Genomic DNA, 55,587 nt, shown 5'->3' on the forward strand with positions numbered 1-55,587 from the left:
GCCAGATACGCAAAACGCCCCTCGCGGGGCGCGTCTATTGACGTCGCGTTGGCGTGTAGCCCGGGATGGTGAACCCCCATCCATGGGGTTTACCCCTGCGCGCTGGCGCGCTCCGGGGCCAGCCTGCGGCTGTCCAAATTCGTTCCAGACGAATTTGTCGAACCCGGGTAGGGTTCGTCCACACCTCATCTCTCCGCCAGATACGCAAAACGCCCCTCGCGGGGCGCTTTGCGTATCTGGCGGAGAGAGAGTCTGTTTTTGTCACGTTCGGCCCGAATCGCGCAAGTTCGCAAACGTCCGCTAAGTTGTTGACCCTACTAGGGTACTTTGACCGCACCCGTTCGCCGCCGTCTCTTGCGGTTCGCCACAAGCCGCTATATGTTACGGGAACCATAGTGGGAACGGCCAGTTGGGCGGAGACTTCTAAATGACCCGTACACGCAACAAATTGACGGCGCTCAAGGTGCGCTCACTCAAGGAGCCGGGACGCTATAGCGACGGCGGCAATCTCTATCTCTACATCGGCACGAACGGTGCACGGTCATGGGTGTTCCGTTACTCCGATCGGGTAACAGGGAAGGTGCGCGACAAGGGACTGGGGCCGGCTGTCGACATCGACCTGGCCCGAGCACGCGAGCGCGCTACTGTGTGCCGCCTGCAACTGCTAGACGGCGCCGACCCGATCGGCGTAGCACAAGAGCGCCGGCAGACGATCAAGGCCGACCATGCCAAGCGCGTCACCTTCGGTCAGTGCTGCGAGCAGTACATTGCGGCGCACCGGGCCGGCTGGCGCAACGCCAAGCACGCCGACCAATGGGACGCCACCTTGCGCACCTATTGCGCGCTGCTATGGCCGCTGGACGTGGGAGCCATCGACACCGGGCTGGTAATGCGTTGTCTTGAGCCGCACTGGTCGACGAAAACAGAAACGATGACGCGGGTACGGCAGCGCATTGAATCCGTGCTGGCGTGGGCGACCGTGCGCAAGTTCCGCACCGGCGACAACCCAGCGCAGTGGCGTAACCATCTGGACCAACTGCTGCCCAAGCGTTCCAAGGTGCAGAAAGTCGAGCACCGCGCGGCACTCCCCTACGCCGACACCGCGCCTTTCATGGCGGAGCTTCGCCAACGTCAAGGACTCGCCGCGCGCGCGCTGGAACTGCAAATCCTCACGGCCACACGTCCCGGCGAAGCAGTCGGCGCGCAGTGGGACGAGTTCGACGTCGAGGCCGCCGTCTGGACCATTCCCGGCGAGCGCATGAAGGCGGGCAAAGAACATCGTGTTCCGCTGTCGGTGCCCGCGCTGGCGCTGCTGCAGTCCCTGCATCGCATCGACAACAATCTATTCCCCGGCGTGAAGGGCCGCCCACTGACCACCGCCGCCGGCATGCAGCTACTCAAGGAAATGCAGCCGGGCATCACGGCGCACGGCTTCCGCTCCACGTTCCGCGACTGGGCCGCCGAGACGACCAGCCACCCGCGCGAAGTGATCGAAGCGGCGATGGCGCACCGGCTCAAGGATGCCGCGGAAGCCGCATATCAGCGGGGTGATCTGCTGCGCCGCCGCGCGCGCCTGATGGACGACTGGGGCCGGCACTGCGCCAAGCCTGCCGCCGGCAACGTAACGCCGATCAAAAGGAGCAAGCGAGCATGAGCCGGCCGCCCAAGCATCGCAGCCGAATTACGTCCGGCTTCCCGAACGCAAAGCCGCTTGGCGTCGACAAGGTGCGCGAGGTGCAGGAACAGGACGCGGCGCAGCGCAATACGGCCCGGCGCGCAGTGTGGGCGGTGCTGGTCGACAACTACGCGGGCGAGCCGCCCGCCGACATGCTGGACGCGATCGAACGCGCGTGGTCGACGTATCAAGCTGACCGCGCCGCGCTGTCGAATCGAACCAGCGCCAGCCACGAAGCCGGGGACATGCGAGCCATCGCCGACGACTGCCGCCAGCTTGCCAAGCGCATCCCCGTTGCCGTCAAGCACATCACCGCCGGCACGAAGCCCGCGCACGGTGCGGACCTATGGCCGCAAACGCTGGCCCATCGTCTGCAGCAGCGCTTGGAAAACTTCCCCAGCGGCAGCGATGCCGCGCTGTTTGTTGCCGGCGTGGATCTGTGGCCGCTGTTGGAACAGCTACGCAATAGCGTGATGCGTCCGGCGCTGTGGCACATCGACACGACGCTGCCGGCCGATCTGGTGCGCCTGGCCGATGCGTGCGCGCCTGCGCCGAAACTGGAACGCACGACCAAGCCGCACGACATGGCCGGCGCGCGCTTCAACGCGGCATTGCTGGCGCTGGTGGAGCGCGATCCGCCGCCGCAATCGACAGGCCGGATGGAGTGCCGAGGCATAGCGGCAGATATTGCCGCGGCCCTTATGTCGTAAGGCTCGCCGCGTTTCGAGGGAGAAACGCAAAACCGGCCCGATTCCATGCGCATAACTTCTCTAACCAGTCGCGGCAGTTCGCTGCGGATTGGAGAAGCACATGGAACACCAGACGAACATATCGCCCACCTTCCGGCCGCTGGTGCCGGCCTGCCGTGAACATGGCATCGCTCGCACCACCGCGTTCAAGTTGGCCGGCGAAGGCTTGCTTGAAACCTTCACCATCGGCCGCGCCCGGTATGTGTTGGTGGAGTCGCTGAAGTCACTGCCCGAGCGTCTGAAGGCGCAAGGCGGTGCGAAGTGATCCGCGCCCCGATGAGCATGGACGATGCGCGCGCCGTCGTAGCCGCAAACCTTCCCGGCATGTACTCGCAACGCGACCGCCGCGGTATGGATCGGCTCGCCCGCATCCTGCAGGCGCTGGACGTTGCGCACGCTATCGACCAGCGGCCCATGCACGCCGAGTTGCTAGGCGTGTGGAACACCGAGGGCTGGCAATCGAGCGACCCGGCGGCACTCGCTGCGGTGACCGTTGCCGCAACCCTTCGCCCCGATGGCCTGAGCTACGCCGAGCAAGCCACGCTGGATACCCTGAGTGCTGGGGGTGCAGCATGATTCCCGAGTGTGGTCTCCCTGTTAAACATTGCGACTACGAAAACCTGCGCATCCGCGAGGTGATCCCCGCGCCAGCCGGCTGCTTTTCAGTGCTGGAAGGACCCGAGGGAGTGAAGCATCGGCGCGTCGTCGCATTCGCCCTCGTGACTTCGGATGGTGATTCGTGGCTGGAGCCGTTCGGCGAAAACGGCCTTGTCTACGGCAGCCGACTACCGGGTGAGATTCCGCGCGCGCTCGAATGGGTGTCGCAAGGAAACCCCCGATGAACAATCTTGAATACGCCGCGCAGCTGGCCGAGGCTGGGTGGCGCGTCCATCCCTTGCGACCCGGTAGCAAGCTGCCGATGTTGCCGGGCTGGCAGCACGCTGCAACGAATGACGCCGCGACCGTCGCCGCGTGGTGGACAGAAACCCCCGCCGCAGGGATCGGCATTGCTACCGGCGCGCCTGTGATCGTCCTGGACGTCGACACCAACGGCAAGCCCGGCACGGAATCAATCGCCGCGCTGATCGCCGAGCACGGCCCATTGCCGCAGACGCTGACCGCGCGCACCGCGTCGGGCGGGTTTCACTATTATTTTTCGACGTCCGAACCGATCCGCAACAGCGCCGACAAGGTAGGAAAGGCGCTGGACGTCCGCGGCGCTGGCGGCTACGTCGTCGCACCGCCGACCACGGTCGACGGCTGCGAGTACCAATGGGCCGACCTTTCCCCGATCGCACCGGCCCCGGCTTGGCTTGTTGCTGCTGCGCTGGCCCCGGTCGCTGATCGCCCCGCAACGTCGGCAACGATCGAGGCAACTCCCGAACTACTCGCCGACCTCGCCGACGCGCTCACGGTGCTGGACGCGGACAGCCGGGACCAATGGATTGCCGCGGGCGCTGCGCTGCGCTCACTCGGCGAAGCTGGCCGAGAATTGTGGGTCTCATGGAGTGCGACAAGCGACAAGCACAACGCGGACATCGACCCGGATACGTTCGAGACCATCGGCCACGACTCCACAGGCCCGGCCGCCATCTTTGCGGCTGCTGCGCGCAACAATTGGCAGAATCCAGCAGCGATGCGCCGCGCGTCTGAGTTGTTCGGCCGCCAGCCGTTGCCGAGCGACGCGCCCACCGGCCCGACGTTGCAAACGGTGCAGATTGCCGACGTCATGGGCGCGACCGTAGCGCCGCCGCAATTCATCGTTAATCCGCTGATCCCTGCCGGCCATCTGACTCTGTTCGGCTCGCATGGCGGTAGCGGTAAATCAATCCTTGCGCTGGCTATCGGCGCGCACGTTGCGGCCGGCCAGCCGTGGGCCGGACTTCCGGTGCAGCATCGCCCGGTGCTCTTTGTGTCGCTGGAAGATGCCGCGGAAATTGTGCGCTACCGGCTGCGCAAGATTATCGAGGGCTACCAGTTGGACCCCGCCGCGGTACTGGCCGGGTTGACGATTCTGGACGGTAGCGCCGGGCTGTCCGCGCTCATGACAGAACATGCCGCGTTCGGCGTGCGCTCGCTGGTGCCTACGGCGACGCTTGGCGAACTGCGCGCCGCGGTGGGCGGTGCCGGGCTGCTGATCATCGACAACGCCAGCGACGCATACGACGGCCCCGAGAATGATCGGCGGCAAGTGCGGACGTTTATCCGTGAGCTGGCCGGACTGGGCCGCGGCAACAATGCCGGCGTGATGCTCCTGGCTCACATCGACAAGGCCGCGGCGCGGTTCGGCTCGCAAGGCAACAGCTACAGCGGTTCGAGCGCTTGGCACAACTCGGCGCGGTCACGGCTGGCGCTGGTCGACACGCGCACCGGGAAGGATCTGGTACAGGAAAAGCTCAACCTGGGCGCGAAGGCCGCACCGATCCGGCTCGCCTGGACACCTTCCGGCGTGCTGATCCCCGACCGCGCCGAGTACGTCGACGGTGCAACCGGATCGGATGCCGACGAGGTGCTGGCGGCGATCGTTGCCGCAGTGGCGGATGGCGTGAACGTCCCCACGGCGCGAAGCGGTCCAGCGACAACGCAACGCGTACTGGAAAACCTGCCCGACCTGCCGGCGACGTTGCGCGGCACGCGAGGGCGCGAGGACTTTTGGGCGGCCGTTACCGACCTGCAGCGAAGCGGCCGGATTGTGGTCGAGGAATATCTAAACGACTCGCGCCATCGACGGGAGAAATTTAGCGTTGCGCCAGTGCGCCAGTTAGCGCCAGTTGTAGAACCAGCGCAAACCAGCGTATCGGCGCATGGAACGCGCGCCAGTGCGCCAGTTCCCGGTGCAAGGGTATAAGGGATATGCGAGCCGCAAATAACCAGCGCATTACCGTCCCTGATTTAGCGGAGCGCATTGCCGATTGTCTGGCGACGCTGGCGGCTACAGCTTGCGCATCGTCCATCCCTGTTACCGGCGATGGCCGAGTGAGTGAAGCCGACGCGGCGGGACTGGTGGGGCTGGCGGCCGGCACGTTGCGCAATCTGCGCGCCGGTTCCTGCCCGCTGGCGTTCTACAAAGTCGCCGGCCGCGTGACTTACCGCCTGGCCGACCTGGCCGAATTCATCGAGCGCCAGCGCGCCGACGCGTGAAGTCGTTGCACGCAACCGCACGCAACCGCATAGGAACGCACGCAACGACATAGGCGGCCCGAAGACGACTCGGCACGCTGGAAGCATGCCGCGTGCAACCCGCACGCCCCAGCTGATCGGGACGATCGCCATGCAGACGCTTGAACTGAAACTCACCGCAGACCCGGCCGCCGCCGGCAGCTTTACGGGCCTCGCGAGCACTCCCGATCTGGACCGCAGCGCGGACGTTATCGAGCCCGGCGCATGGGCGCAGACGTTGGCCGCGTGGCAATCGCGAGGCGGCCGTATCCCGCTGCTGTATCTGCACCGGCAGGATGAACCGATCGGCGCGATTACCAGCGCCAGCGCCACCGGCCGCGGGCTGGAAGTCGCCGGACAAATTGCCATCGCCACGCCGACCGGCGCGATTGCGTATGAGCTGGCGAAGGTGGGCGGCCTGTCACTGTCGATCGGCTATGTGGTCCCCGCAGGTGGGGCAACGATGGTCGGCAACGTCCGGCACATCCGCGTGATCGACCTTTACGAAATTTCCCTTGTACCCATCGCAGACAACCCCGCGGCCATCGTGTCGTCGGTGAAGTCGGCGAAGGAATGCAAAACCATCCGTGAGTTCGAGCACCTAGTGCGGGATGCACTGGGCCTATCCGCTCGCGGAGCGAAACACCTAGCGGCCGTGGGCTGGCCGGTGCTGCATCGAGATGATGCCGCACAGCGTCGAGACGATGCGCCGCCCAGCGTAACCGCTCAACAGGTGCGGCAAGCGCTGCGCCTCTCCTAATCGAATCGAGGCAAAAATCATGGATAACGAAATCATCGAAGCCGTGCGCGAGCACGCGGAAAAGATCGAGGCGAAGGCCGCGGCCGATCGTCTGGAAATCAAGGCACTGAAGGATGCGAACGCCGAACAGGCCGAACTGGTCAACGGCATGGCGCAGGAAATCGCCGAGATGAAGACGGGCGCGCGAATCGTCGGCGGTAATTTCAGCGCTGCGCCGTCCCCATCGGCGGAGTTCGTCAAGTCGGCACAGCTTCAGGCCATGCGCGACGGTGCGAACGGTACGGGCCGCGTCACGCTCAAGAGCGGCGGTCTCAAGCTGCTGACCAAGGCCATCTCGAATACCGGCGTGGGTCAGTCGGGCGACCAGTCCTACAGCGTCGCGCCGGATCGTGACAGCAGCAACTTGTGGGCAAATCCTCAGCGTCGCTTATCGCTGATCGACGCTATGCCCACGTTGCCGGTGAGCACGGCGACGTTCCTTTACATGCAGTTGTCGGGATACGCGAACGCTGCAGCCGTGCAGGCAAAAGAAGGCGACGCCAAGGCACAAGGCAGCATGCCCACTGCCGAGGTCACCGCCAACATCGCGACCGTCGCCCACTTCGTGCGGTCCAGTCAGCAGGTGATCGACGACGCGCCGGCGCTGGCATTCCAACTCGACAATCTGCTGTCTTATGGCTGCATGTCGAAACTGGAAAACCTGTTGATCAACGGTGCCGGCGGCGCTGGCCAGATCAAGGGTCTGCTGGCGTATGCAACGCCCTTCGCTGCTGCTGCTGACGCCGCGGCGGATCGTATCGGCGAGGCGCTGGACGAACTGGACAGCAACGGCTGGCATGCGTCAGTGATCGTGCTCAATCCGGCCGACTGGGGCGCCATCCAGCGCGAGCGGTCGACCACCAACGGCCAGTATGTGCTGGGCAGTGCGCGCAACCCGGCGCCGCCGTCGTTGTGGTCGGTCCCCGTGGTGACGTGTCCAGCGCTGGCCGCCGGTACTGCCCTGGTGCTGGACGCTTCGCAGCTGGCGTTGCTGGATCGTCAGGAAGTCGTGGTCGCATCGAGCCGCGAGGATGGCAGCAACTTCACCACGAACATGGTGACCACGCTGGCCGAACTGCGCGCCGGCCTCGCTGTGTTCTCGCCGGGCGCGGTGCTGTCGGTGGATCTGACGCCGACCACGTAAAGAACAACGGCCGCGGTATGTGCGATCGGGGCGGCCAAGTTCATGCCCGACGCACGTCGCCCAGCTGGCGGTGGTGACTCCACTACAACACCAGCATGCAGCGGTACGCGGTAGCCCTTGGGCGCGTCAGCCCGCCGAGCCCTGCAGCCCCCGGCCAGCGCGATCTGGTGCGGGGGCAACCTACCCAACGCGGCGACCGCTCAGTAATTACCCCCCCGTAGGGTCCGTTTGGACCTCCCGCATCGGTCGCTGCGGACCGTGTGGACAGCTAACTTCACGCTTCCACAAATGAGATATTCCGATGGCCGCCCACCGCAAACCGAGCAACGTATTGCAGCTGTCGGGCGCCTTCGCGAAGAATCCGAACCGCGCCCGCACCGACCCCACACCCCGCGGGCCGATCGGTTCAGCGCCCCGGCAGGTGCCGATTACTTTTCGCAAGGCGTGGGATCTGATCGTGAAGGCGTGCCCCGAGGGCGTTCTAGCTGATCGTGACCGCCTGGCCGTCGAGATTGCCGCATCCCTGTTCGTCCAGTTCCGCGCAGCGCCCGCAGACTTCCCCGCGGTCAAACTCGCGCGCCTGCAATGCCTGCTGGCTGATCTGGGCATGACGCCCGCCGCCGCTTCGCGCGTCACTGCCGCCCCGCCGCCAGCTCGCAACGACTTCGACGACTGACAACGCCGAGGGGCCCTGCGCTGTGTGATGATGGGGCCTAGGGTAAGGGGGGGACTATGAAACGGAAGCTTCTACTCGTGTTGACGGGCGTCGTGCTTGTTGCTTGCAGCACTCAAAAAGCACCGCAAGCACCAGCTGTATCGGCGGCCAACTTTTCGAGTGCGTCGCAGGTTCCCAACCACTCGGCCGTGCCGGCTGCCCCACATGGAATCAGCGCGAGTGATCGAGCGGCGATAGAGGTTGAGCTCTATACGTTACAAGCGGATTGCTCTGCGCGCATATCGACAGCAGTCCTTCTTGCACATGGTGTGAAGCATGTAGATTCCCTGCATCTGAGCGAAAGTCAGCTGGTGAAGGACAGTAACGATGCTTTCGAGAAGTCGGCCGCGATTTATAGCGTCTGGATTCAGAAGCTCCAACCGTACCCCGGCGTGATAACAGCACTGAAGGCCATCCGTGCCGCGCAGTACGGATGCGCCACGGATACTGTGATGGACATCGAAAAAGGATTTCTAGACGCCGATACCGCACGCGCTGACTACCGCCGTACCTTTGAGCAAGCTGGGCGCGAGCTGCACGCGGAACTTGATGCTGTGCCGGTAGCCGACGACAAGCACGGCCTAGACATACCCGACGGCTTAAAGTGACGCATCACGCGTGACCGCCGCACCGAAGCCCCCAACGCCACCCGCAACGGTGGCGTTTTCTTTTATGGCCGGGCGTTCCGAGTTACTGCGACTTGGAAGTGAATTTGATCGCTTCGCCTTCGACTACAACGTGTCGATCATTCATCCGCTGATCGTTTCGGACGATGACGGCATCCGCGCCAATCTCAGCGCCCGCTGCCTGCAATTGCGGAATGGCATCGCTCACAGTCGGATCGGTCCAGCCGGGTTTGTAGCGCTTGGCTGAGACAATGCCGATGGACTCATACGCCCGCTGCGGCGGGGAATAAAGAATCTGCACCCGACTCGCGTTCGTAGCTGCGTAAGGCGTGGCGAGGTTGCTGTGCGCCTGGTACGTGCTGCACCCAGCGAGCGCACCGATAAGCGCGAGGCCTACAAAAATCTTCATCCGTGTTCCCCTGAAATCCCCGATACCGAAGGTCAATCCTGCGCCGTTTTGCACCACAAACTGAAGTGGGAACGGGCATGGGTTCAAGAATCATCGTCCACAAAAAAGCCCCATATTTCAGGGGCTTAAATGCGTATCTGGCGGAGAGAGAGGGATTCGAACCCTCGATAAGGCTTTTGACCCTATACTCCCTTAGCAGGGGAGCCCCTTCGGCCACTCGGGCATCTCTCCGGGGGTTTCTTCGCATCGCTGCGGAGCCCGCAAGGATACCGACCGGCATGGTCGAGGTAAAGACTTAAATTCGCGCGCTCCGCGCGATCAATGCCCGGCGGGCTCGTCTGATGCACCGCCCGTTTCGTTCTCGCCCTTGATCCGCTGGTAAATTTCCTCGCGGTGGACGGCCACGGTCTTCGGCGCGTTGATGCCGATGCGTACCTGATTGCCTTTCACGCCAAGAACGGTAACGGTCACCTCGTCGCCGATCATCAGGGTTTCACCGACCCTGCGGGTCAGAATCAACATGATTGCTACTCCATAATGCTGTTGGTCACAGGCTCGCGGCCTGGCGGTGCCTCACCCCTGAGCGTCCGCCAACCCGCAGTTCGACGATTGATCCGTCGAAGGCCCTACCGCCTTCCCGGCTCACAGCCAAAACACTCCTGAGCGTCCTGACTGGCGACGCCACCGTCCCCGGCAGCATCGACACCCGGCCGATAGTACTTGAGCCTGATTCGTAAGCGCAACGCGTCCGTACCCCGCCAAACGGCCCCCCGTTCATGCTCCGAACGGGCTACTGGGCCGCGATCCACCCGGGCAGGGTCGACAGGGCCGCCGGCAGGTTCGGCGCGTCGGCTCCGCCGCCCTGGGCCATGTCCGGGCGGCCGCCGCCCTTGCCGTCGATCTGCGCGGCGACGTGCGCCACCACGTCACCGGCCTTGATCCGGCCCAGCGCCTTGCCGTGTACCCCGGCAATCAGGGAAACCCGGCCATCGACCGCGCCGGCCAGCAGGATCACGCAGTCGCCCAGTTGCTGCTTGAGCTGGTCCACGCTGTCGCGCAGCGATTTCGCATCCAGCCCCTCCAGCCGCGCCGCCACCACCCTGATGCCGTCGACGTCCTCCGCCGCCGCGGCCAGGTCGGCGGTGGCCGAACCGGCTGCCTTGCTGCGCAGCGATTCCAGCTCGCGTTCCAGCTTCTTCTGGCGGTCGAACAGCTGGCGCAACTTGTCCACCGCATCGTCGCCGCTGCTGGAGAGCAGTTGCGAGAACTCGGCCAGGCGGCGTTCCTCGTCGGCCACCCAGGCCAGTGCGCCGGCGCCCGTCACCGCCTCGATGCGGCGCACGCCCGAGGCCACGCCGGCCTCGCCGACGATCTTGAACAGGCCGATGTCGCCGGTACGGCCGACATGGGTGCCGCCGCACAGCTCGGTGGAGAACTCGCCCATCTTCAGCACGCGCACCTCGTCGCCATACTTCTCGCCGAACAGCGCCATCGCGCCGAAGGCGATGGCGTCGTCGTAGGCCATGTGGCGCACTTCGGCCACGGCGTTGCGGCGCACCTCGGCGTTGACCAGCACCTCGACCTCGGCCAGCTCGTCGCGGCTCATCGGCTTGTTGTGGGCAAAGTCGAAGCGCAGGCGATCAGGCGCCACCAGCGAGCCCTTCTGCGTGACGTGGATGCCCAGCACCTTGCGCAGCGCGGCGTGCAGCAGGTGGGTGGCGGAATGGTTGAGCACGATGGCCTGGCGCCGGGAGGCATCCACCTGCGCATCGAGCGCATCGCCGACATGCAGCGGCCGTGCGCCGCGCCAAGTGCCGGCATGGCCGAAGAACACGCCGCCCATCTTCAGCGTGTCGCCGACCTCGAAGCGGCCGGCCGCATTGGCCAGGGTGCCGGTGTCGCCGACCTGGCCACCCGACTCGGCATAGAACGGCGTGCGGTCGAGAATCAGCAGGCCTTCCTCGCCGTCGGCGAGCTGGTCGACCTGGTTGCCGCCGCGCACGATGCCCAGTACCTTGCTGCCGGTGCCTTGCAATGCCTCGTAACCGAGAAATACCGTGGGCCGCAGTTGGCTTGCCAGCTCGGCCGGCATCTGGCCCTTGGCCTCGAACTTGCCCGCGGCGCGGGCGCGCTCGCGCTGTTCGTTCATCGCCTGCTCGAAGCCGGCCATGTCCACTTCCAGCCCGCGCTCGCGCGCAATATCGGCGGTAAGGTCGACCGGGAAGCCGTAAGTGTCGTACAGGCGGAACGCGTCCACGCCCGGGATGACCCGGCCCGACTTCACCGCGACCTCGTCGAACAGGCGCATGCCGTGCTCCAGCGTCTCGCCGAAACGCTGCTCCTCGGTGCGCAGCGCGTCCTCGACGAACGCCCGCTTCGCCGGCAGCTCGGGATAGGCCTGGCCCATTTCCTCGACCAGCGGCTGCACCATCCTCCAGAAGAAGTCGCCGCGCACGCCGAGCATCCAGCCGTGCCGCAACGCGCGGCGGATGATCCGGCGCAGCACGTAGCCGCGGCCCTCGTTGGACGGCAGCACGCCGTCGACGATCAGGAACGCACAGGCGCGGATGTGGTCGGCGATCACGCGCAGCGATTTGCTGGAAAGATCCTTCGTGCCGGTGAGCTCGCCGGCGACGCGGATCAGGTGCTGGAACAGGTCGATCTCGTAGTTGGAATGCACGTGCTGCAGCACCGCGGCCAGGCGCTCCAGCCCCATGCCCGTGTCCACGCAGGGTGCGGGCAGCGGCGAGAGCGTACCGTCCGGCGCGCGGTCGAACTGCATGAACACCAGGTTCCAGATCTCGATGTAGCGGTCACCGTCCTCGTCCGGCGAACCGGGCGGGCCGCCGGCCACGCCGGGGCCGTGGTCGTAGAAGATCTCGGTGCACGGACCGCACGGGCCGGTATCGGCCATCTGCCAGAAATTGTCGGAGGCGTACGGCGCGCCCTTGTTGTCGCCGATGCGCACGATGCGCCCGGCCGGCACGCCGATCTCCTTGTGCCAGATGTCGTAGGCCTCGTCGTCGCTCTGGTAGACGGTGACCCACAGCTTTTCGGCGGGCAGCTTGAGCACGCCGGTGAGCAGCTCCCATGCGTAGGCGATCGCGTCGCGCTTGAAATAGTCGCCGAACGACCAGTTGCCCAGCATCTCGAAGAAGGTGTGGTGGCGCGCGGTATAGCCCACCTGGTCCAGATCGTTGTGCTTGCCGCCGGCGCGCAGGCAACGCTGCACGTCGGCCGCGCGCACGTAGGACAGTTTCTCGCTGCCCAGGAACACGTTCTTGAACGGCACCATGCCCGAGTTGGTGAACAGCAGGGTCGGGTCGCTGGCCGGCACCAGCGAGCTGGACGGCACGATGGTGTGGCCCTTGGAGCGGAAGTAGTCGAGGAAGGCGGAACGGATGTCGGAGGTTTTCATGCGGATCAAAAGTGGCAGGCGATAAAGGCCACGCCGCGGCCAGGCCGCCCGACCCGCCAACCCATCATCTGCGGATGGCGGATTTCAGGAAATATCGTCGGCTTCGTCCACATCGGCGTGGGTAACACTTCGTACTGTGGCGGCGGCAAAGCCGCGGCGCAAGAGGAATTGCGCCCGCCGGGTGCGTTCGGCGGGGTCCGCCGTGCCCGTACCACCATAGCGGCGACGCAGCTGGGCGGCGGCCGAAGCGGCCCAGTCGACCTCGGCCGCATCCAGCAACTCGCGAATGCGCGCGTCGGCCACGCCATGGCTTTTCAGCTCTACGCGCAGGCGCAGCGGGCCGTAACCCTGGGTGATCCGGCTGCGCAGCAGCACCTCGGCGAAGCGGTCGTCGTCCTGGTAATGCTGCTCGCCGAGCCGGTCCAGCGCGGCGGCGGCTTCGTCGCCTTCGTAACCGCCCTGGCGCAGCTTGGTCTTCAGCTCCTTGCGCGAGTGCTCGCGGCGCGCCAGCAGGCCCAGCGCCTTGTCATAGGCGCTGCGCTTCGGCCTGGCCGGATCGTCCTTGCCGGGCGGGCGCTTCATGGCCACGCAAACGGACATGGCCCGGACAAGCCGGGCCATGTCTTCCGCCAGAGACGATCGACGCCCACGGATCAGACTTCCTCGAGCGCCTCTTCCGGCGCGGCGGGAGCCGGCTTGCCGACCGGTACCAGCAGGCGCTCGCGCAGCTGCTTGTCGATCTCGTTGGCGATCGCCGGGTTGTCGCGCAGGAACTGGCGCACGTTCTCCTTGCCCTGGCCGATGCGGTCGCCGTTGTAGCTGTACCAGGCGCCGGACTTGTCGATCAGGTTCTGCGCCACGCCCAGCTCGATGATCTCGCCCTCGCGCGAGGTGCCCTCGCCGTACAGGATCTCGAACTCGCACTGGCGGAACGGCGGCGCCACCTTGTTCTTGACCACCTTGACGCGGGTTTCCGAACCGATGATCTCCTCGCCCTTCTTCACCGCGCCGATGCGGCGGATATCCAGGCGCACCGAGGCGTAGAACTTCAGCGCGTTGCCGCCGGTGGTGGTCTCGGGGCTGCCGAACATCACGCCGATCTTCATGCGGATCTGGTTGATGAAGATCACCAGGCAGCCGGATTTCTTGATGTTGGCGGTGAGCTTGCGCAGCGCCTGGCTCATCAGGCGCGCGTGCAGGCCGACGTGGGAGTCGCCCATCTCGCCCTCGATTTCCGCCTTCGGGGTCAGCGCGGCGACCGAGTCGACCACGACCATGTCCACCGCGCCCGAGCGCACCAGCATGTCGGCGATTTCCAGCGCCTGCTCGCCGGTATCCGGCTGCGACACCAGCAGGTCGTCGACCTTGACGCCCAGCTTCTCCGCGTAGGTCGGGTCGAGCGCGTGCTCGGCGTCGATGAACGCGGCGGTGCCGCCGGCGCGCTGGCAACTGGCGATCGCCTGCAGCGTCATGGTGGTCTTGCCGGAGGATTCCGGCCCGTAGATCTCGACCACGCGGCCGCGCGGCAGGCCGCCGACGCCGAGCGCGATGTCCAGCCCCAGCGAACCGGTGGAGACCGTCTCGATCGCCTCGTTGACCCGATCGCCCATGCGCATGACCGCGCCCTTGCCGAACTGCTTTTCGATCTGGCCGAGGGCGGAGGTGAGCGCCTTGCGCTTGTTGTCATCCATCGTCTTGTGTTCCGGTTGGGCTGTGATTGGGGGACATGATGCCCGGATCGGATCTCACCGGCTGCGATCAACGGGTGCGACACGGGGAATCGACGCTGGCGGCCAGTATCCCACACCGGTCAATCGGGTCTGGCGGCGGATCGCGCGTCACTCCGTCAGTGTTTTGCGCAGGCCGATGAGCGCCGCCGCCACGGTCTGCCGGCGCACGGCCTCGCGATCGCCCGGAAAATGGAACTGCCGCGCATGACCGTAGCCGCCGCGGCGCTTCCAGCCGATCCACACGGTGCCGACCGGCTTGTCCGGGGTACCGCCGGACGGCCCGGCGATGCCGGTCACCGCCACCGCCACGCCGGCGCCGAAGCGTGCCAGCGCGCCGGACACCATCTCCAGCGCGGTTTCCTCGCTGACGGCCCCGCTGTGCTCTAGCGTGCGCGGATTGACCCCGAGCAGCGCTTCCTTCGCCTCGTAGCTGTAGGTCACCACGCCGGCATCGAACCAGGCCGAACTGCCCGGCAGGTCGGTCAAGGTCTTGGCGATCCAGCCGCCGGTGCACGACTCGGCCGTCACCAGCATCAGCCGGCAACGTTGCACCTCGTCGGCCACCGCGCCGGCCAGCGCCAGCAACTCGGCATCGGTAGGAACGGACGACGACTCCATGCGAGACTCCCGGACTTGGACGAGACTTTGCGCCACGCGCAGAGGCACCGTTCTACCTGTTCCGCGCGACCACGCCAAGACTTGCATTGCATGAGCCAAGACGATCTCACCAAGCACACCCCGTTCATGCGGCAGAATGTCCGTATGGTGAACAACCCCAAGCGGGGCGCGGGTTCCGGGGCACACAGACCCATCGGATAGCCCACTTGGACGGAACTTGGACGCCGAAAACATGGGTTTTGACCCGGGTACAACCCCGAAAAAGCACTTGGACGGCGCCCAAAATCCGCCCTCGTTTGGACGTCCAAACGCCCACGCCCGAACGCACCAAAAGTCGGCGACATGGCCATCTCAAAGCGTGGATAGCGCCCACCACTTGGCCGACTCCTCTAGCGAGCCCGGAGTGCTTGGAGTTGGCCCAGCCCAGAGGGCTTCCCTGGCAAGTTGGCCGAGATGACGACCAGCGCTGGTCGCGACGAGAACGGAGTGAAGTGGTCCACGGGCGCGTTAGGGGTCGACGTGGCCGCCTGCACCTGAGACGGGCAAGCAATCCAGAACAGCTGGAGCGCTGATGGCGTACCACCACACCGGGAACAAGGCCCACGGTGCGGTGCGAATTGACCAGAAAAGGTTGGTTGGCCGGTGGATAGCTGGGCCAAGTTCGGGCTAATCAGGACCTGGGCGTCGTCCAGGCCCGGGTTTCACGCTGGTCGCGCGAGGGAAGACCTCACAACCCCACTACCCTGATGTAAGCGGCGCGCAATGCCTCAGCGTCCACGGCTGCGTGATGTCGGCGCGCCGCCCTCTCAGGCCTGCAGCCAAAATAGATCTCCAGTTCACCCAGGACGCCTTGGTGTGTGACGAGCACCGGCTCCCACGCCGGCACCTCACCGCTCCACGTTCCAAACCCCGTCAGCGCCCTCGCCAACTGTCGCTTATCGATCGCCCCGTCGAAGTGGATACGTGGGTGGTCGAAGGACGCCACGAACGCCCGTAGTTGTTCACCGAAGCTCTCATCCGAGAGCGCTGCATCACCACCGTCCAGGAGTGGGTAGACCACCTTGCTGACGAAGGAAGACGGCGCTCCGGGGCGTGGAGCCCGCTCGGCGTAGAAGCATTGGGTGGCATCCGCGCTGACCAGGGCCAAGCTGACCAGCTCGCGCACGGCATCGTTGTTCCACTCGGTGTCGAGAAAGAGAAGATCGGCCATGCTGGGCCCCAGTAGCCGCCACATATTCAGCCTGAGAGTCGCCGTCACCGTGCTGGCCATGCCAGTCGGATGCAGACGGAGCATAAGACACGGCGGCTGCCGTTATACCTGCGAGTCTCTGCCGCTGGGATCTGACTCTCTTTCATGCCGTGCATCCCATCACGCCGCCCTCGCACATCATGCTGATGGTGGCGCGATGGCCGGCTATCTCACAAACCATTGCTACAGTCAGCCCGATAGCAGCTGTGACGCCGACAAGGCTTTATGTAAGCCGTCAGCGCCGACCACCCAATCGCGTAGTAAAGCCCGAACAGCCTGACGGGCTGGATGATTCGCCAACCGCTACCCGCAGCACGACTTCTGTTGCTGGATCGGTGGACACGGCATGCTGCCATAGGAGCAGAACACGCAGCAGTCGCCCGCTTTCGGCCGGAGCAGCTCGCCGCAACCCCCACAGTCGTAGAAGAACTGGCATGCGTCAGTCGGCATGGTCTCGGTGGCCTGATGGCCGCAATGCGGACAGGTCAGCGTGCTCTGCAGGATGAGTTCGGCCGTCATGCGTTTCGCCGGAGAAATGAATGGGAAGTGTCGGCAGGGTTTTCGCTGCGCCCATGTCTATCGTGTCGATTCACTGGGCATCCATCGCATCGCTGGCCGTGCGGCAGGACGCGCTGCGAGGCGGCGCCAGCAGATCGCGGACTGAGACCGCCACCATCAGCAGCAGACCCGGATAGAGGAGCCATCCGGTGCGATGGCCACTGGCCCGCATCACCCATACCGCCAGCAGCACCAGCAGCGGACCGAGCATACCGAGTACGGCACGCGGCCACTGCCGGTGACTGAGCCAGCCCAACGCATTGGCGAGCAGCGCGATGGCGGCAAACGCCGGCAACAGGATGCGAATGAACAGACCTTCATACGGACTCAGTACGCCCAGCCCGATCACTGCACCGAGACTGGCCAGGGCGGGAAAGCAATTCACGCAGGCCGCTGCCGAGACGACACTGCCGATCAGTCCGGCCTTGTCGGCCAGCCGAGTGAGCAGGGACATGGGGGTTCTCCTTTCGCGCGGAATGCTGACGGTCTAAGGTATTCCCGTAGTCAAGTACGGAGTCAAGTCCATGCCATCCACACAGGAAACGTTTTCCATCGGCGCCTTCGCCAAGGCAGCCGGGGTCAATGTCGAAACGATCCGCTTCTACCAGCGCAAGCGCCTGCTGGCGGAGCCCGTCCGTCCGTCGGGCGGCATTCGCCGCTACGGAAACGCGGAGGTCGCGCGGGTGAAGTTCGTGAAATCCGCGCAGCGATTGGGATTCAGCCTCGATGAGGTGGCGCAGCTACTGCGGTTGGAGGACGGCACCCATTGCACGGAAGCGGCCAGTCTGGCCGCGCTGCGGCTGGCCGATGTACGCCACCGGCTGGCCGACCTCGCACGCATGGAGGCGGCCCTCGCTGCGCTGGTCGAGCAATGCGGCACGCGTCGGCGCAGCGTGTCCTGCCCGCTGATCGCCTCGCTGCATGCCTGCTGAAATGGCGACAGGCAGGATGTGACAGGCATGACGCCGGTGAAGTGTATCGGCTGGGTGGTGTGACCACGCCATCGCCACTCCGCCATGGCCCGTCGCGGAGCATGCCGCCTTGGCTGCCTCGTCGTCGCGCCCGTTCAGGGCATGGGCCGCGCGTGATCTGACCATTGCGCCGTGCCCTGGATCAGTTCGGCCCGCACGCAATGCGCGTCCGTGATCGACGTTACCGTGGCTTGCCCGCTCGCGGCGAAGTGTTCAATGGGCACGCCTTTGCCGGGAATCACGTACGCCAACCTCATGACCTGCAGCCGCGTGCCGACGGCGGGCAGTGGCGTAACCCGGTAGCAGATGTCCAGCTGCCGGCCGTTGACATGACCAATCCAGCCGTCGGCGTAAGTATTGGTCGCGTGCGCGATCGTGCCGAGGGTCAAGCCCGTGAATAGCAGGGCGATGCCGAGATACGCAGCGTGCGCTTTCATCGTTGTACTCCAAAATCATCGGACTACCGTGACAGGCGCGGCCACAAACCCCACGAGGCACGTGGCCGCACTGCCACCCCCGCCGGTCGGCCCCTGCCGGAGGCAAGCACCGGTTGGCGGTGGTTCCCGATCAACCTGCCGAGCTGATCGCCGTCACCGTGCTGGCCATGCCGGCCGGATGCAGGGTGAACCGCACCGACTCGCCCACCTTCACCTTTTGCAGCAGCGCCGGCGGGTCAGCCTTGAAGGTCATGGTCATGGCCGGCCAGCCGATGGCCGTAATGGCTTGGTGCTGGAGCGTGATCGTGCCCTTGGTGGTGTCGATGGCCTTGACGACGCCGACGCCCTGCGCCTGAGTGGGTTTCGCCGTTTGCATACCGGCCATGCCGGGCATGTTCGGGTCCATTTGTTGGGCGAACGCGGCGGTCGAGGCTAAGGCCAGCGCACTGGCGCATGCGAGGGTGAAAACGTACTTCTTCATGGTCGGGTCTCCTGGGGTGGATGAAACGCTGGGGTGGACTGCGTTGCTTTGTGCAGCCGGTACCGCATCAGCAGCCGGAACGCCGCCGGCAGCACCAGCATGGTCAGCAACGTCGCGGTGACCATGCCGCCGATCATCGGCGCGGCGATGCGCTGCATGACTTCCGAGCCGGCGCCGTGGCCGAGCAGGATCGGCAGCAGGCCGGCGATGATGACTGCCACGGTCATCGCCAGTGGCCGCACGCGCTGCGCCGCGCCCTGGCGAATCGCTTCATCCAGCGCGTCGACACCGGCGTGCGGATCGAGCGCGAGTTGCCGATCCCAGGCGTGGCGCAGGTACAGCAGCATCACCACGCCGAACTCGGCGGCGACGCCGGCCAACGCGATGAAACCGATCACCGTCGCCACCGACACCGAATGGCCGAGCAGCCAGATCAGCCATAGGCCGCCGACCAGTGCGAGCGGCACATTGGCCATGATCAGCGCCGCCTCGCTGGCACGCCGGAACACCACGTAGATCAGCGCGAAGATGATCAGCAGCGCGACCGGTACTACCAGCTTGAGTCGCTCCGCCGCACTGGCCAGATATTGGAACTGGCCGGACCAATCCAGCGTGGCGCCGGGCGGCAGCGTGACCTGTCGGGCTACGGCCTGCTGCAACCGGGTGACCACGCCGCCGAGGTTGCTACTGGCCGTGTCGATGTAGACGTAGGTCGCGAGCTGGCCGTCCTCGCTCTTCAGCATCGACGGCCCCGCCGCGACGGTGATGTCGGCGACCTGGCCCAGCGTGAGCTGGGCACCGTTCGCGGCCACGATCGGCAACTGCCGTAACGCCTGCACCGAATCGCGATCCACACGCGGATAGCGCACCACGATGGGAAAGCGCTCGCGCCCTTCGATACTTTGGCCGACGGGATCGCCGCCGACCACCGTGGCGATCAGCTGCTGGATCTGCTCCTGCGTCAATCCGTAACGTGCCGCCTCGTCGCGGCGGATGTGCACGTCGACATAGCGCCCGCTGGTCGGACGCTCGGCCACGGCCGAGCTGACCCCAGGCACGGTCTTGGCGACCGTTTCGATGCGGTCGGCCACCGTCTGCAGCGTGGCCAGGTCGGTGCCAAGCACCTTGATGCCAATCGGGCTCTTGATGCCGGTGGAGAGCATGTCGATGCGGTCGCGGATCGGCGGCACGAACAGGTTCGTCAAGCCCGGCACGTGCACGGCCCGATCGAGATCGGCCTTAATCCTGGCCATCGTCATGCCGGGGCGCCACTGATCCTTCGGTTTGAGGGTGATGATGGTCTCGAACATCTCCAGCGGCGCCGGATCGGTGGCGGTGTCCGCGCGCCCCGCCTTGCCGAACACGTGGGCCACCTCGGGCACGGTCTTGAGCATGCGGTCGGTGAGCTGCAGCAACTGTGTCGCCTTGCCAGACGACAGTCCAGGCAAGGCCGTCGGCATGTACATCAGCGTGCCTTCGTCCATCGCGGGCATGAACTCGCTGCCAAGGCGGCTGAGCGGCACCAGCGCCGTGAGCAGCACCAAGGCGGCCAGCCCCAGCGTAGCCTTCGGAAAACGCAGCACCGCGTTAAGGATCGGCCGGTACAGCGCGATCAGGCCGCGATTGATCGGATTGGCGTGCTCGGCGCGCAGATGCCCGCGCACCAGGTAGCCCATCAGCACCGGCACCAGGGTCACCGCCAGTCCGGCGGCGGTCGCCATCGCGTAGGTCTTGGTGAAGGCCAGCGGCTTGAACAGCTTGCCTTCCTGGCCCTGCAGCGCGAACACTGGCACGAACGACAGCGCGATGATCAGCAGGCTCACGAACAGCGCCGGCCCCACCTCCACGGTGGCCTCGGCGATCAACGCCCAGCGGGCGGCGCCCTGCGGTTCCTCGCCATCGTGCGCGTCGCGCCAGTGCTCCAGGTGTTTGTGGGTGTTCTCGATCATCACGATCGCCGCGTCCACCATCGCGCCGATGGCGATGGCGATGCCGCCCAGCGACATGAGGTTCGCCGTGACGCCCTGCAGGTTCATCACGATGAAAGCAGCGAGCACGCCCAGCGGCAGGGTGATCACGGCGACCAGCGCCGAACGCAGATGGCCGAGAAACAACACGCAGACCAGCGAGACGACGAGAAACTCCTCCAGCAGTTTTTCCCAGACGTTCTCCACCGTGGCATCGATCAGCTGGGAGCGGTCGTAGGTGGGCACGATCTCGACGCCCGGCGGCAGACTGCGTTGCAGCTGCGCCAGGCGCGCCTTCACCGCCGCAATGGTGGCCTTGGCGTTCTGGCCCGAGCGCATCACGATGATGCCGCCGACCACTTCGCCCTGGCCGTCCAGTTCGGCGAGGCCGCGCCGGAAGGTCGGGCCGCGGCGCACCGTCGCCGCGTCGCGCAGCCGCACCGGCACGCCGTTCGTGTTGGCGACGATCGGCACGTTCTCGAAATCCGCGCGGGTCTTGAGATACCCCTCGCTGCGTACCATCAACTCGGCCTCGCCCTGCTCGATCACCGAGCCGCCGTTGGCGCCGTTGGCGGCGCGCACGGCATCGACGAGCTGCGTCACCGTGAGACCGCGCGCGGCCAGCGCCTGCGGATCGGGCACGATCTGCCAGGCGCGGTCCATGCCACCCAGGGTGGCCACCTCGGCGACACCCGGCACGGTCTTCAGCTGATAGCGCAGGAACCAATTCTGCAGCGCGGTGAGCTGGCCAATGTCGTGCCGGCCGGTGCGGTCGACCAGCGCGTACTCATAGATCCAGCCCAGCCCGGTGGCATCCGGACCGAGTGCGGGATTGACGCCGGCCGGCAGTCGATCGCGCGCCTGGCTCAAGTACTCCAGCACGCGCGAGCGCGCCCAATAGAGGTCGGTGTTGTCGCTGAACAGCACGTCCACGTAGGAGTCGCCGAAGAACGAGTAGGCACGCACCGTCGTCGCGCCGGGCACCGACAGCATGGTGGTGGCCAGCGGATAGGTCACCTGATCCTCCACCACCTGCGGCGACTGGCCGGGGTAGCTGGTGCGGATGATCACCTGGGTGTCGGAGAGGTCCGGCAGCGCGTCGATGGACGTATGCCACGCCGAGAACACGCCCACCGCTGCCAGCGCCAGCGCGGCCAGCAGCACGAACACGCGATACCGGATCGAAACGCGGATCAGCGCGGCGATCATCGCCCGTCTCCCATCGGCATGCCCGGCATGGCGGCGCTGGCCGCCGGCGCGGGCTCGCCCGTCTGCAGGCGTTGCAACGCACCGGACAAGCTCGCCTCCGAATCGATCAGGAACTGGCCGGACACCACCACGCGCTCATCGCCGGTGAGGCCGGCAAGGACTTCGGTGTAGCCGTCCGCCGAACGACCGAGACGCACTGCCACCGGCCGGAAGCGTCCGTCACCTTCGGCCACGATCACCCGCGGCGCGGAACTGCCGGTGGCGATTACCGCATCGTCGGGCACTACCGGTTCGGGCGAACCGGATGCCGGCTGCAGCCCGACGCTGACGAACATCCCGGGACTCAGCGTGTGATCCGGATTTGCCAGCACGATGCGCGCACGCTGGGTGCGGGTCATGGCGTCGATGTCCGGCAGCAGGGTTTCCACCTGGCCGTGGAACACCTGGCCGGGCAAGGCCGCCGCACGTACGGTCACCGGCGTGCCGGCGCGCACCGCGCTCGCCGCGGCCTGAGGCAGCGCTGCCTCCACCCACACCGTGGACAGGCCGTTGAGCGTCATCAAGGTCTGCCCGGCGCCGACCTGCTGACCTTCGCGCACGTCCAGCGCCATGACCACACCGTCCTGTGGCGCGTGCAGCGTGATGTGGCCGTCCCGTTCCGAAGCGATGTCCTGCGCGGTCAGGCCCAGCACTTGCAGTCGCTGTCGCGCGGCTGCGCGCAATGCCTGTGCGTCAGCGGACTGCGCGTGTTGCAGGGCGCGGTATTCGGCGATCGCACTGCTCCATGACGGCGCCAGCAGTTCGGCCAACGGTTGCCTGGCCTTGACGGCGGTGTACGGCGCGCGCACGTCGAGCCGCTCCACCGTCGCGTCGACCCGCGCGCTCACGGTGACCGCGTCGCGCAGGTTCCAGCTCACGGTGCCGGGCACCTGGAGCTGGCTTGCCAGCACCCGGCGCACCACGGGTGCCGTGCGCACGCCCAGGTTCTGCACCGTGGCTGGGTCGATGAGTACCACGTCCTTGTCGGTGCCGCCCTCATCCGCATATTTGGGCACCATTTGCATGCCCATCGGCGACACGCCGGGGTGGTCGAAGTGCTGGTCGGGCACCATCGTGTCGTACCAGTACAACACCTTGCGCTTTGCGCCTTGCGTGTCCGCCATGGTGCTGGCCGGCATCGATGCGGAGCCAACATGGCGACCGCCGACATAGCCCAGCGCCAGCAGCACGGCGGCACCCGCCAGCGCGCCGATCACGATACCGATCCGTTTCATGGCAGGTTCTCCGAAGACAGAGTGGATTCGGGCAGCAGATAGGCCAAGGCGGCCCAAGCGCGGGCGCGGGCGGCCAGTGCATCGGCGTAGCTCAGACGCAACGCGATCTCGTCGCGTCGTGCATCCAGCCACGGCTGCAGCGTGCCGCCGCCACGATAGGCGGCCAGCGCCACCCGGCTGCGGTCACGCGCCAGCGGCAGCAGCGCCGTGCGATCGCGTGCGATCTGCCGCCCCCAGCCCTGCCAGGCGGCGACGTCGCGCGCGACGGTTTCGCGTTGCGCGCGGCGGGCATCCTCGTGCGCCGACTCGACCGCATCGCGTTGCGCCTGCTTCGCGCTGATGTCGCGGTCTTGCCGGTTGCGCGTGAACAGCGGCAGGCTCACGCCGACCTGCACCATCACCATGTCGGACAGATACGGCGCACGGTGACCGTAGGTCACGTCCACACTCCAGTCCGGATGCTTCGAGGCGCGCGCCTGCGCCAGCGCGGCGTCGGCCACCTGCTCGCGGGCTTGCCACGCCTGCATTGGCGCCTGCCGATCGGTGTGCTGTTCGAGTTGATCCGGCGCGACCGGCAACTGGTCGAAGTCCGGGGCGTCCGCCAGCGCAGTCGGTACGTCGCCCAGCCAGCGTTGCAAGGACGCGTTTGCCGCCTGCAGATCGGCGTCGGCGGCTTCGATCCGGTTGGCCAGCGTCAGCGCCTCGGCCTGTGCCGCCAGTACGTCCGCCGCACTGCCGGTGCCGCCGTGCAACCGCGCCTTGGCGACCTGCGCCGCGAGGGTGCTTTCGTCGCGCAAAGTTTCCAGCAAAGCGCGCTGCTGCGTGGCTGCCCATACGCCGATCCAAGCGTCGGCGATGCGCTCGCGCACGCTCTGTGCGGTGGCGGTGCGATCGGCCTCGGCGGCATCGACCTGCGCGGCGGCCAGCGAACGATCCGCCGCGCGCGCCGCGTGCGAAGGAATCGCCTGCATCACGCCGATCGTGCGCATGGTCATCGTGTCCGAGCGCAGGCTGAAGGCGCCCGGAGCGGTGACTGGAAAGTTGGAGACACCGAAGGTCAGCGACGGATCGGGCAGGCGCCCCGCACGCACGGCTTCATCGCGCCTTGCGTCGAGATCGGCGTTGCGCGCGGCGAGCAATGGCGCATGGATCACGCCCTGCCGCACGGCGGCGTCGAGTGTCAGGGGAGGCGCACCGGCGGTTTGGGCCGTGGCAACAGTCACCGATCCGCCCAGGATAATAAGCAGAGCCCATGCGCAACGGCGCCGGGCCAAACAGGAAAGCAGCATGAGGGTTCACTCCCGTGATCGATCAGGCGTCGCGCCACGCAGGCACGACGGCACCTCGGCGATGGCCGGGAGGCGCTAGATCAACAGGGAGCAGAACCGCAGGGTGGGAGGTGGATCGGGACGATGCAGGGCCGTGTTCGGCAGGGCGATCCGATCTGCTGTGTTCGCAAGGATCCCCAGCGTCGTGGGCGACGTCGAAGCGAGCAGAAGCGGTGGCACCGTCGGCAGGCTGGCATCGTGCGTCGATACCGTCGTGCCGGCGCAGTGTTCGGTACAACGCGGATCCACACCGTGCTGATGCGAGGTTGGCATCTTTGCCGTAGATCCCATGCCCATAGCCGCACAGTGACTCGTCATGGCGACGTTTATCGGGGCAGTGGGCAAGGTGCAGGCGTAGGCCGCCATGGCCAGTTGCTGGAACAGCAGACAGAACAGCGCGACAACAGTCCAAAGGACTCGGCGACGACGGCTGATGTGAAAGCGTTTGCGCATGGCACTGTCATCATAGCGCAGCTGGAGTCGAGTCCAGTCAAGGGGCGACAGTGTGGATGGTGCACCACTCCAGCGATCCTCAGGAGGAGCCTGATGGGGTGTCGATAGTGAGGCATGAATGACCTCGATTTGGTCTTGACATCGGCAGATTCCATGCGTATCGTTCGCCCGCCGCCAGAAAGCCTCTCTGCCTTCCGGTGGCACTTCCCAGACAACCAAACCACGAGAAATGGACAGTTACCCTCCTAGTCGATACGCCAGCTTCGGACGCACCGTGCCGGTGTTGGCGTGCCCGTTGAACAACGCAAGCCCTGACGGCGGCCGCGCTCGGTCGGCCGGCGCTTTCCACGACTAGGAAAGTCCGGCTCACCTGCCGCGCCACCGTTGGCGCGAACAAGGTGAGCCATGAACAAGCTGTACCTGCACGCAGTCCGTCGTCGCGCGGCTGGTGCCCTTCACTCCCACAATGTCCCGCGCGGTTCTTGGAACCGTGCGCGTGTCGTCGTGGCCACGACGCCCTTGCATCGCATCGTCCCCATGCGCGCGCAATGGCAGCGCAACACCGCCACCGGTGCGCTGGAATGCCGCTGGGTTTGCGATGCACTGGCCGCGCCGCGGGCGACCCGAAACAAGACGCGTCTTGCCGCCAGTGTCCCCATGCCCCGGCCGCTTCGCGGCGCTGGCTTGCGCCCTCCGTTGCGTCAACGTGTTCGAGGATGAGTTCCATGCGACCTCCCCCTGCCGGTAACACGCCCTTCCTTCCACACTTCCGTCTGGACGTGCACGCGCTGCGCGCCGCCCGCATCGCGCCGATGTGAGCTGGCTCGCGTCCGTGTCGCCCTTGCGGCGAACCACGAGAACCGAGCCATGCAACTCTTCCTGTACACCCGTCGACCGCTGCACACGTCGAACCCGTTGCTCAACGTCTACTTTTCCTGTCGCACCGCCCGGCCGTCATCGCCTGGCCTGGTGGTGACGCTGCTACGCGCCGCGGTACATGGGTATCGCGGCCTTTGGCAGGCACGCCGCGCCCGCAACGCCTGAGAACCCGCGAGCCCCGGCGCCGATGCGCGCAGGGGCTGTCCTGTGCGCGCCGGTGGTTTCGCTGCTGGCCAGAGAAACGGAAGACATGCCCATGATGAACATCCATTTCGTCGGCGAGTGGTTCGACTGCTGCGCTCCCGAAGCACTGCTCATGGATCCCGAAGCGGTCCGTACCCATTGCGAACTGCTGGTGGCGCGCCGTCACCTGCCCATCCGCTACGGCCACTTCACCACCACGGCCGCGCAGGGTGTGATCGGTGCGATGACCGGCAACGGTATCCATCTGGTGGTGTGCACTTTCGCGGAACGCAACGCCGTGACAGCCGACCTGTTCGTGGAAGAAAGCGAACCGGCCGAAATCGCCGCCGCCATGCAGGTCTTCCACGGCCTGCGCGATGCGTTCCGTCCGCTGCGGGCACTGCTCCATCGCGTGCAGCCTGATGGCCTCGCGTTGCCTGTGCGGGGCCGCACGCCGTGCAAGCCCACCGAGGTATTCGCCACCAAACCGATCTTCCGCACCGCCTGATACGCAGGTGGCCGCCCCCGATGGCGCGCCATCTCCCCGACCACAGTCCAACGACAGGCCTTCGCCATGAACACCGCCGTCAACCTCAAGGAAGCCAGCGAGCACGCCGTGCTCGATACCGCCCACGTGGGCGATATTCGCGGCGCGCTCGGCACCATCGCCCACAACGATCATGCACGACGCGATGGCTGGGGTGCGCGCTTGCGCACCCTGCTGGCCATTCTCGGCCCAGGCCTGATCGTGATGGTCGGCGACAACGACGCTGGCGCATTCAGCACCTACACGCAGGCCGGCCAGAACTACGGCACGGTGCTGCTATGGACGCTATCGCTGCTGATCCCCGTGCTGTATGTGAATCAGGAGATGGTGCTGCGACTTGGCGCAGTGACCGGCGTGGGCCACGCTCGCCTGATCCTGGAACGCTTCGGCAAGTTCTGGGGCGCGTTCAGCGTGATCGATCTTTTCATCCTCAACGCGCTCACCATCGTCACCGAGTTCATCGGCATCAGCTTAGGTCTGGATCACCTTGGGCTATCACGCGATTGGGGTGTAGCGATTTCGGCGGTGCTCATCATCCTCACGGCCTCCACCGGCAACTTTCGCCGCTTCGAACGGTTTGCCTTGCTGCTGGTGGTGGGCAGCCTGGTGCTGGTGCCGGTGCTACTGATGGTGCACCCGCCCTTGTCGCAGATCGCGCACAACATGGTTGTGCCCAGCATGCCGAAGGGTGCGCCGCTGAGCGACGTGATGCTGCTCATCATAGCCATCGTGGGTACCACGGTCGCGCCGTGGCAACTGTTCTTCCAGCAGAGCTATGTGATCGACAAGCGCATCACGCCCCGCTTCATGGGCTACGAGAAAGCGGATCTCTGGATCGGCATCGTGCTGGTCATCATCGGCGCGGTGGCCATGATCGCGTTCACCGCAGCCACCTTTGCCGGCCGTCCGGAAATGGGCCAGTTCGCCGATGCGGGCGCGGTGGCTGCAGGCATTGCCAAATATGTGGGAAACACGCCCTCGGTGCTGTTCTCGATCGCCCTGATCGATGCCAGCATCATCGGTGCTTCGGCCGTCTCGCTCTCGACCGCCTATGCCATCGGCGACGTGCTGGCGGTGAACCACTCTCTGCACCGCAAGCCTTCGGAAGCCAAGCTGTTCTACGCGGTATATGCCCTGTTGATCGCCGTGTCCGCCGGCTTGGTGCTGATCCCGAATGCACCGCTTGGCCTCATCACCAATGCCGTGCAGACCCTGGCGGGCATCCTGCTGCCGGGCGCATCGGTGTTCTTGCTGCTGCTGTGCAACGACAAGGCCGTGTTGGGCCCCTGGGTGAACAAGCCGCTCACCAACATATTCACGAGCGCGGTGGTGGGGGTGCTGGTGCTGCTGTCGGTCATCCTCACCGCCTCGGTGCTGTATCCCTCGATCACCAGTGCGCAGATCATCGGCGTGCTGATCGGCGGCGGCGTATTGATGCTGGTGCTCGGTTTGGCTGTCGCGATCCTGCGCCAGCGCCGTCCCGCGCCCACGGTGCCGATGGCCAGCTCCAGCGTCGACAAGGCCGAATGGCGCATGCCGCCGCTGCACAAGCTACCGCCGGCGCAGATGAGCGTGCGGCGGCGGATCTGGCTGGGCGTGCTGCGTGCCTATCTGGCGGCGGCACTGATCCTGGCCATCGTCAAGGTCGTGCAAGTCCTGATCGCCAAGGCCTAATGGAGCGACGGGCATGAGGAACATCCTGCTTACGGCGTGGTTCCGGCTCAGCCAGCCTCCGTCGCGTTGACCTCGCGCTGGCCGCAGGGGCGGCCAGCCACTCCGATTTCTTCATCGCACCGTCGAGATCAGTGGACGCGCCATGCGTCCGCTGCGGGCCACGTTGCGCCCTAAAACATCCATCGGATACGCCTCCATGAAAATCCAGACTCGAATCTCGCGAACCTCACTCTCCCTGTGGCTGCTGTGGCTGGGCGCCACGGCCTGCGTGACTCCCATCCACGCGCAGGACGCGCTCACTACCACGGATGTCGATCGCAGCCCCACGCCGTCGCCGCCCCGGAGCAAAGGCAACGGCGACACCCGCGAGGAGAACTTCAACATCCACGCCCAGACCACCTATGTTTACCAAAACAAGCATGGCTTCAGTGCGCCCTACACGGGTCCGCAGAGCCTGAGCGCCACGCCGGAGTACAGCTACACGTGGACGGCGACTGCATACATCGGGGCGCGCTTCTGGACAGGCGGTGAGCTGTATCTCGATCCCGAGGTCGTGGTGGGCAGACCGCTCTCCCATCTTTTTGGCCTTGCCAGCATCCAGAACGGCGAAATCCAGAAGAACGGCGGCACACGGCCACGGGGTTACTGGGCACGTTGGTTCCTGCGGCAGACCTTCAACCTCGGCGGCGACAGCACGCACGTGGATGACGGCCCCAACCAGTTGGCCAGCAACTATGACTCCCGTCGGTTCGTCATGACGCTGGGCAAGATCACCCTGACGGATCTGTTCGAGAAGAACACCTACGCCAACGACCCGCGCACCCAGTTCCTGAATTGGGCGCTGATCACCCACGGCGCCTGGGACTACGCGGCCGATGCGCGCGCCTACACCATCGGCGGCGCTGGCGAGTTGTACTGGGACAACTGGGTATTCCGCGTAGGACGATTCATGCAGCCCAAGGTCGCCAACGGCACCACGCTCAACGAAAACATCGGGCGTTACCACGGCGACGAGGTCGAGGTGGAGCACGACTACAAACTCGGCGACTTGCCGGGCTTGGTTCGGGTGCTGGCATTCCGCAATCACGAGCTGGCCGGCAGCTACACCGACGCGCTCGCCCTGGCGCAAGCCACCAACAGCCTTCCGGATGTCAATGCCGTGCTCAAGCCATCCTCCAAGGTCGGTTGGGGCGTTAGCTTCGAGCAGCGGCTCGGCAACGATGTCGGTGTGTTTCTACGCGCCAGCGGCGCCAACGACCGCATCGAGGAATTCACGTTTACCGAGATCGATAACGACTTGTCGGCTGGCGTGTCCATCAACGGCACATCATGGGGACGCTCGGAGGATGTACTGGGGGTGGCTTTCTCAACGGCCGGGCTGAACCGCCAGCACCGGGAGTATCTTGCTGCCGGCGGTCTGGGCGGGTTTCTCGGCGATGGCCAGCTCAGCCACTACGCCAGGGAGGAGGTGCTGGAGGCTTACTACAGCTATCGTCTGTTCAAAGGTGTCGAGATCAGTCCCGATGTCCAGTTGATCCGTAACCCCGGTTACAACGCGGATCGTCGCGGCCCGGTGTTCATTGGCGGAATCCGCCTGCATTTGGAAATTTAACTGGCACGGAACGCCCCGTTTCTGGCGAGAAACGGGGCGTTCTATCCCGAGCAACTGCCTGCATGGATCTTTTTCGCAACCGCGATCTACGCCATGCATTGGATCGTTGAGCAGATCAGCCATAACACTAGCGCGCACGCGAGCCTACGCGCTTCGCAGTTGATTCCCCGAGTACATAGCTGGAAGAAGATTGGCGGCCAGTAGCATGATCCGCATGCATGCCCCCGAGTTGCGCAGATATAGTCAATCATGCGAATGCTGGTGGTGGATATCCGGATAATGCGGGTGACTGTGCGTGATCGGTTCGTGGGTATGCGGGTGCGTATGCGGCTCCTGGCCATCCCACTCGAAATCGTGCGTGTGCTGGTGATGCGCGTCGTGCACATGGCAATGGGTGTGGGTCATCGCTTCGTGGGTGTGCAAGTGCTCGTGGTGCTCGGTCAGGTGCAGCCATACGCCCGCGCCCATTAACACCGCCGCTATCAAGAACATCGGCGAGGCATGGTCACCGAAGGCAAGGATTGCGATCGCCGCCCCCATGAACGGCGCCGTCGAAAAGTACGCGCCGGAGCGTGCCGATCCCAATCCACGCAGGGCGAGCACGAACAACACCAGGCTGATGCCGTACCCGAACAGCCCGACCGCCATCGCTTCGCCGATGGCAGGAGCCGCAGGCACACGCGCACCGAGCATGAGCGCGATTCCGGTATTGACCACGCCGGCCACGGTTCCCTTGAGTCCGGCCAGGAACAGTGCGTCGGACGCAGAGACCTTGCGCGTGAAATTGTTGTCCAGCGCCCAGCACAGGCAGGCACCCGCGATCCACCACGCGCCCCAGCCCAGGCCGACTGTTCCGGGAGAGGAGCTTGGCCAAGCCAGGAACACGGCACCCGCAACAATCAGCGCCATCCCCAGCACAACGCGACGGTCCGTGTTCTCGCGGAACACGACCCATGCCAGTACGGCCGTCAGCACCGCTTCGAGATTCAGCAACAGCGACGCCGATGCCGCCGACGTCGTCGTGAGTCCAAGCATCAACGCCAGCGGGCCGAGTACCCCACCAAAGCCAATCGCGAGCAGCAGCCAGAGCCACTCGCGTCCGGAGAGGGACGGGGTATGCCAGCCGCGATCACGCATCAGCCGAATCAGCCCAAGACCGATGCCGCTTCCGAGGTAAAGCAGCCCGGCCAACAGCACCGGCGACAGGTCGTGCAGCAGTTGCTTTGCGAATGGCGTGCTCGCACCGAACAGCAGCGCGGCGAGCAGCGCCGTCCAAATGGTCGAGGGGAGGTTAGCGATTCGAGACATGCGCGCAGGGTAAATTGGGTGGTCTAGCCAACGCCGCCTAACGTGGCCATCAAGCGATGGTATCAAGATCGCTCATTGACAGAGCTGAAGAACAGGTGGGGGCTGTTTAGGCCGAGGTTGGGCGGTGGTTAGACGGGTCGGTGGCGCCGCGTGGTGGGGCAGGTAGGGTGAGCGCCCCACCAGGTCGACCGAAATCCGATGTGCACGGAGCCAGCCACTCGGATCATCCCTTGTTGCCCAACTTTTCCATGGTTCAATGTCCCCAGATTGAGCGCCGATTCCGAAAATTCGGCTGATTTAAGGTATCTCGTTGATTTTCCGTGAGAAAGAACTTGGACGTCTAGTAGGTTTTGAATCGAGGACTTGGACGGTACTTGGACGTCATTTCGCACCCCCTCAGGCCCCCAGCATGCTATTAGCATGTAAATCCGCCAAAACAGTACATAAATAGCAAGAGCCAAAATCTTGAAATGATTGACAAAAATGACAAAGAGGCGCATGCTAATTGGTTGGCCGCCCACTCTCCCGGCATGCGCCAGTACCTGTCGGCCAAGGCCGCGCACCCGGACGTGCTGCTGTTCTTCCGCATGGGCGATTTCTACGAGCTGTTCTACGACGACGCCCGCAAGGCGGCGCGGCTGCTCGACATCACCCTGACCCAGCGCGGGCAGTCCGGCGGCGCGCCGATCCCGATGGCCGGCGTGCCGTACCACGCGGCGGAAAACTACCTGGCGCGGCTGGTGCGGCTCGGCGAATCGGTGGCGATCTGCGAGCAGATGGGCGACCCGGCGCTGGCCAAGGGCATCGTCGAGCGCAAGGTGGTACGCGTCGTCACGCCGGGCACGGTGACCGACGCCGCATTGCTGGAGGAACGCCGCGACAACCTGCTGCTGGCGATCGCCGCCGGGGCGCATGGCGGCTACGGCCTGGCCTGGGTCGACCTGTCCAGCGGCCGCTTCCTGCTCAGCGAGGTACCAAACGCCGAGGCGCTGGCCGCCGAGCTGGCGCGGCTGCAGCCGGCCGAGACCCTCATCCCGGAGGACGTGGCCTGGCCGAAGCTGGTCAGCGCCCTGCCCGGCCTGCGCAAGCGCCCGCCGTGGCATTTCGACGGCGACGCCGCCACGCGCGAGCTGAACCGCTTCTTCGGCACCCGCGACCTGGGCGGCTTCGGCGTGGACAAGCTGCCGCTGGCAGTCGCCGCCGCCGGCTGCCTGCTCGGCTATGTCGAGGAAACCCAGAAAAGCGCGCTGCCGCACCTCACCGGCATGGCGGTGGAAAGCGCCAGCGAGACGATCGCGCTGGACGCCGCCACCCGCCGCAACCTGGAGCTGGATACCCACCCAAGCGGCCGCACCGAACACACCCTGCTCGGCGTGCTCGACGAAACCGTGACACCGATGGGCGCACGCCTGTTGCGCCGCTGGCTGACCCGGCCGCTGCGCTCGCGCGAACTGCTGCGCCAGCGCCATCAGGCGATCGGCACGCTGATCGACAGCCGTCGTTACGACAGTCTGCGCGAACAGCTGCGCGGCATCGGCGACCTCGAACGCATCCTCGCCCGCGTGGCACTGCGCTCGGCGCGCCCGCGCGACCTGTCTACGCTCAGGGACGGCCTGCTGGCCGCCCCTGAGCTCACTCGTGCGCTCGTCCCTGATCGCGAAAATCAAGAAGCGGGAGTTGCCAGTGCGATCATCCCTGATCGCGGAAATCAAAAAGCGGCCATCCATGGCCGCACTCTTCAAGAAAGCCTCGGCCCATTGCTGCACGCACTGGTCGAACGCATCGGCGACCATGCGGATACGGCGGCCCTGCTCGCCCGTGCCGTGGTCGAACAGCCGCCGGTGCTGCAGCGCGACGGCGGCGTGATCGCCGACGGCTACGACGCGGAACTCGACGAACTGCGCCGGCTGTCCACCCACGCCGACCAGTACCTGGTCGAACTGGAAGAGCGCGAGAAGGCCGCCTCCGGCATCACGACGCTGAAGGTCGGCTACAACCGCGTGCACGGCTACTACATCGAGATCACCCGCGCGCAGTCGGACAAGGCACCCGCGCACTACACGCGCCGGCAGACCACGAAGAACGCCGAGCGCTACATCACCGAGGAACTGAAGGCGTTCGAGGACAAGGTGCTGTCGGCGAAGGAGCGTTCGCTGATGCGCGAGCGCGCGCTGTACGAGGCGCTGCTCGACACGCTGACCGAGAAACTCGAACCGCTGAAAACCGCCGCTGCCGCGATGGCCGAGCTGGACGTGCTGGCCACCCTGGCCGAGCGCGCCGAGGCGCTGGACTGGAGCGCGCCGCAGCTCACCGACGAGCCCGGCATCGCAATCGAGCGCGGCCGCCATCCGGTGGTCGAGAAGGTTCGCGACGAGCCGTTCGAGCCGAACGACCTGAAGCTCGACGACACCCGCCGCATGCTGGTGATCACCGGCCCGAACATGGGCGGCAAGTCCACCTACATGCGCCAGAACGCACTGATCGTGCTGCTCGCGCACATCGGCAGCTACGTGCCGGCGGCGAGCGCGGTGATCGGCCCGATCGACCGCATCTTCACCCGCATCGGCGCCGGCGACGACCTCTCGCGCGGCCAGTCCACCTTCATGGTGGAGATGAGCGAGACGGCGAACATCCTGCACAACGCCAGCGCGGACAGCCTGGTGCTGATGGACGAGGTCGGCCGCGGCACCAGCACCTACGACGGCCTCGCGCTGGCCCGCGCCGCCGCCGTGCACCTGGCGCGCCACAGCCGTGCCTACACCCTGTTCGCCACCCACTATTTCGAGCTGACCGAACTGGCCGGCGAATTCCCGGCGATCGCCAACGTGCACCTGGACGCCGTGGAGTTCCACGACCAGAAGCGGGGCGAGCAACTGGTGTTCATGCACGCGGTGAAGGAAGGCCCCGCGAATCGCAGCTTCGGCCTGCAAGTGGCCGCGCTGGCCGGCCTGCCGAAGTCGGTGATCGCCGACGCGAAGCGCACCCTGGCCGAACTCGAGCGCGGCATGCACCAGCACGCCGGCGCGTACGCGCCGGCCGCCGACACCTCGCCGCAACTGGGGCTGTTCACCCCGGCGCAGCCTTCCGCCGCCGAGCGGGCGCTGGAAGAGATCGACCCGGATGCGCTGACCCCGCGCGAAGCACTGGAAGTGCTGTACCGCCTGAAACGGCTGGACTGATCGCGCCCCGGCGGGCTATGTCGCCCGCCACCACCCTGCGCTCACGCCTCGTTGGCGATATTGGCCTGCCGTGGGCGCCCCGGCCATAGCCATAGGCTATCGCCGGCATCGGAACATTCGAATTCCGTTGATCGCCATGTCTGCGTAGATTGACCGGACACCCGAGTCACCTCCACAGGAGCCCGACATGAGCCAGAACCGCAAGACGCTGACCACCGACGCCGGCGCCCCCTTGGCCGACAACCAGAACAGCCTCACCGCCGGCCCGCGCGGCCCGCTGCTGGTGCAGGACGTGGCGCTGTTCGAAAAACACGCGCACTTCAACCGCGAGCGCATCCCCGAGCGCGTGGTGCATGCCAAGGCCTCGGCCGCGTTCGGCACGCTCACCATCACCCACGACATCACGAAGTACACCCGCGCCAAGGTGTTCAAGCCGGGCACGCAGACGCCGATGCTGGCACGCTTCTCCACCGTCGCCGGCGAGCGCGGCGCGGCGGATGCCGAGCGCGACGTGCGCGGCTTCGCGCTGAAGTTCTACACGGAAGAAGGCAACTGGGACCTGGTCGGCAACAACACGCCGGTGTTCTTCATCCGCGATCCGTACAAGTTTCCCGACTTCATCCACACCCAGAAGCGCGATCCGCGCAGCAATATGCGCAACCCGATCGCCATGTGGGATTACTGGTCGCTGTCGCCGGAGTCGCTGCACCAGGTCACCACGCTGATGAGCGACCGCGGCATCCCGGCCACACTGCGCCACATGCACGGCTTCGGCAGCCACACCTACAGCTTCTTGAACGAGGCCGGCGAGCGTTACTGGGTGAAGTTCCACTTCAAGACCCGGCAGGGCATCAAAAACCTCACCAATGCCGAGGCGGCGACCTTGATCGGCAACGACCGCGAGTCGCACCAGCGCGACCTGTACGAGGCGATCGAGCGCAAGGACTTCCCGCAGTGGACGCTGTGCGTGCAGATCATGCCCGAAGCCGACGCGGAGAAAACCCCGTACAACCCGTTCGACCTGACCAAGGTATGGCCGCACAAGGACTATCCGCTGGTCGAGGTCGGCGTGATGGAGTTGAACCGCAACCCGGACAACTACTTCGCCCAGGTCGAGCAGTCCAGTTTCTCGCCGGCCAACGTGGTGCCCGGCATCGGCTTCTCGCCGGACAAGGTGCTGCAGTTCCGCCTGTTTTCCTACGCCGACGCGGCACGCTACCGGCTCGGCGCCAACCACGACCAGCTGCCGGTGAACCAGCCGCGCTGCCCGGTGCACAACTACGCGCGCGACGGGTCGATGCGTTACGGCGGCAACGGCGGCGGCAGCGTGAACTACGAGCCGAACTCGTTCGGCGGCCCGGTCGAAGACCCCTCGGTGAAGGAGCCGCCGCTGAAGATTTCCGGCGACGCCGACCGTTATGACCACCGCGTCGGCAACGACGACTACAAGCAGCCCGGCGACCTGTTCCGGCTGATGAGCGAGCACCAGCAACGGCAGCTGTTCGACAATATCGCGGCGTCGATGCAGGGCGTGCCGGAAGACATCGTGCGCCGCCAGCTCGGCCACTTCGCCAAGGCCGATCCGGCCTACGCGGCGGGCGTGGCCAGGGCGCTGGGGCTGGCGATCTGACGCGATGCGTCAGCCGATGCCGTGAACCACCTGCAAGGTGGCTTGCGGCATCGCGGCCGTGGCGGCCAAGCGCGGCGTGGCCTCCGCGTCGGGCATCGCGATATCGGGGATGTCGGCCAGTTCCTCGGGCGACAGCGCCTCCGCCGCCAGCATCGCGAGCGGCGTCTCGCTCGGCACCGGCGCCAGCGGCAGCCGCGCGGCCAGCCGCCCCGACTGCACCAGCTGGCCGATGCGCAGGTACACCTCGTTGCGGTCGAACGGCTTGCGCATGAAATCGTCGGCGCCGAAGCGCTGCACGTAGAACTGCTCGGTCGCCTGCGGGTTGCCGCTGATCATCACGATGGGGATGTGCCGGGTCCGCGGATCGTGGCGCAGCGCGCGCAGCACGGCGAAGCCGTTCATGCCCGGCATCACGATGTCGAGGAAGATCAGCGCCGGCTGCTCGCTGCAGGCCAGCCCGATCGCGTCCAGGCCGCTGGTGGCGTTGAGTACGGCGTAACCGTCCTGGCGCAGCATCTTGCCGAGCACGGCGCAGATCGTGGGCGAATCGTCGACCACCAGCATGCGCGCACCCAGCGCGGCCCGTGGCGCCTCACTCTCCTCGGCGGCCGTGTGGTTGCCGAGCAGGCGCTTGAAGAAGCCGATGCCATTGATCAGTGCGTGTCCGTCCAAGCAAGCCTCCCGGGCCGGTGGGATGGCGCGGCAGCGCCAACCCCGTGGATTTGCGAGGATATTCCCGCAGATCCGGCCCCCGTTCTGCGATGCACTGCTCAGCGCGTGTCCTTCAGCCGTCGCAATTCGCGCCGCGCCTGCTTGTCCGGGCGCTTCACCGGGCCGCTCGCACCGACCAGGCGATGCTGCTCGCGGGCCGCCTCGCGCGCCACGCGGCTGGCCGCGGTCTCGCGGTACAGCGCCTGCGCCGCGCTGGCCGGGCCGCGCCGGTCGGACAGCGCCAGCACTTCGACCTCCAGCCGCTCCTCGCCGCGGCCGATCTTCAGCCTGTCGCCCACGCGCAACGTCTTCGCCGGCTTGCAGCCGGCATCGTTGACGTCGATGCGGCCGCCGTCGATCGCCTGCTTGGCGAGGCTGCGCGTCCTGAAGAAGCGTGCGGCCCACAGCCACACGTCGGCGCGCGTGTCGGTCGTTGCCGGCGCTGGCGGTTTGCTCATGGCGCGGATTATCGCGCCATCGCGGCTGCGCGTGGCTCAGTCCTGTCCAGCCGGCGGCACGGCCATGTCGTGCGGATCCGGCATCGCGATGTCCGGGATCGCGGCATGCTCGGCCTCGCTGGGCTCCGGTTCCGCCGGAACCGTCTCCTCCGGCGCGCACTGGCACACCACCAGGCGGCCGCTGCGGGTGAGGTGTTCGATGCGGGCAAACACCTCGCTGCGGCCGAACGGCTTCTTCATGAAATCGTCGGCGCCGAAGCGCTGCACGTAGAACTGCTCGGTCGCCTGCAGGTTGCCGCTGATCATCACGATCGGGATGCCGCAGGTCAGCGGGTCGTGGCGCAGCGCGCGCAACACGGCGAAGCCGCTCATGCCAGGCATCACGATGTCGAGGAAGATCAGGTCGGGGCGATCCCTGCGCGCGATCTCCAGCGCGCTCTCGCCGTCGGCGGCCTTCAGCACCACGTGGCCGTTCTGCGCCAGCATCTTGCCGAGCACGGCGCGGATGGTGGGCGAGTCGTCCACCACCAGCACGCAGGCTTCCTTCGGCCCGCCGCTGCGTGGCGCCGTGCGGCGCTCGCCATGATCGCCGAACATGCGCTTGATCAGATCGAAACCTGCCATGACATGAGCCTCCCCCAGCCCATGGATTCCGGCCGCTAGTCTCGGCGCAGCACGGGTCGGGCGCAAGCCGCGCGCTACGCCCCGAGCAGCAGGTTGCCCAGCGGCACGGTGAGCAGCGACAGCACGATGCCGGCGCCCAGCACGGTGTTCGCCAGGGTCGGTTCCAGCTCGTACTCGTCGGCCAGGATCGCCGCCGACACCATCGGCGCCATCGCCGCCTGCAGCACGCCGACGGTGAGTACCAGCCCGCCCACGCCGGCCGCCTTGCCCATCGCCCAGCACGCCAGCGGCGCCAGCAGCAGCTTCCAGCCCAGGCCCCAGCCCGCCGCGCCGAGCTGGCGCTGGCCCGGATGGAACTTGAACTGCAGGCCCACCGAGAACAACGCCAGCGGCGTCAGCGTGGCGCCGACCGGCGCGAACACGCCCTCCAGCACGACCGGCCAGCCGCCGCGCAGGCCTGCCACGATGCCCGCGACCAGCGCGACGAAGGCGGGAAACGTGACGATGCGGCGCGCGATCGGGCCAAGCCGAGGCGTACGCCCGGAATAGAGCGAGGCCACCACGATGCCGGCCGAGGCCAGCACCGGGAACGTGCCGATCTGGTCGGCCACCACCGCCAGCGCCAGGCCCGCCTTGCCATGCAGCGCCTGCACCATCGGATAGCCCATGTACGCCGTATTGCCCAGGCCGCAGACCAGAATCAGCGCGCCGGTGCGCTGCCGCGACCAGCCCAGCCGCGGCCCGAGCAGGCCGAACAGCAGCCAGGCACCGCCGAAGGTGAGCCACATCGCCGCCACCGGGAACCACAGCTGCGGGTCGAACTTCACCTTCGGGATCAGTTCCAGCACCAGCGCCGGCAGCGCCACGTTCAACACCCACCAGTTGATGCCCGGCACGATCCCGGCCGGCGGCTTCGCGAAGCGCGCCACCAGGGTGCCGAGGATCAGGCAGACGAACAGCAGCAGCATCGCGCTCATGGGCGGCCATCGCAGGGAAGTCGCCCATTAAACGCGATGCCGCACCTGCGCGGAAGCCGGCGCCGCGGGCTTATCGGCGATAATCCTTCGTCCATCGTCCGCGCAAGCCCGCCGCCATGAACGACCCTCCCCATCTCGCGCACGGACTGGCCGGCGACAGCACGCCGCCGGACTGGCCGCCGCTGGCCCTGGACGAGGTCGCGGCGCTCCTGCGCGGCTATCCGGCGCCGGGTACGCCGCTCCGCATCGACTGGCACAGCCCGCGGCCGCTGTCGGCCGCCTGCCTGGTCGCCACCGACCGCGGCACGTTGTTCGTCAAGCGCCACCATCGCGACGTGCGATCGGTGGCCACGCTGGAGGAGGAGCACCGCTTCATCGCGCACCTGCGCGCGCACGGCATGCCGATCCCCGCCGTGCTGCCCGATGCGCGCGGGCGCACCGCGGTGGCGATCGGCGACTGGACCTACGAGGTGCACGGGCGCGCCGGCGGCATCGACCTGTACCGCGAGGCGATCTCGTGGGAGCCGTTGCCGAGCCGTGCGCATGCGCTCACCGCCGGCCGCATGCTGGCCGCCCTGCACGATGCAGCCACGGGCTACCGTGCGCCGCAGCGCGACACCCACCTGCTGGTCGCGCGCAGCGAGCTGATCCGCGCCGCCGATCCGGTCGCCGCGCTGCGTGCGCAACTGCCGCAACGCCCCGGCCTGGCCGACTACCTGCGCGGCCGCGACTGGCCGGCGGATCTCGCCGAACTGCTCGCGCCCTGGCACGCCGCCGCGCAGCCGCGACTGGCGCGGCAGCCCCCGCTATGGACGCACGGCGACTGGCACGTCTCCAACCTGTGCTGGAGCGACGACGGCGACGACGCACGGATCGGCGCCGTGCTCGACTTCGGCCTCGCCGCCGCCAACTTCGCGCTGTTCGACCTCGCCACCGCGATCGAGCGCAACGCGATCGCCTGGCTGGCGCTCGACGCCGACGCCGACGCCGCCCGCCCCGACATCGCCCGCGCCCTGATCGACGGCTACCGCCGGCATCGCCCGCTCTCCAGCGCCGATCTCCACCTGCTGGCCGACCTGCTGCCACTGGTGCACGTGGACTTCGCGCTGTCCGAAGTCGAGTACTACCACGCCGTCACCCGCTCGCCCGCGAACGCCGACATCGCCTACGACACCTTCCTGCGCGGCCATCCGGCGTGGTTCCGCACGCCGCCGGGGCAGGCCCTGCGGCAGGCGATCCGCGACCACGCCTGAGCCGGGAGGGCGCCCGCGTCGCGGCGGTCCGTGCCCAATCGTGGTTAAATGGGCGTTCTTGAAGCGGGGGTGCCCGGCATGGCCGGGCTGAGAGAGTCCCTTGGAACCTGATCCGGTCCGTACCGGCGTAGGGAGCTTGCAGATCCGGCACGTCCAGGCGACGGCCGGGTCGCCGTCGCTTCGTCCGCATCACCTGAAGACGACGATGGCCGCACTCCGCACTTTTCCCGCCCGCTCCCCCCTGATCCTCGCCTTGCTCGCCGTCATGGCCTCCGCCCATGCCGCCGACGACACCACCAGGCCGCAGGCCACGCCGCTGGCGCCGGTCCACGTCGAGGCCGACAGCGCGCACGGCTACCACGCCGACAACTCGCAACTGGACACCTTCGGCAGCTTCGGCAATGCGCCGCTGCAGGACACCCCCGCCGCGGTCAGCGTGATCACCCGCGACCAGATCGACGATCGCCAGCCACGCACGCTGAGCGAACTGGCGCGCGCCGACGCCGCGCTGGGCGACAACTACGCGCCGGTCGGCTACTACCAGGACATCGCCATCCGCGGCTTCGCGCTGGACCTCGCCACCGGCTACCGGCTCAACGAGATGAGCCTGGCCGGCGAGCAGCCGATCGCACTGGAAGACAAGCAGCGGGTGGAAATCCTCAAGGGCCTCGGCGGCCTCGAAGCGGGCGTGCTGGCGCCGGGCGGGCTGGTCAACTACGTCAGCAAGCGCCCGGCCGAGGTACGCAGCGCCACCGTCGGCACCGACTCGCACGGCTCGCGCTACCTCGCCGTGGACGTCGGCGGCTGGCTCTCGCCCACGTTCGGCGTGCGGGTGAACGCGGCGCATGAAGGCATCCACTCCTGGGTCGACCACGCCGACGGCCGGCGCAACCTGCTGTCGCTGGCCGCCGACTGGAAGATCAGCGCGGACGCCACCCTGCAGCTGGACAGCGACTACCAGGCCAGCTCGCAGCGCTCCGTCTCCGGCTACCAGCTGCTCGGCGGCCGCACCCTGCCCGCCCGCCCCAGCCGCACCCGCATGCTCGGCTTCCAGCCGTGGCAGCAGCCGGTCGGCGTCGGCGCCAGCAACAGCACGCTGCGCTTCGACTACCGCCTCGGCAACGACTGGCACGCACAGCTCTCGGCCGGCCACAGCCGCGCCATGATCGACGACAACGTGGCGTTCGCCTACGGCTGCTTCTACTCGCCCGATTGCGCCAGCGGCGCCACCCCGGGCTGGTTCTTCGCGCCGAACGGCGACTACGACATCTACGACTACCGCAGCCCCGACGAGGTCCGCAGCAACGACGAGGCCCGCGCGGTGCTGAAGGGTTCGTTCGACACCGGCGCCATCGGCCACGAAGTCAGCCTCGGCGCCAGCGCGTTCCGCCGCACCATCGACCTGCGCCCCTACGTCTACGACTACGTGGGCACCGGCAACATCGACCAGGTCGACCCGCCGTACTTCGCGCCGTCGCCGAACCAGCCGGGTGCCTCGGCGCGACGCCTCACCAGCTGGCAGCACTCGATCTTCGCGCTCGACCGCATCCACCTCGGCGCACACTGGCAACTGCTGGCCGGCGGCCGCTACGTGCGCCTGCACGAGCGCGCCTACGACGACGCCGGCGCGCCGCAGCGCGACACCCGCCTCGGCAAGGCACTGCCGCAAGCCGCCGTGCTGTGGCAGCCGAGCAGCCGGCTGACTGCCTACGCCAGCTACAGCGAGAGCCTGTCGCTGGGCAACCCGGCGCCGTACTGGACCTCCAACGGCGGCACCACGCTGGCCCCGCTGCTGGCACGCCAGACCGAGGCCGGCGTGAAGTACGCCTGGAGCGACGCACTCGGCCTTTCGGCCGCGCTGTACCGCATCCGCCAGCCATACCAGTTCGCGCGGCCGGACGGCAGCGCCGCGGGCTTCACCTTCGTCCAGCAGGGCAACGAGGCGCATGCCGGGCTGGAACTCAACGCCGCCGGCCAGCTGAGCGACGCGCTGCGCCTCACCGCCAGCGTCAACCTGATCCGGGCCCGCGCACAGGGTACCGGCACGGCCGCCTACGAGGGCCACCAGGTGGTCAACGTACCGCGCCTGCGCACGGCCCTGTACGTGGATTATCGCCTGCCGTTCGCGGCCGACATCGGCCTGCTCGGCGGCTGGCGCTACGCCAGCCCGAACGTCGCCACGCCGGACGGCATGACGCGCGTGCCGGCGTACCACGTGTTCGATGCCGGCCTGCGCTACACCACCCGGTGGAACGACCACGCGCTGACCGTGCGGCTCAACGTCGACAACGTGTTCAACCACTTCTACTGGCGCGACACCGGCAGCTCCGGCGGCGACAGCTACCTGTTCCCGGGCGCGCCGCGACTGGCGCGGCTTTCCGCGACCTTCGCGTTCTGACATGGGCTGGATCGAACTCGTCGCCGCGCTGCTGAGCGCCTGGGGCGTGTGGCTCACCGCACGCCGGCGGCCATGGTGCTGGCCGGTGGGCCTGGTGTCGGTGCTGGTTTACGCGTGGGTGTTCACCGGGGCGAAGCTGTATTCCGACGCGCTGCTGCAGCTGGCGTTCGCGATGCTGATCGGCTACGGCTGGGCGCGCTGGCTGCAGCACCTGGGCGACGACGGCCGCGTGCAGGTGGCCGCGCTGCCGCGCCGGCAGGCCATGGCGCACATCGCGCTGGGCGTGCTCGGCGCGCTGGCGCTGGGCGCATTCATGCACTACCGCACCAACGCCGCCCTGCCCTGGCTGGATGCCGCGCTCACCGCCTTCAGCCTGGTCGCGCAGTGGTGGCAGGCGCGCCGGCACGTCGCCGCCTGGTGGCTGTGGATCGTGGTGGATGCGATCTACATCGGCGAGTACGCCTACAAGTCGCTGCTGATTACCGCGGCGCTGTACGCCGGCTTCATCGTGCTGGCGGCGATCGGGCTGCGCGCGTGGCAGCGCGCCGGCAAGGCACCCGCCTGCGCCTGACGCCGGCGCGGAAGCCCGGTCCCGGCATGTTCAGCGAATCGTAACGCCGCTGCGACGACACTACGGCTGCACGCAACGTCAATGCCGGATGGACGCCAGGATGAATATCCCGCCGGGTGGAATGCAGCTCCTGTACGTCGTCGTCCTGCTGCTGGCCGCGGCGGGGCCGGCCGGCGCGCAGAACATCTACAAGTGCACCCAGGGCGGCCAGGTCGCCTATACCGACCACCCGTGCCCGAACGGCAGCGGCGAGCTGCTGCACCAGGCCGACGACACCGAAGTCATCGACCGCTACCTGCGCCTGGGCCAGGACGAGCTGGCGAAGCGCTATGCGGATTCACGCCACCTCGACGCGCTCTACCAGCAGCGCGTCGACGCGCGCCAGCAGGCGATGGACGAAAAGGCCCAGCGTGAAGCCGACGATGCCTACGCGGCGCAGCAGCGCGCCGAGGAAGCCCGGCAGCAGGCGCTGGCCGACCAGGCGGCCGAGCGCGACCGGCTGCATGCCGAGAACGAGGCATTGCGCCAGCAGAACGCGGATTACCAGAACCAGCTGAGCCAGCCGGTCTACAACGCCCCACCCGTCTACTGGGGCCCCCCGCCGTACCGGAACCGCCACCGCGACCGGGATCACGACGACGATCGCGACCATCGCCCGCCGTCATCGGACGAACCCGTCTTCCACCCGTGCAAGCAATTGGCCGGTGGTCGCACGCAGTGCTGAAGCGCTGTCTGCGGCGCACCCGGCCGAGCCGTTGAACCCGCCGCCGCATGAAAAGCCAGGCAGAACTTCGCGCCGGCCCAGCATCGCGATTCGCCTGGATCGCCTCGCGCGAGGCGGGTGCCCGCGTTTCAGATGCACCGGCCGAGCCGGCGCACGCCTTCGCGAATCTCGTGCACATTCGCGCCTCCGTAGCCGAGCTCAGGCCGCCCGACGTTCGGCGGCCCGCACATCACCGGCAGCGTCACCCTGGCGGCAACCATCCATTACGTGCATTGAGCCCCCATGACCGAGAGGCGACACGTTCCGGGTCGTCCCCATCTCCAATTGACTGCGCAGTGCGGCGGGAGGAAAGTCGGGTGTGCCGAAGACGGGCACCGTGCAGGATGCCCGTAACGAGTACCTGGCCATGCCAAGGAGGCCTTATGAAGCGGTCCCACGTACTGATGATACTTTCCGGAATGCTGTCGGCCGCCACCGGCGGCGCCATGGCCGATTCGGGCTCGCTCAACGCGTTCACGCCCAAGGTCCTGCCGGTCCTGGTGCGCGTGGATTCCCGGGGCAAGGTCACCGATGTCTCGCCGGCCTATGAACTCCCCCCGCGATTCAGCCGTTTGCTCGCCAGGAACCTGGGCGAAATGATCGCCAAGCCGGCGTTCGACCACGATCGCCCCGTAGCCAGCCAACTCGTGATCAACCTCGCCTTGCAGACCACCCCGCGCAAGGAGGGCGACTACGACGCCCACTTCGCCTATGTCTCGAGCCAGCCCGTGCCCATCGGGTCGTGGTACTGGGTCCATGAGGACGGCCACCGGCTGGCGCTCGCGAACAGGAACGACATCCGCCGCATCGAAAACCTTCGCTTCAACAGGCATCGGCCGGAGTACCTGCCGCAGCGTGCCTGGGACATCCAGTCCGCACCGGGTCCGGCCATTCGTAGCGCCACCAGCAACGTGACCAGCCCTCCGGCACCGCGCGACCCGGGACATGGCCGGTGACCTGAACCGGCGGTCGCCGGCGGGCGAGGAACGCGTCACGCCGCCAGGATGTCCCGCAAGGAAAAGGCCCGTCGGATCCGACGGGCCTTTTCTTCTTTCCGGGATCGCCGTCGCGAAAGGCGTGATGCGGCTTATCCCAGCAATACCCGATTCATCCGCTGCACGAAGGCCGCCGGGTCGGGCAGCGGCGCGCCGGCCGCGATCTCGGCCTGCTCCAGCAGCAGGGTGGCCAGGTCCCTGGCCTTCGCCTCGTCGTTTTCCGCCTCGACGCGCTTGAGCAGCGCGTGCTGCGGGTTGACCTCCAGCGTGGGCTTGCTCTCGGGCATGGCCTGGCCGGCTTCGCGCAGCAGGCGGGCCAGGTGCGGCGCCATCTCGTAATCGGAAAGCGCCAGGCACGAAGGCGAGTCGGTGAGGCGGGCAGAGACTTTCACGTCGCCGACACGGTCGCCGAGCAGGTCCTTCAGCTTCTTCAGCAGCGGCCCGGCTTCCTTCGTCGCCTCTTCCTGCTTCTTCTTGTCGGCTTCGTCCAGCGGCACCTCGCCCTTGGCGACGTTCTTGAGTTTCTTGCCTTCGTATTCGCTGAGCGAGCCGATCATCCACTCGTCGATGCGGTCGGACATCAGCAGCACTTCGATGTCCTTCGCCTTGAACGCTTCCAGCTGCGGGCTGCCGAAGGCGGCGGCGTAGCTGTCGGCGGTGATGTACCAGATCGCGTCCTGGCCCACGGCCATGCGGCCGATGTAATCGTCCAGCGAGGTGGTCTGGTTGGTGCCGTCACCCTTGGTCGAGGCAAAGCGCAGCAGCTTGGCGATGCGCTCGCGGTTGTTGGCGTCTTCGCTGATGCCTTCCTTGAGCGTGTTGCCGAACGCCTTGTAGAAGGTGGCGAATTTCTCCGGCTCGTCCTTGGCCAGCTTCTCGATCAGGTCGAGCACGCGCTTGACGCAGGCGGCCTTGATCCGCTCGAGCTGGCGGTTGTGCTGCAGGATCTCGCGGCTGACGTTGAGCGGCAGGTCGTCGGCGTCGACCACGCCGCGCACGAAGCGCAGATAGTTCGGCAGCAGCTCCTCGGCGGCGTCCATGATGAAGACGCGCTTGATGTAGAGCTTGAGCCCCTTGCGCTCGTCGCGGCCGCCCATCATCAGGTCGAACGGCGGCTGCGAGGGGATGTACAGCAGGGTGGTGAAGCTCTGGCTGCCCTCGACGCGGTTGTGCGTCCACGCCAGCGCGTCGTTGAAGTCGTGGCCGAGCGACTTGTAGAAGCTCTGGTAGTCCTCGTCGGAAATCTCCGATTTGGGCTTGGTCCACAGCGCCGAGGCGGCGTTGATGGTCTCGAACTCGTCGGTGGGCTTGCCGTCCTTCTCGGTCGGCATGCGGATCGGGAACGCCACGTGGTCGGAATAGCGGGTGATCAGCGCACGCAGCTGCCAGCGGCTGAGGAACTCGTCCTCGTCGGCTTTCAAGTGCAGGATCACGGCGGTGCCGCGCCCGGCCAGCTCGACCGGCTCCAGCGAGTACTCGCCCTTGCCGTCGCTTTCCCACTTCACGCCCTCGCCTGCCGGCGCGGCGGCGCGGCGGCTCAGCACGGTGACCTTGTCGGCGACCACGAAGGCGGAATAGAAGCCCACGCCGAACTGGCCGATCAGCCGCGCGTCGGCCTTCTGTTCGCCCGACATCGCCTCCAGGAAACGGCGCGTGCCGGAGCTGGCGATGGTGCCGATGTTGGCCACCACCTCGTCGCGGCTCATGCCGATGCCGTTGTCGCGCACGGTGACGGTGCGCGCGTCCGGATCCCAGCTGACGTCGATGTGCAGCTCGCTGTCACCGGCGGAAAGTTCCGGCTTGGCGATCGATTCGAAGCGAAGCTTGTCGCAGGCGTCGGAAGCGTTGGAGATCAGCTCGCGCAGGAAGATCTCCTTGTGCGAGTACAGCGAATGGGTGACCAGGTGCAGCACCTGGGCGACTTCGGCTTCGAACTTGCGGGTTTCGGCGGGTGCGTTCATGCGTGGAGTTTCCGTTGTTGCGCTGACTATGGGAAATGGCCCCTCTCCCTGCTAGCAAGCGGGAGGTTGGCGACCGAAGGGAGTCCTTCAGGTGAGGGGGTTCGCTCTTGATCCTGGATTGACCTTGCGGCGAAGAGCAACCCCTCCCCAGCCCTCCCCTGCTAGCAGGGGAGGGAGCAAAGCGGAGGTCAGGTGGGGTTCTGCAGCGCCGCGATGCGCTCCTCCAGCGGCGGATGGCTCATGAACAGGCGCTTGAAACCCTCGGCCAGCGGACCGGAGATGCCGAACGCGGCGATCGTGGTCGGCAGCGTATTCTCGCCGTGGTTGGCCTGCAGCCGCTGCAGCGCCGAGATCATCGCACCGCGGCCGGCGAACTGCGCCCCCGCCGCGTCGGCGCGGAACTCGCGCCAGCGCGAGAACGCGGCCACGATGATCGAGGCGAACAGGCCGAACACCAGCTGCAGCACCATCACCGTCACGAAATAGCCGATGCCGGTGCCACCCTCGCGGTCGTCGCGGCCACCGGACAGCCAGCTGTCGACCAGCCGCCCCACGATGCGCGCGGCGAGGATCACCAGCGTGTTCAGCACGCCCTGGATCAGGGTCAGGGTGACCATGTCGCCGTTCGCCACGTGGCCGATCTCGTGGCCGAGCACGGCGCCGACCTGCTCGCGGTTCATCTGCTGCAGCAGGCCGGAACTCACCGCCACCAGCGAGCTGTTCTTCGTCATGCCTGTGGCGAACGCATTCATCTCCGGCGCGTCGTAGATCGCCACCTCGGGCATGCCGATGCCGGCGTTCTGCGCATGGCGGCGCACGGTGTCGACCAGCCAGCGCTCGGTCTCGTCCTGCGGCTGCTCGATCACCCGCGCGCCGGTGGACCACTTGGCGATCGTCTTGGACATCGCCAGCGAAATGAACGCGCCGCCCATGCCGAACACGGCCGCATAGGCCAGCAGGCCGCCCATGCCGCCGTAGCCGCGGGCGGCGGCCATCTGGTCGATGCCGAACAGGTGGCAGACGATGCTCAGCAGGAGCAGGACGGCAAGGTTGGTACCGATGAACAATGCGATGCGACGCATGGCTGTCTCTCTTTGGCAGTCATGAAGGAAACGGGAAAACCGCAGCTCAAGATTCGGGGCGCAAGTGGTGGCTTTCAAGGGTTGCCGGCAGCGACCGGTCACGCCCCGCTACCCTAGAATGCGCCGATGAGCTACCGCGGCCGCTTCGCCCCCTCGCCCACCGGACAGCTGCACTTCGGCTCGCTGGTCGCCGCGGTGGGCAGTTGGCTGTGCGCACGGCACGCCGGCGGCGAATGGCTGTTGCGGATGGAAGACATCGACCCGCCGCGCGAGGTTCCCGGCTCGGCCGCCGGCATCCTTGCCGCCTTGCCGGCGTTCGGGCTGGTCGCCGATGCGCCGTCGCTGTTCCAGTCGCGGCGCCTCGCCGCCTACGACGCCGCGTTCGAACGGTTGTGCGAGGCCGGCCAGGTGTTCCCCTGCTGGTGCAGCCGCAGCGAGCTGGCCGGCGCCGGCGGCATCCATCGCGACGGCCGCTGCGTCGCTGCGCCGCAGCCCGGCCAGGCATCAGCCTGGCGCCTGCTCGCACCGGATCTCGTGATCGAATTCGATGACGCACTGCAGGGTCCGCAACGACAGAACCTGCGCGACGAGGTGGGCGACTTCGTGATCCGCCGGGTCGAGGGTTTCTACTCCTACCAGCTCGCCTGCGTGGTGGACGACGCGCACCAGGGCATCACCGAGGTGGTGCGCGGTCTCGACCTGCTCGACTCCACCGCGCGGCAGATCTTGCTGCAGCGCTGCCTCGGGCTGGCCACGCCGGCTTATCGCCACCTGCCGCTGGTGCTGGACGGCGAGGGACGCAAGCTGTCGAAGTCCGGGCAGGCGTTTCCGGTCGACCCGGCCGATCCGTTGCCGGCGTTGCGGCGGGCGCTGGCATTCCTGCGGGTACCGGCGCCGGCCATGGCCGTGGATGCCAGCGACCTGCTGGCGCAGGCGCTGGCGAACTTCGACCCGGCGTATTTGCCGCATTGCAGCGGTCACTCTTTCGCCTGAAACGCTATAAATGCAGAGCGCACCGGCGTCCCGTGGCAACGGCTGAAACATGCCCTCGCCGCGATCCGGTGCGGCAGCCCTCCGCTTCACCTGCACAGGAGTTTCAAGGACATGACGCAGCGTACGGCATTGGTCACAGGCGGCACCGGCGGCATCGGCAGCGCGATCATTCGCTACCTCGCCGGGCAGGGGCATCGGGTTGCCACCAATTACCGTGACCCGGGCAAGGCCGAAGCCTGGCACAAGGCGATGGCCGCGGAAGGCATCGAGGTATGCATGGTATCCGGCGACGTCTCCGACCCCACCGCCTGCGAGGCGATGATCCAGGCGATCGAGGCGAAGTGCGGCCCGGTCGACATCCTGGTCAACAACGCCGGCATCACCCGCGATACCACCTTCCACAAGATGAGCTACCAGCAGTGGACGGACGTGATCAACACCAACCTCAACGCCTGCTTCAACGTCACCCGCCCGGTGATCGAGGGCATGCGCCACCGCAAGTGGGGCCGCATCGTGCAGATCAGCTCGATCAACGGCCAGAAAGGCCAGTACGGCCAGGCCAACTACGCCGCGGCGAAGGCCGGCATGCACGGCTTCACCATCTCGCTGGCGCAGGAGAACGCGAAATTTGGCATCACCGTCAACACCGTCTCGCCCGGCTACGTGGGCACCGACATGGTGATGGCGGTGCCCGAGGAAGTGCGCGAGAAGATCGTGGCGCAGATCCCGGTGGGCCGCCTCGGCCGCCCGGACGAGATCGCCCATGCGGTGGCGTTCTTCACCGGCGACCAGGCCAGCTGGATCACCGGCGCCAACCTGGCGATCAATGGCGGGCATTACATGGGGTGGTGAGCACCACTCCAACCATGTAGGAGCCCGCTTGCGGGCGATGCTCTGGTTCCAGGACCCGAAAGAGGTTCACAGCAAGAGCATCGCCCGCAAGCGGGCTCCTACGGGGAAGCCAGCAGTTTCTCCAGCACCTTCCCTACCGCCGCGAACGCGAACGCGCCGGTGACATGGGTGGCGGCGCCGAGGCCACCGCCGCAGGCCAGGTTCAGCGCGTCGCCGCCGGGCGGGCGGGTGCCGCAGACGGTGCCGTCGGGCTGCGGGTACTGCACGTTCTGCAGCGAGTAGACCGCGGACACGCCGAAGTAGCGGGCCGGGTTGCGCGGGAAGTTGAAGTCGGCGCGGAGCTTCTTGCGAATCAGGCTGAACATCGCGTCGTGCTCGGTGCGCGAAAGGTCGCGCACGCGGATCTGGGTGGGGTCGGTGCGTCCGCCGGCCGAGCCCACGCTGACGATCGGCAGCTTGCGCCGGCGGCACCAGGCGATGGTTTCCAGCTTCACGCGGAACGCGTCGCAGGCATCCAGCACCACGTCGTAGCCGCGATCGAGCAGTTCGTCCAGCGTGGACGGGGTGAGGAAGCGCTCGACCGCCTCCAGCCGGATCGTCGGGTTGATCGCGTGCGCACGCGCCGCCATCACGCCCACCTTGGACTTGCCATACTCGCCGTCCAGCGCGTGCAGCTGGCGGTTGGTGTTGGACACGCAGACCTCGTCGGCATCGATCAGGGTGAGCCGGCCCACGCCGCTGCGCGCCAGTGCCTCGACCGCCCACGAACCCACGCCGCCGATGCCGACCACGCAGACGTGCGTGCGCGCCAGCGTGGCCACGCTGCCGGTGCCGTACAGGCGCTCGACGCCGGCGAAGCGCTCGGCCGGGAAGGTCGTCCCGTTTGTGGCGCCGTCGAGCGGGTGCGTAGTCGTGTCTGTGGGGGTCACTGGCGGATCCTGCGGTACGAATGCGCCATTTTATCGTGCCTGCGTGGATGCCGTGCGCCAGTGCGGGTTATCCTGCGGACCTCCCCACCCGTGGAAACGTACCGATGCGCGTAGCCCTGATGATCCTGCTCGGCCTGGTGATCGGCGTGATCGGCACGGCCAACGTGATGAACGCGCTGGCCGCGCGCAACCCGATGCCGAAGGCCGTGATGGAGACGATGGGCTACCACGTGGGCGAACTGAAGAATGCGATCAAGGCGAAGCAGTGCGACCCGGTGAAGGTAAAGCACCACCTGGCCCGCCTGGAGTCCACCGCCAGCGACATCACGCCGGTGTTCGGCATCGACGAAAAGACCTTCACCGACGATGCCGCCAAGCTGCAGGAACACCTGCACCAGGCCGTGCAGGCCGCGCCGGCGAGCTGCGAGGCGCTGGCCGCCGCGATCAAGCCGGTCGGCGAGACCTGCAAGAGCTGCCACCAGCAGTACCGCTGAGGCGAAGAGCACCCCCACCCCGGCCCTCCCCTGCCAGCAGGGGAGGGAGAAAATCCGTCAGAAGCGGATCTTGCCGCGCAGCATCTGGCCGTACATCACCCAGTCGCCCATCAGGCTGTACAGCGGGTGCTTGAAGGTGGCCGGGCGGTTCTTCTCGAAGCCGAAGTGGCCGATCCAGGCGAATCCGTAGCCGGCCACCGGCGCCAGCCACAACCAGCGTAGCTGGCCGCTCGCCAGGGCCAGCACGACCACCGCGATCACCAGCGTGCTGCCGATGAAATGCATCCGGCGGCAGTCGCGGTTGCCGTGCTCGCTGAGGTAGAACGGATAGAACTCGGCAAAGCTGCTGTAGCTGGACATGTTCCTGCTCTGCGAGGGGATGGTCCGATTCTGCCACGCAGACATGCCGCGCGCTCTGTAGGGCGGGCACTGCCCGCCGGGTTTTGCATGTTGATGAAGCGCAAGAGCGGCGGGCAGTGCCCGCCCTACGAAGCAAGACAATCCGCGCCGGCTAGTCCGGCAACGGGATGAATTCCTTGTCGTCACCGGGCACTTTCGGAAAGCGGCCTTCGCGCCAGTCGGCCTTGGCCTGCTCGATGCGCTCGCGCGTGCTGGCCACGAAGTTCCACCACAGGTGCCGTTCGCCATCCAGCGGCGCGCCGCCGAACAGCATCAGGCGGCTGGCCTCGCGCGCGCGCAGCGGCGGTGCGGCCGGGCCGGCCTGCACCGCCATCTGTTGCGCGCCGACCTCCAGCTCGCCCCAGCGGACCGCGCCCTCGACCACGTGCACGCCGCGCTCGGCGTGCTCCGGCGGCAGCGCCAGTTCGGCGCCGGCGGCCAGCCGCACTTCGAGGAAGAACATCGGCGCGAACACCTTCACCGGCGAACGCTCGCCGTAGGCCGTGCCCGCGATCAGCACCGCCTCGACGCCGGGCCGGCGGATCTTCGGCAGCGCCTCGCGGCCGTGATGGTGGAACTCCGGCGCCACCTCGGCGTCGGCCTGCGGCAGCGCCACCCAGACCTGGATGCCGTGCAGCAGCTGGCCGCCCTGGCGCGCCTCCGGCGGCGTGCGCTCGGAATGGGCGATGCCGCGGCCGGCGGTCATCCAGTTCACCTCGCCGGAGCGGATGTCGGCCAGGTTGCCGATGCTGTCGCGGTGGCGGATCACGCCGTCGAACAGCCAGGTCACCGTGGCCAGGCCGATGTGCGGATGCGGCCGCACGTCCATGCCGTTGCCGGCGGCGAAGGTGGCCGGCCCCATGTGGTCGTAGAACACGAACGGGCCGACGTGCCGCGCCAGCAGCACCGGCAGCATGCGCCGCACCATGAAGCCATCGCCGAGATCATGCAGGCGGGTACCTTCGACCAGGGTCGGCACGGCTTCCATCACGTTCTCCTCGACGATTCACCAGGCCCGCTGATATTGCACCGGGGCGTCGATCTTCGCACCCAGCAGCTGCGCGGCGCGGCGCGGGAAGTATGGGTCGCGCAGGCTCTCGCGGGCGATCAGCACCACGTCGGCGGCGTCGGTGGCGACGATCTGCGCGGCCTGCTCGGCGCCGGTGATCAGGCCTACCGCGCCGGTGGCGACACCGGCCTCGCGCCGCAGCTGCGCCGCGAACGGCACTTGGTAGCCCGGCCCCAGCGGGATCTTCGCGTGCGGCACCAGGCCGCCGCTGGAGACGTCGATCAGGTCCACGCCCAGCGGCTGCACCTGCCGTGCCAGCTCCACGCTCTCCGCCGCCGTCCAGCCGCCATCGGCCCAGTCGGTGGCGGAGATGCGCAGCCACAGCGGCAACTCGGCCGGCCACACCTCGCGCACGGCGGCAACCACCTCGCGCACCAGCCGGGTGCGGTTCTCGAAGCTGCCGCCGTAACGGTCGTCGCGCCGGTTGCTCAGCGGCGACAGGAACTGGTGCAGCAGGTAGCCATGCGCCGCATGCACCTCGACCAGTTCGAAGCCGGCCGCCAAGGAACGTTGCGCGGCGGCGCGGAAATCCGCGATCACCGCCTGGATGCCGGCCTCGTCCAGCGCCTGCGGCACCTGCCAGCCGCTGTCGAACGGCAGCGCCGACGGCGCCACGATGGGCCAGTCGCCCTCCCCGGCCGGCACCGGACCGTGGCCCTCCCACGGCCGCAGCGTGCTGGCCTTGCGCCCGGCATGCGCCAGCTGCACGCCGGCGATCGCGCCATGCGCCCTGATGAAGCGGGTGATCGGCTGCCATGCCTCCACCTGGGCCTGGTTCCACAGGCCGGTGTCCTGCGGCGAGATGCGGCCCTGCGCGGAGACCGCCGTGGCCTCGGCGACCACCGCCCCTGCGCCGCCCACCGCGCGGCTGCCCAGGTGCACCATGTGCCAGTCGTTCGGCAGGCCGTCGGTGGCCGAGTACTCGCACATCGGCGACACCACCAGGCGATTGCGCAGGGTCAGGCTGCGCTGGGCGAACGGTTCGAACAGTTTCATCGGGACATCCGGATCAGGAGGGGAGCCCGACGACATGCAGACGGCCTCCGCCGGAATCAAGCTGCCGTATCGTCGCGTACGGCGACCGGCGGGACATGGGCCTCCATCCAGCGGGCCATGCGCGCGGCGAGCGCTGCCGGCGCCTTCATCCAGCCGAAATGGTCGGCGGGCAGGCCGCCCAGGTCCTGCGGCGTGACCGCCTCCACCACGCGTTCGGCCGGCCCCAGCTTGCCCAGCAGCCAGGCCAGCGAGGCCGTCGGCGCCAGCCAGTCGTCCTGCAGGCGCAGTGCCAGCAAGGGCAGTTGCAAGGCGGCCAGCCGCCGCTCGAAATCCTGCGCCATCCCGTCCGCGGCATAACGTCCGGTGCGCCCGCTGCGCGCCCAGTCCGCGATCACGCCGCGCGCCTCGTTGCCGCCGAAGCCGATCTGGCGCCCGGGCAGGTAGCCGACCAGGCCGGCCAGCAACGGTGCCAGCGCGTACGCCGCGCCGATCAGCCAACCATGCCGGAAGCGGCGCCAGTAGGGTGACCCGCTGGCCACCAGCAACAGGCCGGCGAACGCTTGCGGATGCAGGCTGGCATGGAGCGTGGCCAGTTGCCCGCCCAGGCTGTGCCCGCCCAGCCAGCACCCGGCCCGCGGCCAGCGCGTGCGCACCGCGGCCAGGCCCGCGGGCAGATCGTCCTGCAACAGCTCGCGATACCCCCAGTTGCAGCTGCGGCCGGCGCGCCGGTCGCTGGAACCGATGCCGCGCCACTCGTGCACCACCACCGCGATGCCCAGCGCCGCCAGCGCGCCGGCCAGCGGCAGGTAGTGCCGGGCCGGGATGCCCATGGCCGGCACCCAGTACAGCAGCTGTCGCCAGTCGCCGCCCGGAAGGATCGCGAGCAGTTCGAAGCGGGCGCCATCGGCCGTCGTCACCGGGATCACCAGCGGTTCGGTCGCCGCGGCAGGTATGGGGGTCTGGCCGGAAGGGTGGTCGCTCATCCCCACAGGCTAGCGAATTGCCGCGGCGGCGACAAAAAAAGAGGCCGGCTTGCGCCGGCCCCTCAAAGGAATTCCGCCACCGCGATCAGACGGGGGTGACGTCCTCGGCCTGCAGGCCCTTCTGGCCGTCGACGACCTTGAAGCTCACCTTCTGACCTTCCTGGAGGCTCTTGAAACCCGTGCCGGTGATGGCGCGGAAATGCACGAAAACGTCAGGGCCGTTATCGCGGCTGATGAAACCGAAACCCTTGGCGTCGTTGAACCACTTGACGGTACCTACTTCACGATCCGACATGACTCACTCCGATCCTATCCAGACGCTGAGACAAACCGGCCCCTACGGGCCGACGGTTTACTGAGCATGCAGGGTCCGGTGCAACAGTCGGATTCAGGAAATCCCTACCGGGCACGCACGTAGCCAAGCAGACGCAGCGGTTCAAGCATAACGGATTTTCTGGCCGCAAGTGATTTGTCAAGCCGGTTGTCGCGGACATAATCCGGGCAGGGAAAACCGGGCATGGCTACCCGGTTTCCCCTACATGAACCCGGGATCAGGCCGGGGTCACTTCCTCGGCCTGGAGGCCCTTCTGGCCCTGCACCACCTTGAAGGAGACCTGCTGGCCTTCCTGCAGGCTCTTGAAGCCGCTGCCGGTGATGGCGCGGAAATGCACGAAAACGTCCGGACCATTGTCGCGGGCGATGAAACCGAAGCCCTTGGCATCGTTGAACCACTTGACGGTACCGATCTGACGATCAGACATAGATTGACCACTCCACAGGTTTATGGGCTCGGCCCACTGCCATGGCAGTGGCCGACTCAACTGGTGTGCAAGGAAACAACCCTGGGGTGAACGATGTGGCAGATCGCGGATCGGCGGCATCGGGTCACAAACTCTGCTGACCCCGGCAAACACAGTGGGCGGATCATAACGGCACTGCAGGGCTGAACGGAATGGAGCAGAGCCATCGTTTTTTGGTCCACCCGGTGGCAAATTCAGGTTTTCTTGACCTGCGACACTGTCTAGTGGCGGCAAGTCACCCGATCTGCAACCGTTCCGGCGGCTTCGGCGCGCCGGCAACGGTCGCCCTGCCGAGGAG

The 55,587-nt window shown here is 67.0% G+C and carries 55 protein-coding genes, 1 tRNA gene and 1 riboswitch; of the genes, 26 read left to right on the top strand and 30 right to left on the bottom strand.

Annotated elements, in window-relative coordinates:
* The first annotated feature begins 427 nt into the window (after window positions 1-427).
* The 11 genes from AC3WRN_RS12390 (at window position 428) to AC3WRN_RS12440 (ending at window position 8,849) form a co-directional block, all read left to right on the top strand.
* Complete coding sequence (locus AC3WRN_RS12390) at window positions 428-1,654, top strand: tyrosine-type recombinase/integrase (protein WP_492623187.1); 1,227 nt, start codon at window positions 428-430, stop codon at window positions 1,652-1,654.
* Window positions 1,651-2,385 carry a hypothetical protein gene (locus tag AC3WRN_RS12395; RefSeq protein WP_492623188.1) on the top strand — a complete coding sequence of 245 codons (735 nt, stop codon included), beginning with the start codon at window positions 1,651-1,653 and terminating at the stop codon, window positions 2,383-2,385. Before AC3WRN_RS12390 ends, AC3WRN_RS12395 begins: the two co-directional genes overlap by 4 nt.
* Before the next feature lie 100 nt (window positions 2,386-2,485).
* Entirely contained in the window at window positions 2,486-2,689 is a 204-nt protein-coding gene (locus tag AC3WRN_RS12400; RefSeq protein ID WP_492623189.1) for a hypothetical protein, read from the top strand.
* Between the two features lie 11 nt (window positions 2,690-2,700).
* Window positions 2,701-3,000, top strand: a complete 300-nt coding sequence (locus tag AC3WRN_RS12405) for a hypothetical protein (protein ID WP_492623190.1) — start codon at window positions 2,701-2,703, stop codon at window positions 2,998-3,000.
* A complete protein-coding gene (locus AC3WRN_RS12410) occupies window positions 2,997-3,266 on the top strand; it encodes a hypothetical protein (protein WP_492623191.1) in 270 nt (89 codons plus the stop codon). Before AC3WRN_RS12405 ends, AC3WRN_RS12410 begins: the two co-directional genes overlap by 4 nt.
* A complete protein-coding gene (locus AC3WRN_RS12415; protein WP_492623192.1) occupies window positions 3,263-5,272 on the top strand; it encodes a bifunctional DNA primase/polymerase in 2,010 nt (669 codons plus the stop codon). Before AC3WRN_RS12410 ends, AC3WRN_RS12415 begins: the two co-directional genes overlap by 4 nt.
* Before the next feature lie 128 nt (window positions 5,273-5,400).
* The gene (locus AC3WRN_RS12420) at window positions 5,401-5,565 is read left to right on the top strand and encodes a hypothetical protein (RefSeq protein ID WP_492623193.1); all 165 of its coding nucleotides are present in this window, start codon (window positions 5,401-5,403) and stop codon (window positions 5,563-5,565) included.
* 130 nt (window positions 5,566-5,695) lie between these two features.
* Window positions 5,696-6,343, top strand: coding sequence for an HK97 family phage prohead protease (locus tag AC3WRN_RS12425; RefSeq protein WP_492623194.1), 648 nt, complete (start codon window positions 5,696-5,698; stop codon window positions 6,341-6,343).
* 19 nt (window positions 6,344-6,362) lie between these two features.
* Window positions 6,363-7,526 (top strand): phage major capsid protein, encoded by a 1,164-nt coding sequence (locus tag AC3WRN_RS12430; protein WP_492623195.1) that lies wholly within the window; start codon window positions 6,363-6,365, stop codon window positions 7,524-7,526.
* A gap of 301 nt (window positions 7,527-7,827) precedes the next feature.
* Entirely contained in the window at window positions 7,828-8,202 is a 375-nt protein-coding gene (locus AC3WRN_RS12435) for a hypothetical protein (RefSeq protein WP_492623196.1), read from the top strand.
* Window positions 8,203-8,258: 56 nt separating this feature from the next.
* Complete coding sequence (locus AC3WRN_RS12440; protein ID WP_492623197.1) at window positions 8,259-8,849, top strand: hypothetical protein; 591 nt, start codon at window positions 8,259-8,261, stop codon at window positions 8,847-8,849.
* An 82-nt stretch (window positions 8,850-8,931) separates the two neighbouring features.
* Here the strand turns inward: AC3WRN_RS12440 and AC3WRN_RS12445 are convergent, their stop codons facing one another.
* From AC3WRN_RS12445 to merC, 10 genes are all read right to left on the bottom strand, one after another.
* Window positions 8,932-9,276: a hypothetical protein gene (locus tag AC3WRN_RS12445; RefSeq protein WP_492623198.1), complete on the bottom strand. Its 345-nt coding sequence runs from the start codon at window positions 9,274-9,276 to the stop codon at window positions 8,932-8,934.
* A 138-nt stretch (window positions 9,277-9,414) separates the two neighbouring features.
* Window positions 9,415-9,507 (bottom strand) — tRNA-Ser (locus tag AC3WRN_RS12450).
* Window positions 9,508-9,594: 87 nt separating this feature from the next.
* On the bottom strand, window positions 9,595-9,798 hold the full coding sequence (gene csrA, locus AC3WRN_RS12455) for a carbon storage regulator CsrA (protein ID WP_068096753.1): 204 nt from the start codon (window positions 9,796-9,798) through the stop codon (window positions 9,595-9,597).
* A 268-nt stretch (window positions 9,799-10,066) separates the two neighbouring features.
* Window positions 10,067-12,694 (bottom strand): alanine--tRNA ligase, encoded by a 2,628-nt coding sequence (alaS, locus tag AC3WRN_RS12460; RefSeq protein ID WP_492623199.1) that lies wholly within the window; start codon window positions 12,692-12,694, stop codon window positions 10,067-10,069.
* 84 nt (window positions 12,695-12,778) lie between these two features.
* On the bottom strand, window positions 12,779-13,315 hold the full coding sequence (locus AC3WRN_RS12465; protein ID WP_492623200.1) for a regulatory protein RecX: 537 nt from the start codon (window positions 13,313-13,315) through the stop codon (window positions 12,779-12,781).
* A gap of 32 nt (window positions 13,316-13,347) precedes the next feature.
* Window positions 13,348-14,385 (bottom strand): recombinase RecA, encoded by a 1,038-nt coding sequence (gene recA / locus AC3WRN_RS12470; protein ID WP_068096761.1) that lies wholly within the window; start codon window positions 14,383-14,385, stop codon window positions 13,348-13,350.
* 147 nt (window positions 14,386-14,532) lie between these two features.
* The gene (locus AC3WRN_RS12475; RefSeq protein WP_068096764.1) at window positions 14,533-15,042 is read right to left on the bottom strand and encodes a CinA family protein; all 510 of its coding nucleotides are present in this window, start codon (window positions 15,040-15,042) and stop codon (window positions 14,533-14,535) included.
* Window positions 15,043-15,769: 727 nt separating this feature from the next.
* The gene (locus AC3WRN_RS12480) at window positions 15,770-16,252 is read right to left on the bottom strand and encodes a hypothetical protein (RefSeq protein WP_492623201.1); all 483 of its coding nucleotides are present in this window, start codon (window positions 16,250-16,252) and stop codon (window positions 15,770-15,772) included.
* Window positions 16,253-16,594: 342 nt separating this feature from the next.
* Window positions 16,595-16,810 (bottom strand): GDCCVxC domain-containing (seleno)protein, encoded by a 216-nt coding sequence (locus AC3WRN_RS12485; protein WP_492623202.1) that lies wholly within the window; start codon window positions 16,808-16,810, stop codon window positions 16,595-16,597.
* Between the two features lie 70 nt (window positions 16,811-16,880).
* The gene (merC, locus tag AC3WRN_RS12490; RefSeq protein ID WP_492623203.1) at window positions 16,881-17,303 is read right to left on the bottom strand and encodes an organomercurial transporter MerC; all 423 of its coding nucleotides are present in this window, start codon (window positions 17,301-17,303) and stop codon (window positions 16,881-16,883) included.
* Window positions 17,304-17,373: 70 nt separating this feature from the next.
* On the opposite strand from merC, the gene merR reads away from it, so the two are divergent.
* Window positions 17,374-17,781 carry a mercury resistance transcriptional regulator MerR gene (gene merR, locus AC3WRN_RS12495; protein ID WP_492623204.1) on the top strand — a complete coding sequence of 136 codons (408 nt, stop codon included), beginning with the start codon at window positions 17,374-17,376 and terminating at the stop codon, window positions 17,779-17,781.
* A 134-nt stretch (window positions 17,782-17,915) separates the two neighbouring features.
* Here merR and AC3WRN_RS12500 read toward each other — a convergent pair whose 3' ends face one another.
* The 6 genes from AC3WRN_RS12500 to AC3WRN_RS12525 all read right to left on the bottom strand — a co-directional run bounded on the left by AC3WRN_RS12500 (window position 17,916) and on the right by AC3WRN_RS12525 (window position 24,969).
* Window positions 17,916-18,257: a hypothetical protein gene (locus tag AC3WRN_RS12500; protein WP_492623205.1), complete on the bottom strand. Its 342-nt coding sequence runs from the start codon at window positions 18,255-18,257 to the stop codon at window positions 17,916-17,918.
* Window positions 18,258-18,387: 130 nt separating this feature from the next.
* On the bottom strand, window positions 18,388-18,738 hold the full coding sequence (locus AC3WRN_RS12505; protein ID WP_492623206.1) for a copper-binding protein: 351 nt from the start codon (window positions 18,736-18,738) through the stop codon (window positions 18,388-18,390).
* Window positions 18,735-21,914 carry an efflux RND transporter permease subunit gene (locus AC3WRN_RS12510; RefSeq protein WP_492623207.1) on the bottom strand — a complete coding sequence of 1,060 codons (3,180 nt, stop codon included), beginning with the start codon at window positions 21,912-21,914 and terminating at the stop codon, window positions 18,735-18,737. The genes AC3WRN_RS12505 and AC3WRN_RS12510 overlap by 4 nt, the downstream gene beginning before the upstream one ends.
* Window positions 21,911-23,188 carry an efflux RND transporter periplasmic adaptor subunit gene (locus AC3WRN_RS12515; protein WP_492623208.1) on the bottom strand — a complete coding sequence of 426 codons (1,278 nt, stop codon included), beginning with the start codon at window positions 23,186-23,188 and terminating at the stop codon, window positions 21,911-21,913. The genes AC3WRN_RS12510 and AC3WRN_RS12515 overlap by 4 nt, the downstream gene beginning before the upstream one ends.
* The gene (locus tag AC3WRN_RS12520) at window positions 23,185-24,411 is read right to left on the bottom strand and encodes a TolC family protein (protein ID WP_492623209.1); all 1,227 of its coding nucleotides are present in this window, start codon (window positions 24,409-24,411) and stop codon (window positions 23,185-23,187) included. The genes AC3WRN_RS12515 and AC3WRN_RS12520 overlap by 4 nt, the downstream gene beginning before the upstream one ends.
* 141 nt (window positions 24,412-24,552) lie before the next feature.
* Complete coding sequence (locus AC3WRN_RS12525) at window positions 24,553-24,969, bottom strand: hypothetical protein (RefSeq protein WP_492623210.1); 417 nt, start codon at window positions 24,967-24,969, stop codon at window positions 24,553-24,555.
* Window positions 24,970-25,836: 867 nt separating this feature from the next.
* Here AC3WRN_RS12525 and AC3WRN_RS12530 point away from each other — a divergent pair.
* The 4 genes from AC3WRN_RS12530 (at window position 25,837) to AC3WRN_RS12545 (ending at window position 29,864) form a co-directional block, all read left to right on the top strand.
* Window positions 25,837-26,013, top strand: coding sequence for a hypothetical protein (locus AC3WRN_RS12530; RefSeq protein ID WP_492623211.1), 177 nt, complete (start codon window positions 25,837-25,839; stop codon window positions 26,011-26,013).
* A 91-nt stretch (window positions 26,014-26,104) separates the two neighbouring features.
* Entirely contained in the window at window positions 26,105-26,539 is a 435-nt protein-coding gene (locus tag AC3WRN_RS12535; protein ID WP_492623212.1) for an S-adenosylmethionine decarboxylase, read from the top strand.
* Between the two features lie 66 nt (window positions 26,540-26,605).
* Window positions 26,606-28,252: an NRAMP family divalent metal transporter gene (locus AC3WRN_RS12540; protein WP_492623213.1), complete on the top strand. Its 1,647-nt coding sequence runs from the start codon at window positions 26,606-26,608 to the stop codon at window positions 28,250-28,252.
* Between the two features lie 196 nt (window positions 28,253-28,448).
* Window positions 28,449-29,864: a carbohydrate porin gene (locus AC3WRN_RS12545; RefSeq protein ID WP_492623214.1), complete on the top strand. Its 1,416-nt coding sequence runs from the start codon at window positions 28,449-28,451 to the stop codon at window positions 29,862-29,864.
* A gap of 243 nt (window positions 29,865-30,107) precedes the next feature.
* On the opposite strand, the gene AC3WRN_RS12550 is transcribed toward AC3WRN_RS12545, so the two are convergent.
* Window positions 30,108-31,172 (bottom strand): DMT family transporter, encoded by a 1,065-nt coding sequence (locus tag AC3WRN_RS12550; RefSeq protein WP_492623215.1) that lies wholly within the window; start codon window positions 31,170-31,172, stop codon window positions 30,108-30,110.
* A 470-nt stretch (window positions 31,173-31,642) separates the two neighbouring features.
* Between AC3WRN_RS12550 and mutS the strand changes: the two genes are divergently transcribed.
* Window positions 31,643-34,351: a DNA mismatch repair protein MutS gene (mutS, locus tag AC3WRN_RS12555; protein ID WP_492623216.1), complete on the top strand. Its 2,709-nt coding sequence runs from the start codon at window positions 31,643-31,645 to the stop codon at window positions 34,349-34,351.
* A 187-nt stretch (window positions 34,352-34,538) separates the two neighbouring features.
* Window positions 34,539-35,981 carry a catalase gene (locus AC3WRN_RS12560; RefSeq protein ID WP_492623217.1) on the top strand — a complete coding sequence of 481 codons (1,443 nt, stop codon included), beginning with the start codon at window positions 34,539-34,541 and terminating at the stop codon, window positions 35,979-35,981.
* A 9-nt stretch (window positions 35,982-35,990) separates the two neighbouring features.
* On the opposite strand, the gene AC3WRN_RS12565 is transcribed toward AC3WRN_RS12560, so the two are convergent.
* The 4 genes from AC3WRN_RS12565 to AC3WRN_RS12580 form a co-directional block, all read right to left on the bottom strand.
* Window positions 35,991-36,653 carry a response regulator gene (locus AC3WRN_RS12565; protein ID WP_068096795.1) on the bottom strand — a complete coding sequence of 221 codons (663 nt, stop codon included), beginning with the start codon at window positions 36,651-36,653 and terminating at the stop codon, window positions 35,991-35,993.
* 98 nt (window positions 36,654-36,751) lie between these two features.
* Window positions 36,752-37,150 carry an RNA-binding S4 domain-containing protein gene (locus AC3WRN_RS12570; RefSeq protein ID WP_492623218.1) on the bottom strand — a complete coding sequence of 133 codons (399 nt, stop codon included), beginning with the start codon at window positions 37,148-37,150 and terminating at the stop codon, window positions 36,752-36,754.
* Window positions 37,151-37,186: 36 nt separating this feature from the next.
* A complete protein-coding gene (locus AC3WRN_RS12575) occupies window positions 37,187-37,774 on the bottom strand; it encodes a response regulator (RefSeq protein WP_492623219.1) in 588 nt (195 codons plus the stop codon).
* A 74-nt stretch (window positions 37,775-37,848) separates the two neighbouring features.
* The gene (locus AC3WRN_RS12580; protein ID WP_492623266.1) at window positions 37,849-38,742 is read right to left on the bottom strand and encodes an AEC family transporter; all 894 of its coding nucleotides are present in this window, start codon (window positions 38,740-38,742) and stop codon (window positions 37,849-37,851) included.
* Window positions 38,743-38,867: 125 nt separating this feature from the next.
* Here AC3WRN_RS12580 and AC3WRN_RS12585 point away from each other — a divergent pair, with 125 nt between their 5' ends.
* The 5 genes from AC3WRN_RS12585 (at window position 38,868) to AC3WRN_RS12605 (ending at window position 44,692) form a co-directional block, all read left to right on the top strand.
* On the top strand, window positions 38,868-40,004 hold the full coding sequence (locus AC3WRN_RS12585) for a phosphotransferase enzyme family protein (RefSeq protein WP_492623220.1): 1,137 nt from the start codon (window positions 38,868-38,870) through the stop codon (window positions 40,002-40,004).
* A gap of 55 nt (window positions 40,005-40,059) precedes the next feature.
* Window positions 40,060-40,155: riboswitch (TPP riboswitch) on the top strand.
* A 54-nt stretch (window positions 40,156-40,209) separates the two neighbouring features.
* Window positions 40,210-42,402: a TonB-dependent siderophore receptor gene (locus AC3WRN_RS12590; RefSeq protein ID WP_492623221.1), complete on the top strand. Its 2,193-nt coding sequence runs from the start codon at window positions 40,210-40,212 to the stop codon at window positions 42,400-42,402.
* Between the two features lies 1 nt (window position 42,403).
* A complete protein-coding gene (gene pnuC, locus AC3WRN_RS12595) occupies window positions 42,404-42,973 on the top strand; it encodes a nicotinamide riboside transporter PnuC (RefSeq protein ID WP_492623222.1) in 570 nt (189 codons plus the stop codon).
* Between the two features lie 100 nt (window positions 42,974-43,073).
* Window positions 43,074-43,697, top strand: coding sequence for a DUF4124 domain-containing protein (locus AC3WRN_RS12600; RefSeq protein WP_492623223.1), 624 nt, complete (start codon window positions 43,074-43,076; stop codon window positions 43,695-43,697).
* A 422-nt stretch (window positions 43,698-44,119) separates the two neighbouring features.
* Entirely contained in the window at window positions 44,120-44,692 is a 573-nt protein-coding gene (locus AC3WRN_RS12605; protein ID WP_492623224.1) for a hypothetical protein, read from the top strand.
* A gap of 131 nt (window positions 44,693-44,823) precedes the next feature.
* Here the strand turns inward: AC3WRN_RS12605 and htpG are convergent, their stop codons facing one another.
* The gene (htpG, locus tag AC3WRN_RS12610) at window positions 44,824-46,692 is read right to left on the bottom strand and encodes a molecular chaperone HtpG (protein ID WP_492623225.1); all 1,869 of its coding nucleotides are present in this window, start codon (window positions 46,690-46,692) and stop codon (window positions 44,824-44,826) included.
* 188 nt (window positions 46,693-46,880) lie between these two features.
* Entirely contained in the window at window positions 46,881-47,774 is an 894-nt protein-coding gene (gene htpX, locus AC3WRN_RS12615; protein ID WP_068096839.1) for a protease HtpX, read from the bottom strand.
* A gap of 126 nt (window positions 47,775-47,900) precedes the next feature.
* On the opposite strand from htpX, the gene gluQRS reads away from it, so the two are divergent.
* Together gluQRS and phbB are read left to right on the top strand one after the other, a co-directional pair.
* Complete coding sequence (gene gluQRS / locus AC3WRN_RS12620; protein WP_492623226.1) at window positions 47,901-48,767, top strand: tRNA glutamyl-Q(34) synthetase GluQRS; 867 nt, start codon at window positions 47,901-47,903, stop codon at window positions 48,765-48,767.
* 111 nt (window positions 48,768-48,878) lie between these two features.
* Complete coding sequence (gene phbB, locus AC3WRN_RS12625; RefSeq protein WP_492623227.1) at window positions 48,879-49,619, top strand: acetoacetyl-CoA reductase; 741 nt, start codon at window positions 48,879-48,881, stop codon at window positions 49,617-49,619.
* Between the two features lie 98 nt (window positions 49,620-49,717).
* Here phbB and AC3WRN_RS12630 read toward each other — a convergent pair whose 3' ends face one another.
* Window positions 49,718-50,548: a tRNA threonylcarbamoyladenosine dehydratase gene (locus AC3WRN_RS12630; protein ID WP_492623228.1), complete on the bottom strand. Its 831-nt coding sequence runs from the start codon at window positions 50,546-50,548 to the stop codon at window positions 49,718-49,720.
* A 104-nt stretch (window positions 50,549-50,652) separates the two neighbouring features.
* Here AC3WRN_RS12630 and AC3WRN_RS12635 point away from each other — a divergent pair, with 104 nt between their 5' ends.
* A complete protein-coding gene (locus tag AC3WRN_RS12635) occupies window positions 50,653-51,042 on the top strand; it encodes a cytochrome c (protein WP_068096848.1) in 390 nt (129 codons plus the stop codon).
* A 57-nt stretch (window positions 51,043-51,099) separates the two neighbouring features.
* Here the strand turns inward: AC3WRN_RS12635 and AC3WRN_RS12640 are convergent, their stop codons facing one another.
* The 6 genes from AC3WRN_RS12640 to AC3WRN_RS12665 form a co-directional block, all read right to left on the bottom strand.
* Entirely contained in the window at window positions 51,100-51,402 is a 303-nt protein-coding gene (locus tag AC3WRN_RS12640; RefSeq protein ID WP_492623229.1) for an Mpo1-like protein, read from the bottom strand.
* Window positions 51,403-51,553: 151 nt separating this feature from the next.
* Complete coding sequence (locus tag AC3WRN_RS12645; protein ID WP_492623230.1) at window positions 51,554-52,429, bottom strand: pirin family protein; 876 nt, start codon at window positions 52,427-52,429, stop codon at window positions 51,554-51,556.
* An 18-nt stretch (window positions 52,430-52,447) separates the two neighbouring features.
* Window positions 52,448-53,506 carry an NADH:flavin oxidoreductase/NADH oxidase gene (locus AC3WRN_RS12650; protein WP_492623231.1) on the bottom strand — a complete coding sequence of 353 codons (1,059 nt, stop codon included), beginning with the start codon at window positions 53,504-53,506 and terminating at the stop codon, window positions 52,448-52,450.
* 56 nt (window positions 53,507-53,562) lie between these two features.
* Entirely contained in the window at window positions 53,563-54,489 is a 927-nt protein-coding gene (locus tag AC3WRN_RS12655; RefSeq protein WP_492623232.1) for an alpha/beta hydrolase family protein, read from the bottom strand.
* An 85-nt stretch (window positions 54,490-54,574) separates the two neighbouring features.
* On the bottom strand, window positions 54,575-54,784 hold the full coding sequence (locus tag AC3WRN_RS12660) for a cold-shock protein (RefSeq protein ID WP_068096862.1): 210 nt from the start codon (window positions 54,782-54,784) through the stop codon (window positions 54,575-54,577).
* A gap of 256 nt (window positions 54,785-55,040) precedes the next feature.
* Complete coding sequence (locus tag AC3WRN_RS12665) at window positions 55,041-55,250, bottom strand: cold-shock protein (RefSeq protein ID WP_068096865.1); 210 nt, start codon at window positions 55,248-55,250, stop codon at window positions 55,041-55,043.
* Between the last annotated feature and the right edge of the window lie 337 nt (window positions 55,251-55,587).

The sequence above is a fragment of the Rhodanobacter sp. FW101-FHT13A11 genome, from assembly GCF_058790335.1.

Excerpts from the sequence above, each read along its gene's own strand:
- AC3WRN_RS12390 (WP_492623187.1), top strand. The coding sequence starts at position 428 with ATGACCCGTACACGCAACAAATTGACGGCGCTCAAGGTGCGCTCACTC.
- AC3WRN_RS12395 (WP_492623188.1), top strand. The coding sequence starts at position 1,651 with ATGAGCCGGCCGCCCAAGCATCGCAGCCGAATTACGTCCGGCTTCCCG.
- AC3WRN_RS12400 (WP_492623189.1), top strand. The coding sequence starts at position 2,486 with ATGGAACACCAGACGAACATATCGCCCACCTTCCGGCCGCTGGTGCCG.
- AC3WRN_RS12405 (WP_492623190.1), top strand. The coding sequence starts at position 2,701 with ATGAGCATGGACGATGCGCGCGCCGTCGTAGCCGCAAACCTTCCCGGC.
- AC3WRN_RS12410 (WP_492623191.1), top strand. The coding sequence starts at position 2,997 with ATGATTCCCGAGTGTGGTCTCCCTGTTAAACATTGCGACTACGAAAAC.
- AC3WRN_RS12415 (WP_492623192.1), top strand. The coding sequence starts at position 3,263 with ATGAACAATCTTGAATACGCCGCGCAGCTGGCCGAGGCTGGGTGGCGC.
- AC3WRN_RS12425 (WP_492623194.1), top strand. The coding sequence starts at position 5,696 with ATGCAGACGCTTGAACTGAAACTCACCGCAGACCCGGCCGCCGCCGGC.
- AC3WRN_RS12430 (WP_492623195.1), top strand. The coding sequence starts at position 6,363 with ATGGATAACGAAATCATCGAAGCCGTGCGCGAGCACGCGGAAAAGATC.
- AC3WRN_RS12435 (WP_492623196.1), top strand. The coding sequence starts at position 7,828 with ATGGCCGCCCACCGCAAACCGAGCAACGTATTGCAGCTGTCGGGCGCC.
- AC3WRN_RS12440 (WP_492623197.1), top strand. The coding sequence starts at position 8,259 with ATGAAACGGAAGCTTCTACTCGTGTTGACGGGCGTCGTGCTTGTTGCT.
- AC3WRN_RS12445 (WP_492623198.1), bottom strand. The coding sequence starts at position 9,276 with ATGAAGATTTTTGTAGGCCTCGCGCTTATCGGTGCGCTCGCTGGGTGC.
- csrA (WP_068096753.1), bottom strand. The coding sequence starts at position 9,798 with ATGTTGATTCTGACCCGCAGGGTCGGTGAAACCCTGATGATCGGCGAC.
- alaS (WP_492623199.1), bottom strand. The coding sequence starts at position 12,694 with ATGAAAACCTCCGACATCCGTTCCGCCTTCCTCGACTACTTCCGCTCC.
- AC3WRN_RS12465 (WP_492623200.1), bottom strand. The coding sequence starts at position 13,315 with ATGGCCCGGCTTGTCCGGGCCATGTCCGTTTGCGTGGCCATGAAGCGC.
- recA (WP_068096761.1), bottom strand. The coding sequence starts at position 14,385 with ATGGATGACAACAAGCGCAAGGCGCTCACCTCCGCCCTCGGCCAGATC.
- AC3WRN_RS12475 (WP_068096764.1), bottom strand. The coding sequence starts at position 15,042 with ATGGAGTCGTCGTCCGTTCCTACCGATGCCGAGTTGCTGGCGCTGGCC.
- AC3WRN_RS12480 (WP_492623201.1), bottom strand. The coding sequence starts at position 16,252 with ATGGCCGATCTTCTCTTTCTCGACACCGAGTGGAACAACGATGCCGTG.
- AC3WRN_RS12485 (WP_492623202.1), bottom strand. The coding sequence starts at position 16,810 with ATGACGGCCGAACTCATCCTGCAGAGCACGCTGACCTGTCCGCATTGC.
- merC (WP_492623203.1), bottom strand. The coding sequence starts at position 17,303 with ATGTCCCTGCTCACTCGGCTGGCCGACAAGGCCGGACTGATCGGCAGT.
- merR (WP_492623204.1), top strand. The coding sequence starts at position 17,374 with ATGCCATCCACACAGGAAACGTTTTCCATCGGCGCCTTCGCCAAGGCA.
- AC3WRN_RS12500 (WP_492623205.1), bottom strand. The coding sequence starts at position 18,257 with ATGAAAGCGCACGCTGCGTATCTCGGCATCGCCCTGCTATTCACGGGC.
- AC3WRN_RS12505 (WP_492623206.1), bottom strand. The coding sequence starts at position 18,738 with ATGAAGAAGTACGTTTTCACCCTCGCATGCGCCAGTGCGCTGGCCTTA.
- AC3WRN_RS12510 (WP_492623207.1), bottom strand. The coding sequence starts at position 21,914 with ATGATCGCCGCGCTGATCCGCGTTTCGATCCGGTATCGCGTGTTCGTG.
- AC3WRN_RS12515 (WP_492623208.1), bottom strand. The coding sequence starts at position 23,188 with ATGAAACGGATCGGTATCGTGATCGGCGCGCTGGCGGGTGCCGCCGTG.
- AC3WRN_RS12525 (WP_492623210.1), bottom strand. The coding sequence starts at position 24,969 with ATGCGCAAACGCTTTCACATCAGCCGTCGTCGCCGAGTCCTTTGGACT.
- AC3WRN_RS12530 (WP_492623211.1), top strand. The coding sequence starts at position 25,837 with ATGCAACTCTTCCTGTACACCCGTCGACCGCTGCACACGTCGAACCCG.
- AC3WRN_RS12535 (WP_492623212.1), top strand. The coding sequence starts at position 26,105 with ATGATGAACATCCATTTCGTCGGCGAGTGGTTCGACTGCTGCGCTCCC.
- AC3WRN_RS12540 (WP_492623213.1), top strand. The coding sequence starts at position 26,606 with ATGAACACCGCCGTCAACCTCAAGGAAGCCAGCGAGCACGCCGTGCTC.
- AC3WRN_RS12545 (WP_492623214.1), top strand. The coding sequence starts at position 28,449 with ATGAAAATCCAGACTCGAATCTCGCGAACCTCACTCTCCCTGTGGCTG.
- AC3WRN_RS12550 (WP_492623215.1), bottom strand. The coding sequence starts at position 31,172 with ATGTCTCGAATCGCTAACCTCCCCTCGACCATTTGGACGGCGCTGCTC.
- mutS (WP_492623216.1), top strand. The coding sequence starts at position 31,643 with ATGATTGACAAAAATGACAAAGAGGCGCATGCTAATTGGTTGGCCGCC.
- AC3WRN_RS12560 (WP_492623217.1), top strand. The coding sequence starts at position 34,539 with ATGAGCCAGAACCGCAAGACGCTGACCACCGACGCCGGCGCCCCCTTG.
- AC3WRN_RS12570 (WP_492623218.1), bottom strand. The coding sequence starts at position 37,150 with ATGAGCAAACCGCCAGCGCCGGCAACGACCGACACGCGCGCCGACGTG.
- AC3WRN_RS12575 (WP_492623219.1), bottom strand. The coding sequence starts at position 37,774 with ATGGCAGGTTTCGATCTGATCAAGCGCATGTTCGGCGATCATGGCGAG.
- AC3WRN_RS12580 (WP_492623266.1), bottom strand. The coding sequence starts at position 38,742 with ATGCTGCTGCTGTTCGTCTGCCTGATCCTCGGCACCCTGGTGGCGCGC.
- AC3WRN_RS12585 (WP_492623220.1), top strand. The coding sequence starts at position 38,868 with ATGAACGACCCTCCCCATCTCGCGCACGGACTGGCCGGCGACAGCACG.
- AC3WRN_RS12590 (WP_492623221.1), top strand. The coding sequence starts at position 40,210 with ATGGCCGCACTCCGCACTTTTCCCGCCCGCTCCCCCCTGATCCTCGCC.
- pnuC (WP_492623222.1), top strand. The coding sequence starts at position 42,404 with ATGGGCTGGATCGAACTCGTCGCCGCGCTGCTGAGCGCCTGGGGCGTG.
- AC3WRN_RS12600 (WP_492623223.1), top strand. The coding sequence starts at position 43,074 with ATGAATATCCCGCCGGGTGGAATGCAGCTCCTGTACGTCGTCGTCCTG.
- AC3WRN_RS12605 (WP_492623224.1), top strand. The coding sequence starts at position 44,120 with ATGAAGCGGTCCCACGTACTGATGATACTTTCCGGAATGCTGTCGGCC.
- htpG (WP_492623225.1), bottom strand. The coding sequence starts at position 46,692 with ATGAACGCACCCGCCGAAACCCGCAAGTTCGAAGCCGAAGTCGCCCAG.
- htpX (WP_068096839.1), bottom strand. The coding sequence starts at position 47,774 with ATGCGTCGCATCGCATTGTTCATCGGTACCAACCTTGCCGTCCTGCTC.
- gluQRS (WP_492623226.1), top strand. The coding sequence starts at position 47,901 with ATGAGCTACCGCGGCCGCTTCGCCCCCTCGCCCACCGGACAGCTGCAC.
- phbB (WP_492623227.1), top strand. The coding sequence starts at position 48,879 with ATGACGCAGCGTACGGCATTGGTCACAGGCGGCACCGGCGGCATCGGC.
- AC3WRN_RS12635 (WP_068096848.1), top strand. The coding sequence starts at position 50,653 with ATGCGCGTAGCCCTGATGATCCTGCTCGGCCTGGTGATCGGCGTGATC.
- AC3WRN_RS12640 (WP_492623229.1), bottom strand. The coding sequence starts at position 51,402 with ATGTCCAGCTACAGCAGCTTTGCCGAGTTCTATCCGTTCTACCTCAGC.
- AC3WRN_RS12645 (WP_492623230.1), bottom strand. The coding sequence starts at position 52,429 with ATGGAAGCCGTGCCGACCCTGGTCGAAGGTACCCGCCTGCATGATCTC.
- AC3WRN_RS12650 (WP_492623231.1), bottom strand. The coding sequence starts at position 53,506 with ATGAAACTGTTCGAACCGTTCGCCCAGCGCAGCCTGACCCTGCGCAAT.
- AC3WRN_RS12655 (WP_492623232.1), bottom strand. The coding sequence starts at position 54,489 with ATGAGCGACCACCCTTCCGGCCAGACCCCCATACCTGCCGCGGCGACC.
- AC3WRN_RS12660 (WP_068096862.1), bottom strand. The coding sequence starts at position 54,784 with ATGTCGGATCGTGAAGTAGGTACCGTCAAGTGGTTCAACGACGCCAAG.
- AC3WRN_RS12665 (WP_068096865.1), bottom strand. The coding sequence starts at position 55,250 with ATGTCTGATCGTCAGATCGGTACCGTCAAGTGGTTCAACGATGCCAAG.